This window comes from Candidatus Acidiferrales bacterium (assembly GCA_035934015.1).
Lineage (GTDB): Bacteria > Acidobacteriota > Terriglobia > Acidiferrales > UBA7541 > DAHUXN01.
Genome location: DASYYH010000001.1, coordinates 1 through 57671 on the forward strand (window position 1 = coordinate 1; position 57671 = coordinate 57671).

The window sequence follows — 57671 nt, forward strand, 5'->3', positions numbered from 1 at the left end:
GTACCATTGTGCTGGGCAGGACGCATTGAATCCAACCCTGTTGAAGGGTCTTCGTTGGCTTCTGAGTGATGACGCCTTGGATCCAGCTAGGATAAGACAGGCTCTCGAGAGCTCCGATGCGATCTTCCGCAAGTTCGGTGCTGCCGCCGCCGCCCGGTTGCACAAACAGCAGAAAGAGCCGCTCGTTTGCGCTTCGGCGGTCCCTGATCCTGACATCTCCATTTTTGCGAGTCGTTTACTGGCGGGTTAGTTTGAGATTGGTGGCGCACGCTAAGCGATACGTTCAGGGGATTTTGCGAAGTGGGTGGCGCACCCTTTGATGTTTAAGGGTGCGGATCTTTTTGACGTACACGCAGCCAGACAATTTGAGCATCAGCGTGACCACGGCCAATCAAATCAGCGGCTACACGTACGATGCAGCCGGGAATCTCGATACGATTCCGGGCACCGGCGGCATCACCTTCACGTACAATGCGGAAAACGAACTGACCACTTCGTCAGCGGGCGTGAATTACACCCGAGTTTATCCTGAGCGTGTTACAGTCAAGTGCGCGAGAGGACAAAACCTTCCACTGTCACAGAACTGTCACACTAGACGGCATAAAACAGGCAAAAATCAGCGAACTTCAAAAAACTGAAAATCGCGCTATCTGACGGCTGGCAAAGGGATTTAGTCGAATTTTCCGTCAGTTAGCAAAACGGCGATTTAGCGTTAGCAAACCGCCGCCTTCAGCCTCTCGGCCACCTCTCCGCGGTCGGCAAATTGAATGGCCTGCAAAGTATAGCATCATCGAATGTTTTCCGTCTCGGCCAGACGCGCGCACATTGGAGGATGCGCCACCGCGCTTTTTCCTCGCTGTGTGTCGACTTATGAGTCTGATGTAGACTCATAACGCTTGCGAAGCAGATCGTCGGACCAACATCACTCAAAAACGAGCAGACGAGGAATTGCTGTGAACGGAGAGGCTGAACCCAGTGCATTCGCCATCCGATGAATACAAGCGCCGCCACGAAGCACGCCTGCGGATGCGTGCAGAACGAGAACGCATTCACATCCGAATTGGGAATTTCAAATTGATTGTGATTGCGTTGTTTTTGGCTCTGGCGATTCTGGCATTTTGGAAACATGCGATTTCAGGATATTGGGTGATTATCCCCGTTGTTGTGTACGCAGCGCTGGCCATCTGGCACGAGGTTGTGATTCGCGCACGGAGGCATGCGGAAATCGCAGCCGCATTTTATGAACGCGGGCTGGCACGGATCGAAGATCGCTGGAGCGGAACCGGCGAGACGGGCGAGCGCTTCCGCGATCCGAAGCATGTCTACACGGACGACATGGACATTTTCGGGAGCGGCGGGCTATTTCAACTGCTTTCCGGGGCAAGGACGCCTATGGGAGAGAAGTGTCTGGCTCGCTGGCTTGCCGAGCCATCGCCGGTGGCAGTGATTCTCGAGCGGCAGGCATTGGTTCGCGAACTTCGTGACAAAGTGGACCTGCGCGAAGATTTGGCGATGATCGGTGAGGACATGCGTCCGCGGCTGGGCCCCGAGGAATTGGCACCGTGGGCCGAAAAACCAGCGATGCTGCCGAAATCCGGCGTGCGTTGGATTACCACGACGCTGGCAATATTTGCTGTCGCGGCGACTGTTTTTTGGTTTGTCCATGGGGATTTCTGGCCGCTGCTGGCGTTGCTGATCATCAATAGTGCGATTTATGGATGGTTAAGGAAAAACGCAGAAGCAACGATCAGCGGTATGGGCAGCAACGCGGAAGGAGTGGTCCTCTTTTCGCAAATTCTTGCACGCATCGAGCGCGAGAATTTCGCATCGAAGCGCCTGGCCAAACTGCAGGATCAACTGAAGGACACGGGCAAACCGGCTTCGCATGCCATTGCGCGGCTGGCACGGCTCATCTACTGGATCGACGCGCTCGAGAGTTACGGCATGAAGCTGGCGAAGGTGCCGTTTCTCTCTTCGGTGCAGCTCGGATATGCATCGGAGGCGTGGCGCCAGCGCTGGGGCCGGCATGTGTGCCGGTGGATCGAAATTGCAGGCGAGATCGAAGCGCTGCTTTCGCTCGCGGCTTATTCCTACGAGCATCCTGGCGATTCTTTCCCGGAGTTTGCTGAAGAGACGAAACCGGAAGCGTATTTTGCAGGCGAGGAGCTCGGTCATCCTCTGATTCCCGCGGCGCGATGCGTGCGCAATACGGTTCGACTCGGCAAAGGAACGCGCGTCCTGCTCGTGAGCGGATCGAACATGTCCGGCAAGAGCACGCTGCTGCGGACCGTGGGCATCAATACGGTGCTGGCAATGGCGGGGGCGCCGATCCGGGGAAAATCTTTGCGTCTCTCGCCGCTGCGGCTGGGAACGCGCCTGCGGAGCAGTGATTCACTGCAGGAGGGACGTTCAAATTTCTATACGGAGATTCTGCGCATCCGCCAGGTCTTCGCCCTCACGGAAGACGAGGCGCCCCTGCTCTTTCTGCTCGACGAATTGCTGGAAGGCACAAACTCGCACGACCGTTCGATTGGCGCCGAAGGGCTGTTGCGGCAACTGGTTGAGCGGCATGCGATTGGCATTGTGACGACGCATGATTTGGCCTTGACAGAAATCGCCGGGACATTCGACGGCGCCATGCGCAACGCACATTTTGAAGATCAAATCAGGAATGGAGAGATGAGCTTTGATTATGTGTTGCGCGACGGAATCGTTCCCAGGAGCAACGCACTCGAACTCATGCGCTGGATCGGGTTAAAAGTGTAGATTGCGGCCAGCGACCCTCGAACGGATTTTATGGCGCAAGACAATTCCTTACCCTGAGCAATCCTCGAAACGAAGCGAACTCACGGAATCCCGCTTTGATGCGAAGGCCCGCGGTGATTCAAGACTTCGCATGATTCCCTTGCTGCTACGTAAATCTCTAGCTAGCATAGCGGCTCCATGCCGCTGGCGATCGAACACATAAGGCGAATGCGCGGCGGTGCGCAATCACACCTGATGCGGTGCGAGGACGAAAACTATTACATCGTTAAGTTTCAAAACAACCCACAAGGAACGCGGATTCTGGCGAATGAATTGCTGGGAACACGGCTGGCGGCAAGGATTGGGCTGGCGGTTGCGACGGCAGCGGTCGTCGAAGTGCGTCCGGAGATGGTGGCGCTGACCGAGGACCTAGTAGTCCAGCTGGGTCGCGGGCGCATTCCCTGCGCGGCCGGGCTGCAATTCGGCTCGCAGTATCCGGGCGAGCCGGCGAGGACGCCCGTTTACGACTTCCTGCCTGATGAGCAGTTGCGCGAGGTCGAGAATCTCGCGGATTTCGCGGGTGTGCTCGCTTTCGACAAATGGACTTGCAACACGAACGGGCGTCAGGCGATTTTTCTGCGCGCGCGGGACAGTGAGCGGTACCGCGCGGTGATGATCGACCATGGATTCTGCTTTAATGCCGGTGAATGGAATTTCCCGGATGCGCCCCTGCGCGGAATCTACGCTCGATCCAGAGTGTATGAAGGAGTGGGCGACTGGGAGGCCTTCGAGCCCTGGCTTGCGCGCATCGAGCAACGGATTACGGAAGACGTGCTGGACGAGATCGCCCGGGAGATTCCGCCCGAGTGGTATAATTTCGACCAGGAAGCACTCTACCGCATGATGGAGCAACTTTTGCGCCGGCGAAAGCGGGTGCGGGAACTGATTCAGAGCGCGAAAAATTCCACGCACGTGCCTTTCCCCAATTGGACGTGAATCATGCCCGAACGAAACACGCTGACGTACCGCGTCTTGCGCTATACGCCGAATCTGATCCGCGATGAGTGGGTCAACATCGGCATTGTGCTCGAAGATCCGCGGAAACAGCAGGCCCGCGCGCGGCTGATTGAAGAATCCTCCGAATTGGCGCGTGTACGCAGGTTGCACCCGGCTGCCGATGAAAACCTGCTGCGCTCCTTGCCCTCGGAGTTCGATACGCAGCTGGCGGCCACGGGCGCGAGCGGAGCGTGGATCGAAAGGATGGAACAAACCCTTTCGAACACGCTGCAGCTCAGCCCGCGCAAGGCTGTTCTGGCCGAAGATTTCGAGGCGGAACTTGACCGCTTGTACCGCGACCACGTCGCCGTGCCCCCCCGCCAGAGCCGCGGCGCCGCCATTCTGGAAAGCACGCGCGCCTGGATTCGCACGCGCCTCAACGACATTTTCAGGCGCCACCGCATCCTGGCGAAAATGGAAAAAAACGTAAAGGCGGAGCAATTCACGCAGCCGGGGGATCCGCTGCGCATCGATTACGCTTACCGGTACAACGGCACACGCGGATATCTGCAGGCATTTTCGCTCGGCCGCGATCCCGCACAGGCCAAGGTACTCGCGTACACGGCGGAGCGTATTCGCGCGCGGCAGGCTCGCCCAGGCGAGCAGGCGAATTCGGAATTCACGGCCATCACGGAAGCCGCGCCAGAACGCGATAACCCGCGCCATCAGTTCATTGTGCGGCTTTTTGACGAACAGAAGATTGCCATGGTTCCTCTGGCGCAGGCGGAGATCTTTGCTGAGCGCCTGCGGGTCCAGCTGCGGTAGCGCTTCGCGATATTCCCGCACAAAAGAAAAGCGGGGCGAGAACGCGAATCCCGCCCCGCCGGAGAGACTGGCTGGGGAACCCTACAGGACGCTCTCGCTCCAGTTCTCGAGGAAGTGTTTGATCTTCCCCATGAACTGGTGGGCGATGGCGCCGTCCACCACGCGGTGATCGTAACTCAGCGTCAGATAGACCATCGAGCGGATGGCGATGGCGTCGTCCACAACCACCGGCCGCTTTTCGATCGTTCCGAGGCCCAGAATCGCCACGTTCGGCTGGCTGATCACCGGCAAGCCCATGAGGCCGCCAAAAACGCCGGGATTGGTGATCGAAAAAGTCCCTTCCTGAACCTCCTCGGGCTTGAGGCGCTTCGAGCGGGCGCGCTCGGCAAGGTCGTTGATGGCGCGCTGCAAACCGAGGAAATTTTTCTCCTCGGCGTTCTTCACCACAGGAACGATCAGCCCCCAATCGAGAGCCACGGCGATGCCGATGTTGCATTCGCGGTGGTAAACGATGTTGGTTCCATCCACGGACGAATTCACCGTGGGGAAGGCACGCAAACCCTCGACGGCGGCGCGGATGAAGAACGGCATGAAGGTGAGCTTCGAGCCGGTCGTGCGCTCGAATTCGTCCTTCTTCTGGTTGCGCAGCTTGACCAAGCCCGTAACGTCCGCTTCGTCGATGGAATAGACGTGCGGAGAAACGCGCTTCGAGAGCACCATGTGTTCAGCAATTTTCTGCCGCATCACGGACATGGGTTCGACGCTGTAATTTCCAAAGTACATGCGCTCACGCGGCACGGCCGACTCGAAAGCTGCGTGTGCTTGCGCCCCTCCCGCCGGCGGTACTGCTGCCGGACGCGCCGCAGAGGCATATGCGGCTGCGGGAGATTGCTGGCCCCGCGCGCCGCCGCCTTCGATGGCGGAAAGAATGTCGCGTTTGCTGACTCGGCCACCCGCACCTGTTCCGGGCACTTGCGTCAAATCGATGTTGTTCTCCCGGGCAAGGCGCCGAACCAGGGGTGAGCTGCGAATTTTTTCTGTGCCGGGACGCTGCGGCGGAGCCGCCGTACCCGCCGCCGCAACGGGAGCCGGACGCGGCGCCGGAGCCACTGGAACGGGTTTCGCCGCCTCGGCCTTGGTTGGTTCGCCCAAGTGCATGGGTTCCTCTTTCGCCTGCGGCTTTGCAGGCGCCGGTGCGGGCGCCGCCGTTGCAGCGCCAGCGCCAGCGCCATCGCCGTCAATCACGCCGACGACGGTCTGAATCGGTACCGTCTGGCCCTCGGAGACTTTGATCTCCTTCAGCACTCCGGCTGCGGGCGATGGAATTTCCGCGTCCACCTTGTCAGTGGAAATCTCGAAGAGCGGCTCGTCGCGCTCGACCTTCTCGCCGGGCTTCTTCAGCCACTTGGTGATTGTCCCCTCAAAAATGCTTTCCCCCATCTGAGGCATGATTACGTTCGTTGACATCAGTCTCTCCTTCGAATCAAAACCCGAATCTCAATACGCGGCCAGCTCGCGCGCCGCGGAAAGAATATCGTTCACGTTGGGCAAAAAGCGCTCTTCGAGCGGCGGCGAGAATGGCACCGGCGAATCCTTCGCCGTCACGCGCAGAACCGGCCCATCCAAATCCTCGAACGCTCCTTCGCAGGCCACTGCGGCGATTTCGCCGGCAATGCCGCCAGTGCGCGTGTCTTCATGAACAATCAGCAGTTTGTTCGTCTTCTTCACCGACTGCAAAATCGTTTCTTTGTCGAGCGGCAGCAGCGTGCGCAGGTCGATGACTTCCACGTCGACTCCCTCCCTGGCGAGCGTCTCCGCCGCTTCGAGAGAGCTATGCATCATCGCCGCATAAGTGACGATCGTCAGATCGCGGCCCTCGCGCCGGACGATGGCTTTGCCGATGGGCACCGTGTAATCGTCCTCGGGCAGCTCTTCTTTGATCCGCCGGTACAAGAATTTGTGCTCGAGAAATAGCACAGGATTGTTGTCGCGGATTGCGGACTTGAGCAAACCTTTCGCGTCGTAGGCGGTCGAGGGATAAATCACCTTCAACCCCGGCGTGTGGACGAAGTACATCTCCGGATTCGCGGAATGGAAAGGCCCGCCGTGAACGCCGCCGCCCGAGGGTCCGCGCATCACCATCGGCACCGGAGCGCCCCAGCGGTAGTGCGATTTGGCCACAAAATTCGTAATCTGATTGAAACAGCAAGCGATGAAATCGATGAACTGCAGTTCGGCGATAGGCCGCAAGCCCTGATAGCTCATGCCCACGGCTGCGCCGATGATCGCCGTTTCGCTGATGGGCGTGTCGATGACGCGCTCCCAGCCAAAACGCTCGAGCAAACCCGCCGTCACTTTGAATGCGCCGCCGTAAACGCCGATGTCTTCTCCGATGGCCACGACTGCCGGGTCGCGTTCCATCTCTTCGAAAATCGCCTGGCGAATCGCCTCGAGCATCGTGACCGGCGCCATTACTTTCTCCCCTCTTTGCCCTTGGGGCCTCTGCCGAAGGGAACACGCGCGGGAACCTTGGGCTTTTCTGGACGCCCATTCGACTTGCCCGCTGATTTTTGCGCTGCAGCAATCGTTCTCGAAGACTTCGCTCCGTTGCCGCCATTCGCGCCCGCTGCCGCGGATTGCTTCGTCATCGTGGACGCCAAATCAAATCCGCCGAAATCGGTGACTTCCCATTCCGGCTTCACGCTCGATTGCGGCGGCGTGACTTCTTTTTTAGACCGCTTCCATTCGGCTTCGATCGTGTGGCAGCCGTCGCAGTAAACGCCCTGTTCGGCCAGTTCCGGGGGCGGAAAGGGGGATTTCTCGGCGACGTCGAGAGCTGCCTCCAATTCCTTCTCGATGCGCGCCGCGAATTCAGACTTCGTTTTCTCATCCCAAAGATTGTTTTGGGTAAGATATTTTTCGTAGCGCGCAATCGGATCCCGCGCTTCCCAGTATTCAAACATTTTCTTCGGCACGTACTCCGCCGGATCGTGCTGCGCGTGGCCCTTCATGCGCATGGTCTTCGACTCGATCAGCACCGGCCCTTTGCCCGCGCGGCAGCGGTCCACGGCTTCCTTCGTGGCCTGGTAAACGGCGACCACATCATTGCCGTCCACGATAGAGCTTGCGATGCCGTAGGCCTTCGCGCGGTCGGCCAGATCGTGAATCGGTACCTGTTTTGCCACGGGCGTCGAATAAGCCCACTGATTGTTTTCGACAACGAGCACAAGCGGTGCGTGCTGCGTCGCGGCGAAATTCAATCCTTCGTGGAACGCTCCTGTGGACGTCGCGCCGTCGCCGACCCACGTCATGGCCACGATGTTTTGGCCGAGATAGCGTCCCGCGATGGCGACGCCGGTCATCACCGGAACCAGATCGCCAAGCATGGAAATCGGCGAAACGACGTGCCGCCCCTTGAGATCCCCGAAGTGGCTCGTGCCGTCCTTGCCCTTTGTCGGCGAATCGTAGCGCGCCATGTATTGCATCAGGATATCGGCCGGTTTGTAGCCCTTCACGAGCAGGCCGCCGACGTTGCGAATCATCGGCGCAATCCAGTCGCGCTTCTCAAGCGCATACGCCGTGCCCACGGAGGTTGCCTCTTGTCCCAGATTCGAATACAGCCCGCCGACAACTTTGTTTTGCCGAAACAGCCGGACGAGCTGCTCATCCAGCATGCGGTTCAACTTCATGTAGTAATAAAGTTCGAGGTGCTGATCCCTCGTGAGCGGATAGCTCATATTCTGCTCCCTGCGCGACTTCCCATTATCCTACTCCGGCTCGTTCCGCGATACCGCCGAGTTCTCATTTTTGGGCTCGTGGCACTGCTTCTTTTTCAGGTGCCCACGTGCGCCACGGGCGTTTCGTGTTCCCGCAAAACCTCTTCCAATGTTTCGCGCGCTACCAATTGCATCTTGCGTCCGAAAATCTCTCCTAGATGGAAAACAATTCGCGGCGCAACTTCCTCGCGGCTGACTGCTCGCCCCAGCAATCGCTCGAGCGACGTCGCTCGCTTATCGGGAATGCCGCACGGAACGATCAAATCGAAGTAGCGCAAATCCGTCGAGACATTGTAAGCGAATCCGTGCGAAGTAACCCATCGGCTCAAATGCACGCCAATGGCTGCGAGCTTTTCTGACGCATTACCATTCATGCCGCCGGAAAGAACATCGACCCAAACGCCCGTCAAGCCCGCTTTACGACCTGTCTCAATTCCGAATTCCGCCGTCGCGCGGATCATCGCCTCTTCCAACTGGCGCACATACCATGCAACGTCACGCCGGATCGCGGCGAGATTCAGGATTGGATAGCCAACGATCTGTCCCGGCCCGTGATAGGTGATGTCGCCCCCGCGATCGGTAGCGTGAAATTCGACGCCCATCTGCCGCAACAAATGTGACGATGCCAGCAGATTTTCCTGATGCCCGTTGCGCCCGAGCGTGATGACGTGCGGATGCTCGCACAAAAGTAAAACGTCCGGCACAGCATCGGCTCTGCGCGCGGCAACGAGCTTCCGCTGCAAATCGAAGGCGGGACCGTATTGCATCAGTCCCAAATCGACAACCCAGCACGTTTTGTCGTGCGCCGTCACTTCTCTTTCATCCTTTGGCAACCCGCTCCCGCACGTTGCGACACTGCAAGCATCCTAAGCGTTGATCGTCAAGCCCATCACGGAATTGAACGCGTCGCCCATCGCTTCCCAAACGGTCGGATGCGCGTGGATCATCGCCATCATGTCGTCAATCGTGCCTTCGAGCTGCAATGCGGTTGTCGCCTCAGCGATGATTTCCGTCGAGAGCGAACCAATCGAATGCACGCCCAGGACCTCATTGTACTTCTCGTCCGCCACGACTTTGATGAATCCTTCATGACGTCCCAAAATCGATGACTTGCTGTTCCCCACGAATGGGAATTTCCCTGTTTTCACTTTGTGGCCGGCATCGCGCGCCTGCTTTTCGGTTAATCCAATCGACCCGATTTGTGGATCACAGAAGGTACAATTCGGACAGCGCAGGCGGTCGAAAGGCTGCACCGGTTTTCCGGCCATACGCCCAACGGCAATAATTCCCTCCATCGAAGCGGCGTGCGCCAGTTGCGGCAGGCCGGCGACGATGTCGCCGATCGCGTACAGATGCGGCTCGGCGGTTTCCATGTAGCCATTGGTGTGAACAAATCCGCGTTCGACCTTCGCGGCAGTTTTCTCCAAGCCAACATTTTCTGTGACCGGCCTGCGCCCGACCGCAATTAACACTTTTTCGGCGGAAATGTTCTGAAGTTTGCCGGCCTTGTCCTTGAATGCGACGCTCATGCCTTTCGCATCCTTCTTCACCGATTCAACGCCGGCTTCCAGTTCAAATCGAATGCCGCGCTTGCGAAACGCTTTGCCCAGCTCCGCGGAAATTTCTTCATCCTCGAGCGGCACCATGCGTGGCAGCTTTTCGAGAATCGTGACGTCCGTGCCAAATGTTTTGTAAATCGAAGCGAACTCCACGCCCACTGCGCCAGCGCCCACAATGACAAGCGACTTGGGAATCGAAGGCATATCGAGCATGCCGCGATTGTCCAGAATGTCCTGGTTGTTGATGGTGATGCCAGGCAGCGAGCGCGAATCGGAGCCCGAGGCGAGCATAATGTTGGCAGCTTCAATTTCCGTTTTCTTGCCGTCCTTCTCCACGGAAACGCGCCCCCGTCCGACAATTTGGCCCCAGCCTTGCATCGACTCCACTTTGTTTTTCTTGAAGAGAAACTCGATGCCCTTGGCGTGTTTATTGACGATCTTCGTCTTGCGCGCGATCATCGCCGGCCAATTCACTTTCACTTCTTTGACTTCGAAGCCAAATTCCGACGCGCGCTGGAAATCCTCGTACAATTCAGCATGGTGAAGCAAAACCTTGGTCGGAATGCAGCCGATGTGCAGGCAGGTGCCACCGAGAAACGGATCTTTCTCGATGACGACGGTCTTCAGGCCCCATTGTCCCGCGCGAATTGCCGCGACGTATCCTCCGGGGCCGCTTCCTATGATGGCAAGATCGTATTTGGCCAAACTATTCCTCCCTGGCGGGCGCTCGGCCCGCTCGCGCTGTTATTCTGAAGGGGATTCATCGCTGCGGGACACAGCGCACCACGTTCGACCCGCGCAAAGATGGAATTCTATCAGTCGCGCGGGAGTGCCGCAACCGCACAAGAGCCCCGCTCTTTTCTGGCCCCCTCGGCACCATTCACGTATGATTTTGAATTGAGCTGAATTTAGTCGCAGGCAGTTCGGGCGGCGTTAATGTAGCGCGCCGCAAGGAGTTACAGATGGCAATGCCCCCACAGGCGACACAATCAGCGCCGCCCCCGAATGGCTCGGTGGGAATCGAAGATCGCATCACAAACGTTTTTGTTTCTCGCGAAGGCATCCGCGCGGGCTGGCGATGTCTGATTTTCGCCGCCATATTCTTCGTTGTCCTGACCATCGCCGCTGTCCCGATTCTGGTTGTGTACATGAAGCAAAATCCCGGCATCATCCCGAAAACCCTTCCATTTACGGCTCCTTATATGTTGGCTGAGGAAGCAGCGACGGTTATCGGTCTGATTGCCGCTGCCCTGTTAATGTCGAAAATCGAAAGTCGCCCTCCAGGACAGTACGGATTGCCGCTGCGCGAGGCTTTCGGGCGTCGTTTCTGGGAAGGCGTGATTTGGGGCTTCGTCGCCATCGCCGTTGTCCTCTTGTTGATCGCTGCGTTTCACGGATTATCCTTCGGGAAAATCACGCTTTCGGGAGCAACATTAGTCAGCTACGCAGTGCTGTGGGGGCTTGCGTTTCTTCTGACCGGCTTCTCCGAGGAATTCTTGTTTCGCGGCTACAGCCAATTCACGCTTACGCAAGGAATGGGATTCTGGCCAGCAGCCATCCTGCTTTCGTTGCTTTTTGGCGCCTTGCATTTGAGCAACGCGGGCGAGGGCTGGGCTGGCGCACTTTCCGCCGCGACGATTGGTTTCTTCTTTTGCTTTACGCTCCGCCGCACCGGCACAATCTGGTTCGCCGTCGGTCTCCATGCCGCATGGGATTACGCGGAAACCTTCGTGTTCGGCGTGCCGAATAGCGGCCTCGTCGCGCCCGGCCAGTTGCTGCACTCCGCGTTTCACGGTCCTCAGTGGCTGACCGGAGGAACGGTCGGCCCTGAAGCCAGCGCGGTGTGTTTCGTTGTCATGGGGTTATTGTTTCTCGCTTTTCATTTTGCATACCCGCCACAGCCCGCCGATTCGCGGCGCGCCTGATCGTTTCGCGGAGTAACCGATTTCATTCTCGCGTCATCTAACCAACTCCTGAGTAAGCGCTGGCTGGCCGAATTGACAATGGAAAGAGCCGCCGCTACAATCGTCTGATTTAGTTGTGGGGCCGGTGGCCCTCTGAGGACCCGAACCGTGGATAAGAAGAGGCTGGACTACTACAAAAAGAAACTTCAAGCGCGCCGCGAAGAACTGCTGAAGGCCATTGCCCGTACCGGCCAGGAAGGCCGCGAAGCCGATGAAGATCCCACTGTGGACCTCGCCGACAAAGCCGCCAACTCCTACACCAAGGAATTCCTCTTCGGCCAGACGCACAATGACCGCGCGCTCCTCGCCTTGGTCGATGAAGCCCTGGAGCGCATCCGCGAGGGAACCTTCGGGCAATGCGTTCAGTGTGAGGAGGAGCTTCAACAGAAGCGCCTTGAAGCTGTGCCTTGGACGCGCTACTGCATCTCCTGTCAGGAAAAACAGGAGAAAGGTTTGCTGACCTAACCAGGTTTTCTGAATCCCCTGCCGTGAACCCTCGCGTGGTTCGGTGTGCATTCCGCGAGCAACCGTCCCGCACCGATTCACCGATCCCGTCCACACCTCGCGACGAAAACGCTATGTCCAGATGATGCAGATTAGTATAAATTTAAGTCGTCTTGCATCGGTAAATAAGACCATCCGTGAAACTTCGCCACGCCATCGATGCCCTCTCGTCAGTTTTTTTCCCGGCGCCCTGCCAGATCTGCGATCAAATTCTCGATACCGCGAGTTTGCTGCCCATTTGTGAAGATTGCCTGACTTCTCTCAAGCCATTTCGCGGCCCTTGCTGCTTGTCCTGCGGCCGCCCATTCGTCTCCGAGGTCGCCCTCGATGCCGCCGAACCGCGGTGTTTCGCTTGCCGCCGAGGCGTATACGCGTTTGACCTCGCGCGCAGCTATGGCGAATACAGTGAACCCATGGCGCGCGCCATCAGTTTGCTCAAGTACGAAAATCTTATGCCCCTAGGGCGCTGGTTCTCGGCGCGCCTGAAAGAACGCATTCGCTCCGAGCCGGAAACTTTCGTCGCGGACGTCCTTGTGCCGGTTCCCTTGCATCCCGCGCGGCTGCGGGAGCGTGGCTACAACCAAGCCGAATTGATTGCTCGTCCTCTGGCCCGCAGTCTTGCCTTGCCGCTTGGCACCTACCTCCTGGTTCGCACCAAACCTCGCCCAGCTCGCCTCTTGCTGTCGCGCCGCGAGCGATGGCTCACGGTCCGTGGCGCTTACGAAATGCGCAAGGGCGCGCGAGTTGACAACCTTCGCGTGTTGCTGATAGATGATGTATTTACGACGGGCGCTACGCTTGATGCCTGCGCCCGGGCTTTGAAGGCCGCCGGAGCGAAATCCGTAATTGGCTTGACGGTGGCCAGAGTGGTTTCGAGCGGAAGCGCTTTTTCCGGCAGGGTGGGCCAACCGGTCCAAACCGCAGAGGTTCGCGCTGCATCTAATTGATGAGCATCGGATTGCGCTAGTTGTGGTTTAGGCGCCTCTCGCGAGGCGAGCCGTTTCGAGCTGAAACTTATGGATCATCGGCACAAACCGGCGAACGTTCTTCGGCCACGGCCAAAGATTTCGATGACTGGTAACTTGTCCGGTGGAGGAGCAATTCGTCCGGAGCAAACCTCCGCGCCTCGCCGGGCGTCCTTGATGCAGGCCCCGGTGCTCGTACTCAATGCCACCTTCGAGCCCATCAACGTAACAGCCGTTCGCCGCGCTCTGGTGCTGATGCTCAAAGGCGTAGCTCAGGCGGAAGAGACACAGTCCGGGGAAGTTCACTCCACGACGCGAGCCGTTCCCGTGCCGTCGGTCATCCGCTTGCTGAGCTATCGGCACATCCCGCAGCAGAGCCGGGCCCTTTCGCGGAAAAACATCCTTTTGCGCGATCGCAATACCTGTCAGTTCTGCGGCCAAGCTTTTTCGGCTTCCGAACTTACTTTGGATCACGTCCTGCCGCGCTCACGCGGCGGCCGCTCTTCGTGGGAAAATCTTGTGGCCTGCTGCTACCAGTGCAATAACCGCAAGGGCGACCGCACGCCGGAAGAAGCCGGCCTCAAGCTGGCTCGCCGTCCCCGGCCTTTCACGCTTCACACTTCGCGCCAGCTTATGCGTTTGATTGGACATAAGGACGAGAAGTGGCGGAAGTACTTGTTTTATTGAGATCTGCTACCCCACAGCAAATAAAAATCCTTTCGAATCGCTATTTCCTTATGTCATCCATTGGCCGTGGCAACCTATGCGGATTTTTCGCATCTATATATGTAAATTCACTTCTAGGACACACCCCGGGAAGCAAGCGCAGGGTAACCTGAGGCTACTTCCCTTCTACTTTTCCGGGGCTTTGCCGAAAGACCTTTTGCCTTGCGGTTTACTGCCGGAAAACCACTTTCACGCCTCGTCGCCAGTTCTCGTTTAATCCAATGCGCGAGATCTGCATTTCCGGCGAGAGATATCGCAAGATGACTTCGTTTGCAGGATGGAACCGCAGACTCGGCGCCACCAACCAGACCAACGGCGGCTCGTTCTTAAATTCGATTCCCGGGAAATAGCCATAGCGATGGAAATTGCCTTCGGCCAGATGCCGCCGTACGCGCAGCCAGTAATCCACGGCCTGCAGCGGAAGCTGTAAATCCTCCGACGCTTTTAATTCGATCACCACGAGCCGCCCTTGCCTCGTGACGCCGAGCAGGTCAATTACGCCTCGATCGCCTGCGGCAAGCGCCGGCACTTGAGAGTAGAAATATCTTGGGTCGAGTTGCGCATCCAGCCGTGTTGGATCAGCGCGCACCACTGCCTCGAGCCAGCGCTCCGGCGCGGCGCGGTAAAGCGGTTCATGCGTGTTTGTCGCGACTGGGCTTCGCTTCAGTGCCAGTTCGTCGAGCAGGGCTTTCAACTTGCCCGCATTCGCATTGCCAAGCGGCTGGCACTCGTCCCCAGTTCCGAAGAGCACTTGCCCCTGACCCCAACGCGCGAATTCTAGCCCGCGAAAACGGAAAGAGACGTCCCGTGTTCCGCGCGGCACGGAAACTTCAATTGAATCCGGTTCTTCCGGTAGAAGTCCGCGAACACGGTCAATGGCATCCTGGGCCGCGGCGAGGGTCATCTCCACTTCGCCGCGCGGCGTGAGCCAACTTTCCACATTTCCGTGCCTTGAGGAGTCCATCTTGGCGGTGCGCCCGCCGCGCTCACTGTATTCGTATACATCGAGCCCGACCGTTACTCGCAGCGCATGGGAGCGTTCCAGCGTGACGCGCCCATGCCCCTCCGGAAGAAATAGCCGCAAGCCTTCGACCGCGCGGCGTTCCGCATGGCTGCGCGTCCAATCGAGCCACAGCAGGCCGAACGCAAGCATGTCCTCAAAGGCCGCCGCACTCTCTGAGCGTGACGCGCCCATCACGGCCCAGGATGACCGTCCTTCCGTCATCACGGCGCGTGCATACAGCGGCGAAAAAGACCGCTTCAAGTCCGCCGCTGTAGTTAGCGTTTCGACGCGCGCGTCAGGAAATTGCTCCGCCAGCATCCTCGCGAACCGCGCGCGAAATTGTTCGCGCATCGTGCGCGCCGCCGGGCGTTTGTTTTCGGAGCCGAGAAACTCCAAACGCGCCGGTTTGGCGCGTCCAAATCGCTGCACTTCCAGTTGAATGTGGGATCGCTGGCAGGCGGTAACCCGCACGATTCGTCGCACGAGATTGCCTTCGGAAGACCACAGATGAATCAGCGCCTGTTTCCCCTGGGGCCGAACTTCGCTTCGAAAACCATCGAGCGCCGCGAGCCACTCCCCGTCTTCGTGCACTTCCACGGGACCCGAAGCAGTGAGTTGCTCGAGGGCTTGCTCGAGATGGCTCCAATCATCCATGAAGGGGTTGCCGTATTCAGTTTCGCCGGTTTTCCACGGAAACTCTATTCGAGGTCGAGTCCCGTGATGTGGATCGCCGGAAACACATGATTCCAGGAATCCGGAATCGTCTCGAAGCCAATCTGAAAATCCCGGTTCTCGCCGCTTCCGAGCGGCATTGTTCCGTCGCCCACGATGCGATGCTTCTCGCTCAGCACGAGCTTATGACTTGCGTCGTAGAACTCCACCGTGACCTGCGCCGCTCGCACCGTGCGCGTGCCTTTGTTTGAAATGTTCCCGTTTAGGTAGATGACTTTTTGATGAAACATGTTCTCGAACGCCGACATATTCAAGTTATCGAAGATGAGGTTTGGCGCGTAGGCTTGCTCTGCGGCGCCAAAAACCAGCGGCGCCTGCTTTTCCGGCGGCGCGCCATTCGGCGAAGATCGCATCGCAAGATAAAATCCTCCGAAAATCACGAGCACAATCACAACGCCGATCAGAAACGCCGCGCCGAAGCGTCCCTTATCCTGATTCTCGTCGGAAATCATCGTTTCGCCCTGATCCTCTTCTTTGCTCTTTATTTCTTCCGCTGCCTCGCGCTGCCCTCAGCCTAACGGCCAAACGAAAGCCGCAAAATCAGCGGCTCCGGCAGCCCGGCCTTCTCCATGCGCTGCTGGACCGATTCCACTTCGTATGGCACGCGCCAGAACTCCACGTCGTTGCGCTCCGTGTCGGCAATCGCAAATGCCGCGCGAGGATCGCCGTCTCGCGGCTGCCCGATCGAACCTGGGTTGAGCAAGTAACTTGTTCCTTTCTCTAGCCCGAGCGTCATGAATTTTTCGCCGTCCGCAGGACGAAAACGCAATGCCTGCACTTTGTTGTCCGCGCCCAGTGAGAACCCGCCCTGCAAATGCGTGTGCCCGAAAAACGTCAACGGCGAGGGCGCTTCCAGAAGCGAATCGAGCGCCTGCGCGGGTGCAACGACGTATTCATCTTCATCGGGAATCGCTCCGTGTACCAGTGAAAAGCCGTTTACCGAAACCGGACCTGTCGGCAATTTTTCCAGGTATTCCCGGTTCTCCGGGCGAAGCTGCTCTCGCGTCCACATCACCGCCGCGCGTGCAATGGGATTGAAATCATCCGCGCTGGTCAGCCCGCAACCCACTTTGTCATGATTCCCGCGAATCGTCACGGCATCCAATTCGCGGATCCGGTCGATCACTTCATTCGGGTCTGGCCCGTAGCCGACAACGTCACCAAGACAAACGGCCTTTTCCCACTTGCCCTTCGCTTCTGCAAGCGACGTATCCAGCGCCGTCAGATTGGCGTGAATGTCGCTCAAGATCAGGAACCTCATCGGGGCGCGCCCTCTTTCATAGGAACTGGATTATAGACGATGCCACTCCCCGTTGCACGATGGCAACGGCTCGGACGCCGGGAAAATCCAATCGCGTCAGCGGATCCACATGCAATCTCCATAGCTATAGAAACGATATCGCGCCTCAACCGCATGCTCATATGCGCGCAATACAAATTCACGCCCTGCAAACGCAGCCACCAGCGCCAATAAACTCGATTTCGGCAGATGAAAATTCGTCAGCAATTGATTGACGGCGCGAAATGGTTTGCCAGGAAATAGAAAAATATCCGCCTCGGCGCGCCCTGCGTGAACCACTCGATTGCCGTTCGCCGGTGTACGAGCGGCTTGTTTCTCGGCGGCGTCTTCCAGGCAGCGAACCACGGTCGTGCCAATGGCCACGATCGGCCTGCCCTCCGCGCGAGCCCGCTCCACTGCCGCCGCCGTGGACTCGGAAATTTCATAAGACTCCGTGTGAATCCGGTGCTCCTCCAGCCGCTCCGTGCGAATTGGCTCGAAGGTTCCCAGGCCCACATCCAGCGTAATCTCCGCGATTTCGATTCCGCGCTCGCGCATTCGCGAAAAAATCGTCGGTGTGAAATGCAGCCCCGCCGTGGGTGCCGCAACAGCTGTGCCTTGCCGTGCGAAAATCGTCTGATAACGCTCACGATCCATCGGAGCATCTTCGCGCTTGATGTAGGGCGGCAGAGGAATATGCCCGAGCCTTTCGATTTCCGCCCGCAGATCGCCCGCGCCACGGAACTTCAGTCTTCGCACACCGAAATCCCCGCGTCCGATCACTTCCGCTTCCAGTTCGCTGTCCCCAAAATAAATCACCTCGCCAACGGGAATTTTGCGCCCTGGCCGCACCATAGCTTCCCATTCGTCCGCTCCACACGAGCGCAACAACAATACCTCTATCTTTGAACGCAGGTTTTCCCCGCGAATCGGGTTATTCTTCCCCAAGGGTTGCGCGTGAATTCCTTTTCGATGCCCCCAGAGCCTCGCGGGAAGGACGCGCGCGTCGTTGATCACCACCAATTCGTCGCCACGAAGCAGCTCCGGAAATTCCCGAAACTGGCGGTCCTCCCATTCCCGCGTTTTCCGTTCAAGAACCAACAGACGCGAGGCGTCCCGTTCTTCAAGCGGCCACTGTGCAATCCGCTCCGGAGGCAAGTTGTAGTCAAAGTCGCTAAGGTTCATCGTAGTGCCTGCTGCGGGCCTTGACTCAAAAGGCTGCGCTCGGCATTGGCGCGTGTGCCCGAAGTATGCTATGACATCTTCCAAAGAAACCCGGTCGCCCCCGAAATCGTCATTTCGGTGGCTAGTGTGCGTGGCCTGCGGACCGCTATTGTAGCGAAGCTCCTAATGGAATGCTTCACCGAGGCTTTATGGCCAAAGGCCTGGTAACGATTAGCCAGCGCGGCGCTGACCGCATTCGTACTGGTCATCTATGGGTCTATCGCAGCGATGTGCGCTCCGCCGAAGCCGAAAGCGGCGACATCGTTCCGGTCAAGGACGAGCGTGGCAACTTCGTCGGCCATGCCTTTTATAGCACGCGCTCGCAGATCGCCGTTCGCCTCCTCACGCGCGACGATGTCGCCGTTGATCGCGCATTTTTCGTCGCCCGCATCCAGGCCGCCGCTGAATTTCGCAAGCTTGTCGTCGAAAATACAGAAGCCTGCCGCCTCATCTACAGTGAAGCAGACTTGCTCCCATCGCTGATTGTCGACCGCTACGCCGATTTCTTCGTCATCCAGACCCTGAGTCAGGGAACAGAGCGCCGCAAAGAGGAGTTCGTCTCGATTCTCACGGAACTTTTCTCGCCTCACGGCATCCTGGAGCGAAATGATCCGCGCGTCCGCGAACTCGAAGGCCTCGACCGCCGCGTTTCGCTCCTCTCCGGAGAGGTTCCGGAGGAAGTCGTCGCATCGCGAAATGGCGTTCGCTTTGTCCACGATCTGTACAAAGGGCAAAAGACAGGCGCATTTCTCGACCAGCGTGAAAACCACGCCGTCGCGGCCACCTACGCATCTGGCGAAGTCCTTGATTGCTTCACCTATCATGGCGGTTTCGCTTTAACCATCGCTTCCCGCGCTGCACATGTCGAGGGCGTCGATCTTTCCAATGCTGCCATCGCCATCGCTCGCCGCAATCAGGAGCTCAATCAAATCTCCAATGTGACCTTCCGAGAGGCCAATTCCTTTGACGTCCTCAAGGCCTATGACGAGTCCGGCCGCAAATTCGATATGGTTATCCTCGATCCTCCTGCCTTCGCCAAAAACCGCGACAGCGTCCCATCCGCTATCCGTGGCTATAAGGAAATCAACCTTCGCGCCATTAAGCTCCTCAAACCTGGTGGAATTCTCGTTACATGCTCTTGCTCTTACCATATTCAGGAACCGCTGTTTCTTCAGATCGTGGCGGAAGCCGCCAACGACGCTCGTAAACTGCTTCAAATCGTCGAACGCCGCACGCAAGCTCGCGACCACACGATCCTTCTGACCATGCCTGAAACTCATTACCTTAAGTGTCTGATTTTCAGAGTATTATAGGTATTGCACACAGTAAAATGCTGTTTCTAAAGGAATAAGAAAATATTTGACATTTATAGACTCATATTATATAAATGCAATGCAGTTAGATTCTAATTTGGAGGCTTTAAGATGAATTCAATCTCTCGTTGGGAGCCTTTTCGCGGCAGTTCCTCGCTCCAAGAACAGTTCAATCGCCTTTTTGAGAACCGATTCGCCGGGGGAACAGATGAGCAAACTTTGACCGCCTGGGCACCGGCAGTTGACGTCTTCGAAACCGAGAATGAGCTGGTGATCAAGGCCGACCTGCCGGAAGTGTCCGAAAAGGAATTGGATGTCCGGGTCGAGAACAACATGCTGACGATCCGCGGAGACCGCAAGTTTGAGCAAAAAGTAAAAGAGGAGAACTATCTGCGCATGGAGCGGGCCTATGGCTCCTTCAGCCGCAGCTTTTCCCTGCCAAACACGGTGAACACCGAAGCGATTCACGCGGACTATAAGGAAGGGGTACTGACCGTCACCTTGCCGAAGCGCGCGGAGTCCAAGCCCAAGCAGGTGAAGATCAACATCACGAACGGGAAGAACTAACCAAACAGGAGTCCTTCTGTTTCGAGGGGGTCGGAATCGCGGGATTTCGACCCCTGTCGTTCGCTCGAGTCTTTGAACCGGCGTTAGAATTGGAAATTGGGAGGAACGTACATGCTGCGTTTAGACAAATTGACCGTGAAAGCTCAGGAAGCGCTGCAATCCGCGCAAGAACTCGCGGCTTCTTCCGGTCAGCAGCAAATCGAGCCGATTCATTTGCTGGCGGCCCTGCTCGAACAGGGCGAAGGCGTCGTGGCGCCTTTGCTCGCCAAGCTCGGCGCCCAGCCCGATGCGCTCAGTGCCGAAGCTCGCCGCGAAATCGAGCGCTTGCCGAAAGTTTCTGGAGCCGCACAGCAATATCTCAGCCCGGCATCGAACGACGTTCTGTCTCGCGCTTTTGATGAAGCCGCCCGATTCAAAGATGAGTACGTCTCCACCGAACACATTCTCCTTGCCATTGCGGGGCTCGACCGCGACCCTGCCGGCCAGTTGCTCGCGCGCAACGGCGCCAGCCATGATGCTATTCTTCAGGCGCTTGTCAGCGTGCGCGGGAGCCACCGCGTCACAAGCCAGAACCCGGAAACGACCTATCGCGCTCTCGAACAATATGCGCGCGACCTCACTGATCTCGCCCGCCGCGGCAAACTCGATCCTGTCATTGGCCGCGACGAAGAAATTCGTCGCGTCATGCAGATTCTCGCTCGCCGCACGAAGAACAATCCGGTCTTGATTGGCGAGCCCGGCGTGGGCAAGACGGCCATTGTCGAAGGCCTTGCCCAGCGCATCGTCTCTGGCGATGTGCCCGAAGCCCTGAAACCCAAGCGCATTGTGGCTCTCGATTTGGCATCTCTTGTGGCTGGCGCGAAATACCGCGGCGAATTCGAGGACCGCTTGAAAGCCGTCCTCAAGGAAGTTACCGAATCCGAAGGCCAGATCATCCTGTTCATCGACGAGCTCCACACTCTTGTCGGCGCGGGCGCTGCGGAAGGCTCAATGGACGCCTCGAATATGCTCAAGCCTGCTCTGGCGCGCGGCGAACTCCGCGCCATCGGCGCCACCACGCTCAACGAATATCGCAAGTACATCGAAAAAGATCCCGCGCTCGAGCGCCGCTTCCAGCCAGTGATGATCCCCGAGCCTTCCGTCGAGGACACTATCGCCATTCTGCGCGGCCTGAAAGACCGCTATGAAATTCATCATGGTGTTCGCATTCAGGATGCCGCCATTGTAGCCGCCGCGATACTTTCGCATCGCTATATTTCCGACCGCTTTCTGCCCGACAAGGCCATCGACCTAGTCGACGAAGCCGCTGCCGGCTTGCGCATGGAATTGGACTCCATGCCCGCGGAAATCGACGAAATCGAACGCAAGATCCTGCACATCGAAATCGAGCGCCAGGCGCTCTCAAAAGAATCCGACGCGCATTCCCGCGAACGTCTCGCCACGATTCAAAAAGAACTCTCGGCCCTGCGCGAAAAATCAAGCGCGCTCAAGGCTCAATGGCAAATTGAGAAAGACGCCATTGCCCGCATTCGCAAGATCAAAGGCGAAATCGAAAACCTGAAAACCGAAGAGCAGCGCCTCGAACGCGCCGGCGAGCTCGCCAAAGTCGCCGAAATTCGTTACGGCAAACTTGCCGCTGCCGAGCGCGAATTGCAGAAAGCGCAGGACGACCTGAAGAAGCGCCAAAAGGGCCGCGCCATGCTGAAGGAAGAAGTCGGTGAAGAAGATATCGCGCGCATCGTGGCCAAATGGACTGGCATTCCCGTCGGGCGCCTTCTCGAAGGCGAAGTCCAGAAGCTCGTCCACATGGAAGAGCGCCTTCGGCAGCGTGTGATCGGCCAGGATGATGCGCTCGCTCGTGTCGCCAACGCCGTCCGCCGGAGCCGATCCGGCCTTTCTGACCCGCACCGTCCGATTGGCTCGTTCCTGTTCCTTGGTCCGACCGGTGTCGGCAAGACCGAGCTCGCCCGCGCCCTCGCTGAATTTCTTTTCGACGACGAGCGCTCCATGGTCCGTCTGGATATGTCCGAGTACATGGAGAAGCACTCCGTCGCGCGCATGATTGGCGCGCCTCCGGGATATGTCGGCTACGAAGAGGGAGGCCAGCTCACCGAGCAGGTGCGCCGCCATCCCTATTCCGTCGTTTTGCTCGACGAAATCGAGAAGGCACATCCCGACGTCTTCAATGTTCTGCTCCAAATTCTCGAAGATGGCCGTCTTACCGACGGCAAGGGTCGCACCGTCGATTTTCGCAACACGGTTATCGTGATGACTTCCAACATCGGCTCCTCCGCGATTTTCGAGCTGGTCGCCAGCGACCCCAAGCGCGCTCGCGCCGAAGCCATGGAAGCGCTCCGCCAGATTTTCCGGCCGGAGTTCTTGAATCGCGTGGACGACATCGTTATTTTCCAGCCGCTCGGCAAAGAACAGCTCGATCGCATTGTTGCGCTCCAGCTCGTGCAGTTGGAAAAGATGCTTGCAGCCAAGCACGTAACGCTGCGCCTCGCGCCCTCAGCACGCGAATTGCTGCTGCGCGAAGGTTACGATCCGGCGTATGGTGCGCGGCCGTTGCGTCGCGCGATTCAGCGCCTTGTGCAGGATCCGCTGGCTCTTGAAATTCTCGACGGCAAAATTCTTCCCGGCGACGAAGTCCTCGTCGAACCAGATTCAAAGACCGGCGAGATGAAATTCAAGCGCACCGAGGCAAAAATCGGTGCAGCGCGATAAAACGGCAGCAATGGCTCGATTGACGCTGAACATCAGGCACTCTAAACTGGTTGTGCGGCTTACGGAGAATCCATGAAGACCATCAAGACCCTGTTTCTTCTCACATCGCTTACCCTCTTGCTTGTCCTCGGTGGCAAAGCGATTGCCGGAACGCGCGGCATGACCTTCGGCCTCATTCTTGCCGTGGTCATGAACGGCGTCTCCTACTTCTTCTCCGATAAGATCGCCCTGATGTCCAGCGGCGCTCAGCCGGTCACGCGCGAGCAGGCACCGCGCCTTTACGCCGTCATGGAGCGCCTCGCCGCCAAGGCGGGTTTGCCTATGCCGAGACTCTATGTCAGCCCGCAGCCTGCTCCGAACGCATTCGCCACTGGCCGTAATCCGCATCATGCCGCCGTCTGCGTCACAGCCGGACTGATGCAAATCATGAACGATGACGAACTCGAAGGCGTCATTGCCCACGAGCTTTCTCACGTGCGCAATTATGACATCCTCACATCTTCCATCGCCGCCACGCTCGCTGGCGCTATCACCTGGGTTGCGGAAATGGGCCGCTGGGGCTTGATCTTTGGCGGTTACGGCGGGAACTCGCGCGACGGCGAAGGCGAAGGCAATGCCATCACTGCGATCCTGATGCTCATCCTGGCGCCTCTTGCTGCACTCTTGCTCCAGCTGGGCGTTTCGCGCCAGCGGGAATATCAAGCCGACGCCTCTGGCGCCAAAATGGTCGGCCATCCATTCGGCCTGATTAGCGCTCTCCAGAAACTCGAGGCTTACAACAAGAAAATCCCCATGCAGATTTCCTCTTCGACATCTGCTCTGTGCATTGTCGCGCCGCTGCAGGCCCGCCAGATGTTCGCCAATCTCTTCAGCACGCATCCTCCGCTGGACGATCGCATCGCCATCCTGAAAAACATGCATATCACGCGTTAGCCGCTTGCCTCTTTGCACGGTTGCCGGGTCATTGAACTAGCCGATTTCTTCTCTGAGAATAATCCACAGGGTGAAGGTAAAGATTTCAGAGCTGTGTTATCTTGGCCGCACGCTGCCCCTTAGTACAGCTTCTTGTAACTATAAGATAATAAAAACGATACATTGGTCTTCACGCCGTCTGGAAGATTGGCCATCCCCGTGCTTCCTCCCTCTCTAGGCAGGGGGATTGAAGTCCAAGGAGAGACGACGACATGTTAGAACAACGCGAAAATTCAGTGGTTACGCCGGAACAACCGGCGACTCCCCGGTGGGTGGGAATTGGTGTTGCATTGCTGGCTGTGGTTTCCCTGATAGCTTTGGGCATCGGCTGGACAGCTGAGAACGCCACGAAAAGTACCGACAAGGCGCTGGCGGCGCAGTTGCAGACCGATAATCAAGCGCAGACGGTCCTGGAACAGCGGCTGCAGCAAGCCGAAGAGACCAACGCACAGATGCAAGGCGAATTGAGCGTCATCACCAATCGCCTCAAGCTGACCCAAGGCGAACTCGCCAATACGCGAGTCCAGGCGAAGCATGTTAAGGCGGACAACGAGAAGCAGTTCGCCGCCGTAGCACAGCAAGAGCAGCAATTGAACACGCAATTGGCCACCAAGGCGAGCTCGGATGATCTGAACAAGCTCGGCACGGATGTCAATGGCGTGAAGACCGCTCTGGACACCACCAACCAGAACCTGCAAATGACGAAGGACCAATTTGGCAATCTCATCGCCCGCAACCATGACCAGATCGAAGAACTCCGTCGCATGGGCGAGCGCAACATCTACGAGTTCACCGTCAGCCGCAGGGGCGTCAAGCAGCATGTCGGCGATCTGACCGTTGAGCTCCATGCCACCAACGTCAAGAGGCAGATGTTCACGTTGACGATCCTCGTTGACGACAAGCAGTTCGAAAAGAAAAACCGTTCCGCCGACGAACCGATTTACTTCTATACGCATGAGTATCAGACGCCGCTCGAGATGGTCGTGAACTCCGTAGGCAAGAACAAAGTCACGGGCTACCTGAGCGTGCCGAAGAATGCGGTGCCTGCCGCGGCGCCAGCAGCGAGCGGGACAGGCCAGTAGACACGAGTTACCCCTGAATACGCCTCGCGTCGGGAAACTGGCGAGGGGCGGCGAGCTGAAAAGGGAGGCGTTCTGAGGGCGCCTCCCTTTTCATTTTTCTGGAGACTATTCCGCTTTCGAGAGGGATCTCATTTTCCGGCGCAGGAATATCTTGGCCAGTGCGGGGAGTTTGTCGTGCGGCAGCTTGCCTTGCTCGTAAAGCTTCATCTTGGCCTTCGCGGACTTCCGCTTGCGATGATGCCGCTTCCAGGCCAGAAACCGCTTGTCGCTTGCCATGCATATCCTCCGTTCAATCGATGAGTCTATTGATTGTAACCGAGCGTGATATTCTTGCAACCCCGCGTCACGTTTTTCCGCGCAAGTTTTCCACTTCGTCTAAGATGAGTGCGTCATGCCTCCGTTGATTATTCGCGCCGGCCGCGCCTTTACGCCGCAGGAAGAAATCCTTGATGCGGCTATTGTCGTCGAGGACGGGAAAATCGCTTCCGTTGGCCGCCGCGACGCCATTCACGCTCCCGCCGGCACCAAGGAATTTCTCGCGCGCGATATGATTCTCGTGCCGGGCTTTGTTGACATTCACATTCACGGCGCCGGCGGCCATGACGTCATGTCCTCCACCGACGAGGCCCTCAGCGCCGTCGCGCGCACGGTCGCCGCGCATGGCACGACGTCGCTTGTCGCCACCACGGTCACCGCTCCGCCCGACGAAACTCGTCGCTGCCTGGAAGAAATCGCGCGCTTCATCAAAAGCCCGGCAAACACCTCTGCTCCTGCGATTCCTACGGCTGAAATCGTCGGCATTCATCTCGAAGGTCCGTTCATCAGCTCGACCAAGCGCGGCGTCCATCCGCCCGGCGCTATCGCCAAGCCCTCTATCGCTCTCTTCGACCGCTATTTTGAAGCTGCCGACGGAACGGCCAAGATCCTCACGCTTGCGCCGGAAATCCCCGGAGCCCTGGATCTCGTCGAACGCGGCTACGCCAAAGGCCTCGTCGTCGCTCTCGGCCACACCGACGCAACCTATGAACAGGCGCACACCGCCATTTTTCGCGGCGCTCGCCATGCCGTTCATGTCTTCAACGCCATGCGCAACTTTTCTCATCGCGAAACTGGCGTCCTCGGCGCTGTGCTCACGGACGAATCCGTCACCGCCGAAATCATCGCCGACGGCATTCACGTCGACGACCCTGCGATTCGCCTCTTGCTCGCCGCCAAGGGCACGAATCTCGTTATTCTCGTCAGCGATGGCATCTCCGCCACGGGCATGCCCGACGGCACATATCGCCTCGGCACATTCGACGTCACCGTCTCGCGCGGCGTTTGCCGCAATCGCGAAGGCAAACTCGCCGGAAGCACGCTGACTCTGGACCGCGCCGTCCAGCACATGGTTCACCTCGGTGTGCCGATCATCGAAGCGATCCGCATGGCCACGTTCAATCCCGCGCGCCGCGTTGGCCTCGAATCGCGCAAAGGCATTCTCGCGCCGGGCGCGGACGCCGATTTCGTTCTTCTCACTCAGGAATTGAAAGTCGCAAATGTATACACCCGTGGCGTGGCGCTTTCCTGAACACCACACTTACCTGATTACGAATTCAGTGGAATTTTCAACTCTTCGGTGAGTTTGTAAGGATCGAAGGGGCTGTTTGCAAAGTACCGTCCGTCAACTTCGAGCGTCGGCACTTTGCGCCGTCCGTCATTGACGCGCATCACGAGTTCCTCTGCTTCCGGTGACTTGTCGATATTCACTTCGCGAAATGGAATCCCACGGTCTTTGAGGAATGATTTTGTCCGCCGGCAGTCGCCGCACCAGAACGTTGTGTATATCGTGACCTCGGATGTCATTCCTAACTCGCTTTAGTCTTTAACCAACTGTAAAGATGCGGCAGAACTGGCTTCGATTCAACCTTGCAGATTGGAATGTCGCGGGAATAACACGAGTAATGCTACGAATGGCTCGCGGCCACGGAAGATGCGCCGCCTTTGGAAGCGGCATAGAGCCGCGTCAGCGCGCGATTCAGGGCAAGGTTTGCGCGGTCCCAATCGTCAGCCGATGGCCCCTTGCCCAGCGCCGCTCGCGCGCGTTCCATCGCTGCGCGTGCACGCTCGACGTCCACTTCTTCGGCGCGCTCGCATACATCGGCGAGCACAATCACGCGCCCGGGCAATACTTCCGCGTAGCCGTTCATCACCGCCGCGTAGTGAAGCTGCGAACCCTTGCGATATACCAGCGTGCCGATGCCAAGCTCCGTCAGCAACGGCGTGTGCCCGGGCAGAACTTCGAGGTAACCCTCCTTGCCGGGTACCTCCACGGAATCCACCGTCTCGCTCAGCACGTACCGCTCCGGCGTGACGATTTCCAGTTCGATGTGCTCCGGTAGCATTTTTCGCGCGCCGCTCGCTCCTTTTCCGTTCTACGCTGTCGCCGCCATTTTCTCAGCCTTCTCTTGCGCTTCTTCGATCGTGCCCACCATATAGAAGGCCTGCTCGGGGAGTTCGTCGTGTTTGCCTTCCACGATTTCTTTGAAGCCGCGAATCGTGTCTTCCACCTTCACGTATTTTCCTTCCAAACCCGTGAACTGCGCCGCCACGAACATCGGCTGCGAGAGGAACCGCTGGATCTTGCGTGCGCGCGCCACGATCAGCTTGTCTTCTTCCGGCAATTCCTCGATGCCCAGAATCGCGATGATGTCCTGCAGGTCCTTATAGCGCTGCAGCGTGGACTTCACCAACCGCGCCACGTTGTAATGCTCTGTGCCGACGATTCGCGCATCAAGAATTCTCGAATAGCTCGCCAGCGGATCCACCGCCGGATAAATTCCCAGCTCGGAAACCTGCCGGCTCAGGTTCGTCGTCGCATCCAGGTGCGAGAAGGTTCCTGCTGGCGCCGGGTCCGTGTAATCGTCCGCCGGCACGTAGATCGCCTGCACGGACGTGATCGACCCCTTCTTCGTCGAAGTAATTCGCTCCTGCAGCTCGCCGATTTCCGTATTGAGGTTCGGCTGGTAACCCACCGCTGAAGGCATGCGTCCCAGCAGCGCCGAGACTTCCGAGCCTGCCTGGACGAATCGGAAAATGTTGTCGATGAAGAGCAGTACGTCCAGCCCTTCGGCGTCGCGGAAGTATTCCGCCACCGTCAGTCCCGTCAGTCCCACGCGCAAACGCGCCCCGGGTGGCTCCGTCATCTGTCCGTAAATCAGCGCCGCGCGCGACTTCTCCGAGTTCCCCGGCACGATGACGCCACCCTCGCTCATTTCCAGCCACAAGTCATTGCCTTCGCGCGTGCGCTCGCCCACGCCCGCAAACACCGAAACGCCGCCGTGCTTCATCGCCACGTTGTGAATCAGCTCCATGATCAGCACGGTCTTGCCCACGCCCGCGCCGCCGAATAATCCGATCTTGCCGCCCTTCAAATACGGCTCGATCAGGTCCACCACCTTGATTCCCGTCTCGAACATTTCGAGCGTCGTCGATTGCTGGTCCAGCGCCGGCGCCGGGCGGTGAATCGGCCAGTGCTCTTTCGCTTCCACCGGTCCAAGCTTGTCCACCGGCTCGCCCAGCACATTCAGCACGCGCCCCAGCGCTCCGCGCCCCACGGGCACCGAAATCCCCTCGCCCAAATCGATCGCCTTCATCCCGCGCACCACGCCCTCAGTCGGCTTCAGCGACACGCATCGCGCGCGCCCTTCGCCCAGGTGCTGCTGCACTTCCGTGATGATGTCGATCGGATCCGTGGCGTCGAATCCTTCGTTCGTGATGCGCACCGCGTTGTAAATCAGCGGCAGATGCCCTTCCTCGAACTGCACGTCGATCACCGGCCCGATGACTTGCACCACGCGGCCAGTCTTCATTTGCTTCTTGTCTGCTGCATTTTCTGCCATCGAAAACTCCCTTGCCTAGGACGATGCCGCAAACGCGGCGCCGCTTACGATTTCTATGATTTCCTTCGTGATGCTCGCCTGCCGGATTCGGTTCATATCCAGCGTCAAATCCGTGATCAACTCTCCCGCGTTCGTCGTTGCCGCATCCATCGCCGTCATCCGCGCCGCGTGCTCCGCCGCTGCCGATTCCAGCAGAACGCGGAAAACTTCCGTTTCCAAATATCGCGGCACAAGATCCGCAAAAATCTCCTCGGGTGGCTCTTCGTAAATGTAGTCGACCGTTCCCGCCAGCTTCGCGCTCTCCGCCGCGTGCTCTGCGGTTTCCGTCGCAAATTTTTCGCCTGTGCGCTCATGCAACAAGAGCTCCGGATCGAGCGGCAGCAGTTTTTCCACAACCAGTTTCTGCACAATCACGCTTTTGAATTCGTTATAAATGGCGTAAACCGCATCGGCTTCGTGCAGCGCGTAAATTTCCGAAATCCGTTTGGAAATTTCTTCCGCGTGCCGGAATTCCACGTGCATCGAAACGTTTTGCCATTCCCCGGCGAGCTTGCCCCGTCGGCGCCGCAAATTTTCCACGCCTCGCCGCCCCACAGCGATCACTTGCACTTCCTTCCCGTGTTGTTCGCGCAGAAATTCGCTCGTCTTTCGCAGTACGTTCGTATTGAACGCACCGCAAAGCCCTTTGTCCGACGTCACCACTACCGCTAGGATGCGCCGCTCTTCGCGCCGTTCCAGCAGCGGATGCTGTGGCTCGGAAACGCGCTGCATCGCCGATCGCAGCACGCGGCGAATCTCCTTCGCATACGGCCGCGCGCGAAACACACCCTCCTGCGCGCGCCGCAGCTTCGCCGCAGAGACGAACTTCATCGCCCGCGTGATTTGCTGCGTGTTTTTCACGGACCGGATGCGCCGGCGATAATCGAGCAGGGTGGGCATTCGAACTCTCGGCGCCGATTAATTCGCGGCTGGAGCCTCCGCCGGTTTCAGGGTAGCGACAAATTGCTCCTTGAACTGCTCGAGCGCCTTGGAAATCTCGCCGCGCAGCGCATCATCGAGCGCCTTCTTCTCCTTGAGCGTTTTCAGCAAGCTGCTGAAATTCGTGTCGAAGAAGCTGTACATCTCTTTTTCGAAGCGCCGCACTTCTTCCACCGGCAGGCTGTCGAGGTAGCCGTTCGTGCCCGCGAAAATCACGAGCACCTGCCGTTCCACTGCAATCGGCTGGTACTGATCCTGCTTCAGCAATTCCGTCAGTCTCTGCCCGCGGCCCAGTTGCGCTTGCGTTGCTTTATCCAGTTCCGATCCGAACTGCGCGAACGCCGCCAGTTCGCGGAATTGCGCCATGTCCAGTCGCAGCGTGCCCGCCACCTGTTTCATCGCTTTGATCTGCGCGTTGCCGCCGACGCGGCTTACGGAAATGCCCGCGTTGATCGCCGGACGGATGCCGATATTGAACAAATCCGATTCCAGATAAATCTGCCCGTCCGTGATCGAAATCACGTTCGTCGGAATATACGCCGAGACGTCTCCCGCCTGCGTTTCAATCACGGGCAGCGCCGAAAGCGACCCGCCGCCAAGTTCCTTGCTCATCTTCGCGGCGCGTTCCAGCAACCGCGAATGCAGGAAGAACACGTCGCCCGGATACGCCTCGCGTCCGGGTGGCCGCCGCAGCAACAGCGAAATCTCGCGGTACGCCTGCGCATGTTTCGAAAGGTCGTCGTAAAAGCAAATGGCGTGCTTCCCGTTGTCGCGGAAAAATTCTCCAATGGCGCACGCCGCAAATGGCGCGATGTACTGCATCGTCGCCGGTTCCGAAGCCGTCGCCGCCACCACGATGCTGTGCTCCATGGCGCCGGCGTCCGTCAGCGTCTTCACCACTTGCGCCACGGTCGACCGCTTTTGTCCAATCGCGCAGTAAATGCAAATCAAATTGCCGCCGCGCTGATTGATAATTGTGTCCAGAATGATTGCCGTCTTGCCCGTTTGCCGGTCGCCGATAATCAGTTCGCGCTGTCCGCGTCCAATCGGAATCATCGCATCAATGGCTTTGATTCCCGTCTGCACCGGCTCGCGCACCGGCTGCCGGTCAAGAACTCCCGGTGCCAGACGCTCGATGGGGCTGCGCTGCTTCGTCGCGATCGGTCCTTTATCGTCGAGCGGCTCGCCAAGCGGATTCACCACGCGGCCAATCATCCCTTCGCCCACGGGCACGGACATAATCGTCTTCGTCCGCCGCACCGTGTCGCCTTCGCGAATCGCCGTGTAATCTCCCAGCAGCACCGCGCCCACCTGGTCTTCTTCCAGGTTCAGCGCGATTCCCGTCACCTCGTGCGGAAACGCCAGCATCTCGCCAGCCATGGCTTTGTCGAGCCCGTGGATGCGCGCGATGCCGTCGCCGACGGAAATCACCGATCCCACTTCCTCGACCGCCATCACCTGCTGATAGTTTTCAATCTGCTCGCGAATGATTTTTGTGATCTCGTCAGCCTTGATTGTCGCCATTCCTGCTCCTATTGCGATTCCAATCGCGTGCGCAGCCGGTTGAGCCGTTCGCGCACCGATCCGTTATAAATTGTCGAGCCAATTCTTACCGTCGTTCCGCCGATGAGCGACGGATCCAGCCTGTATTGCGCCTGTATTTTCTTCTGCGTGATTTTTTCGAGCGTTTGCGTCAGCCGCGTCTTCTCTTCGGCGGAAAGCTCGTGCGCCGACGCAACCATCGCATCTGCGATTCCCATCCGGCTGTTCATCTCCGCTTCGAACGATTGCCGGATTTCGCCGAGAACCCCCGTGCGTCCGTGGTCGATCAGCACGAAGAAAAAATTCTTCACTTCCGCATGCGAACCCATTTTCGCGGCCAGCTCCGCAATCACGGCCTTCTTCTTGTCCGGGCCAATCGCCGGAGTCCCCAGCAAATTTCGCAACTCTGCCGATTGTCCAACGATGTGTACGAAGTCCGCCAAATCCTGCCGGATTTTCGCAGCGTCCTTGTTCTGAAAAACGGCGTCCGCCAGCGCCGCGGCATAGCGTTGCGCAATGGCGCTCAATTCGCGCTCCCCTGCAAATCCGCGACAAACCCGCGGAAAAGCCCCGCTTCCACTGTCGGCGTCATTTGCTGTTGCAGCAGCGCCTCGGCGCGCTCCACCGCCATTCGCGCCGCAATCGCCTTCAATTCCAGTTGCGCCGCGCGTTCCGCCGCGCGAATTTCCATCTGTTCCGCCTGCTCGATGCGCTTGGCTTCTTCTTGCGCCAGCGCGCGGATGCGCTCCACTTCCGCCGCGCTCTCCTTTTTCGCCCGTGCGCGAAGTTCCTCGACCTGTTTTTCGAGCGTCGCCATTTTCGTCTCAGCTTCGCGCTGCTGGCGCTCTGCTTCTTCGCGCGCGCGCGTGCTCTCCGCAATCGCCGCACCGATTACTTCTCGCCGGTGACGGAACGCTGGCGGCGTCTTCTTCGCAAACGCCCAGATCAGCACCGCCGCAAAAATCCCAAAATTGATCCAGCGATAGACCCACCCCGTCGTGCTGTTCGCTTCATCCGCCGGGTTCGATTGCGCCAGCACCGGCGCTGCATAAAGCGCCGCCATGAACGCCATCGCGCTCAACCACGCTCCAAGGCGTCCGACTCGCCGCATCATCGCGCGTCCTTCACGGGTCGCTGCTCGAGAATCATCCTTGCGATCTGTCCCGCCATCACGCCGCTTTCACTTTCAAGTTGCTTCCTCGCCGCCTCGAATTCCCGCTCGATCCGTTCTTTTTCCTTGCGCACTGTGTCCTGCGCCACGCCTCGCGCCGCGCGCAGCACTTTCGCGCGCTCCTCGAGAGCCGTTTGTCGCACCGCTTCCTGCTCCGTAAACACACCGGCGCGCGCTTTGCGCAAAGCCTCTTCGTACGCCTCGGTCTTGTCTTTTGCCGCCGCCTGAACAGCCTCCGCGTCCTTGCGCGCCTGACTGATCCGCGCGTTTCGTTCCGCTAGCACGCGCTCCATCGGTTTGAAAAAATTCGCACGCAAAAACCAGTAGAAAAGAAGGAATAAAAGGATGGTCGGGATCGACTTGAGGAACAGCGCTTCGAGCTGTTGCAGGATCTGCATCGCACACTATTGCGAACGCCGCATCGCCTCCCTGGATTTTCTCCGCAATCGGCGGCTCGACGCCGCCGTCAGGCACACATTTCACTCACCGCAGAGCCAGCAATTATCGCATCCCTTCTCCGCCTCGTCAACCGCCCTCAAATCCTGGTGGCGCCCGAAGTTGCCACAAATCAGGGCCGTTGCTGGCCATAGATGCCCTAATTCTCCTTTTGTTAGGTATGCCTGTTTGTTCCTGAGCCTCCGTAGCGTTCCCATCGGCCCCCAAGGCTCTCGTCAGAATCTCTAAATACGGAATACCGGAATGAAAAATAGGTTTTGTGTATCTCCTTGGTTTGCTCGAAAAAAGGGTCTTGATACCAAACATATCCGTAAACCAGCAGAAATGCCTTCTCGTTCTGAAGGAGTTGCAATTCCTCAACGCTAAGGCTTCTCTCGGCGTGAAGGAAAGTCACGATCTTGAACGGCGCGCCCTCGCGCCCCTGCGGCAATGGGCGGGGGTCTCGATTCCAAGGCGGTTCGCCGTAATCGAATGCGTACTTCATCCGCTCTTCATCGCAAATTTCAAGCATCGCGGTAGATCGGGTTATCCAAGCGGGAGTGTTTCCAAAGTTTCTAAAGTTAAGAACCGCGTTCAATGGTTGCCTAGAAGCAACCATCTGCGTTACCAAACTCCAGTAATCTTTACCAGGAGGATCAAAGCTACTCAACATAATCCACGGGCGCTCATTGTTTATGACGGCCTGAGCATTCAAGAATGCGGCTTTGGCACTGTCCCTAGCGGCTTCAGCAGCAGTCTCGGCGTGCGCAGTTTGTTCCTTAATTTTGTCTAGGGTTCCGAGGGCTATTCTGGCACCAATGAAGCCAATAATGGCTAGAGCGAGCGTACCAATCGCCATGAGTATATTGGAAATTCTGGCCCACCAGTCAGCTTTGGTTTCGTTTGTATATATGTTCTGGTTGTGCTCTTCGACGGGGGGAGATTGGAGCGGCGCGCCCTGATTGCCATCACGAGATGTACCTACTGGCGGATCAGGCTTTTTGTCCTGGCTGGTCCGATTCTGGCTAGACTGGGCAGCCTTACCCGACGAGGGATCCAGTGCGATCGTCGTAACGGACAGAGCGAGAAGCGCCAAGATAATAGGCAGACCTATCTTCTTCACGCCGACACTGTACCACCCTTTTTCGCCGAATTACTGTTGACAACTCTGTCAACATCTGCCATGCTTGGAAAAACATGTCTAACTGCTTTATTTTCGCCGCTCAACCCAGTCCCCGGGGCCGCCGGTGGCCTCTCGCCGCCTAGCCCTCTCGATACTGTCCGATTCCGAAATTTGCCCTCGAAAACTCAATTCTAATCGCTTGTCCTATGAAGAATTAGAACTGACCTTAACTTACACAAAACAAACAACCGGACCTCGTTCTAATCGCGGATTCTTTCGACTTTTTGAAAAATTTTACGAAATCGGACACCGCCCTTGCCGAACCACCAAAGCTACGCCGCACCCTACGCCGATCGCCCCTCCCGGCCGGCCGCGGAACTCGTGCCGCTCGGCTCCGCGGGCCCCGTTCGGGCCCACTCGTCGCCACACTCGCCGCACTGCCAGCCGCATCTCGGATGGTGGGTCAGTTGGAATTTTCTGGATCGTGACACAAGAAGTCAAAATTCCGACTGGCCCACTGCCGCAATCTCCCCGCCATTTCGCGCGGCCCCCGGGGATGCTATGCTTGTTCGCTCGTTTCCAATTCAAAGGAGAGTCCGTATGCCCGCTTTCGCCGGAGTCGATTTTCTCGACTTCGATTCCCTCCTCACCGATGAGGAAAAACTCTCGCGCCAGACCGCGCGCAAATTCGTCGACGACGAAGTCCTGCCCATCATCGAGCAGTACAACCGCGACGCCAAATTCCCTATGCAGCTTGTCCCCACCATCGCCGAGCTCGGATTTTTCGGCGCCAACTTGAAAGGTTACGGCTGCGCGGGAATGTCCAACGTCGAATACGGCCTGGTCATGCAGGAGCTCGAGCGTGGCGATTCCGGCCTCCGCAGTTTCGCCTCCGTGCAATCTTCTCTCGTGATGTACCCCATCTACGCCTTTGGCTCCGACGCGCAAAAAGAAAAGTGGCTCCCCCAGCTCGCTTCGGGAAAAGCCATCGGCTGCTTCGGCCTCACGGAACCGCAATTTGGCTCGAATCCCGGCGGAATGCTCACGCGCGCCGTGCACCAGGGCGGCAGCTACATCCTCAACGGCGAAAAAATGTGGATCACCAATGGTTCGCTCGCCGATGTCGCCGTGATCTGGGCGAAATGCGAAGATGAAAAAATTCGCGGCTTTCTCGTCGAAAAAAATACGCCGGGATTCAAGTCCTGGGACGTTCACGGCAAATGGTCGCTCCGCGCTTCGACCACTTCTGGCCTTTCCATGTCCGATTGCAAAATCCCGGCGGAAAATCTTCTTCCCTCCGTCGAAGGTCTGCGCGGCCCGCTCTCCTGCCTCAATCAGGCTCGCTATGGAATTGGCTGGGGCGGCATTGGCGCGGCAATGGCCTGCTACGACACGGCGCTGCGTTATGCCAAAGAGCGCAAGCAATTCGGCAACAAGCCCATCGCTTCGCATCAGCTGGTGCAGGAAAAACTTGTCTGGATGATTACCGAAATCACCAAAGCGCAGTTTCTGGCCCTTCAAGTTGGCCGTTTGAAGGATCAGAACCGCGCGCATCCCTCTCACATATCCATGATGAAAATGAACAACGTCTCCATCGCGCTCGAAACGGCGCGCAAGGCACGCGAAGTTTTGGGCGCGAATGGCATCGTGGACGATTACTGCATCATGCGCCACATGACCAATCTCGAATCCGTCTACACCTACGAAGGCACCAACGACATCCACAAATTAATCATCGGTGAGCGCATCACCGGAATCGCGGCTTTCGAATGACTCCCCTAACTCTCATTCAGTCCCGCGCCAGATGCTATCCCTTCGCCTGCGGAATCCTGGCCACGGTCGTGTTTGTGCTTTCATTTTTCTTCGGCGCGACGGCTCGCGCCGCTTCACCAGCCGATAACCGTCCCAAAGTGCGCGCGATCACTGCTTTCATCTCTCTCGATCCCGCACATTACGAAACGCAAATCGCCGAAACGATGGTTGCCCTGAAGAAGATCAAAGCTGCTTATGAAAAGGCCGGTTTCGAAGTTCAGACGCTTCGCATCACCACGCAGCCGTTTCCCGAATACACGCGCAATCTTTCCGATGCGCAGGCGCTCGATTTTTTGAAAAGATATGACGCGCTCGCCGCGAAAGATGGGTTCGACGCTTCCATCGGCGCGGCCATGCTCAGCAAGGGTGATGATCTTCGCGAAGCTCGCCTGCTCGGCCAGATCATCGCCTCGACAAAAATTCTCGAAGGCAATATCGTCATTGCCGCCGACGACGGAATTCACTGGGACGCGATTCCCGCCGCGGCGAGTTTGATTCACTATCTCGCCGTCAACAGCGCCGGCAGTCTGGGCAATTTCCGCTTCGCCGCCATCGCCATGGTTCCTCCCAACACGCCGTTTTACCCGGCGTCCTACCAGATGAACGGCAATCGTTCTTTCGCCGTCGGCTTGCAATCCGCCAACGTTGTTGCTGTGGCTCTGGCTTCCACGCGCGACCCGCAAAAAGCCCAACTAGCCATCGAAAATTCTCTCGGCAAATGGGCACGCGAAATCGAAACCGTCGGCGAGCGCGCCGGCGAAGAAACGGGCTGGAAATATTCTGGCATTGATCTTTCACCTGCGCCGCTGAAAGACGTCTCCATCGGCACGGCCATTGAGAATTTCACGGGCCAGCCGATGGGTTCGAGTGGAACGCTCGCCGCCGTCGCTCTCATCACCGGTGCTTTGAAAAAAATTCCCGTCATGCGCACCGGCTATTCCGGCTTGATGCTTCCTGTGCTCGAAGACTCCGTCATCGCGCAGCGCTGGAGCGAAGGCCGATTGTCGACGGATTCGCTGCTCCTTTTTTCTTCCGTCTGTGGCACTGGGCTCGACGTCATCCCGATGCCCGGCGATACGACCGAAGCGCAGATCGAACCGATCTTGAAAGATGTCGCGAGCCTGGCGTACAAATGGCACAAACCGCTTTCTGCGCGGCTGCTGCCTGTCGCGGGCAAGAAGGCCGGAGAGCAAACGGAATTTCAGGATCCATTCATGGTCAATGCGAAAATTCAACCGGTGCCGTGAACGGCCATGACGCAAGAATTTCCGTTGAGAATCCGCCGGAGCAAATATGGAAAATAAACTGAGTCTGGAGTTTCTGCGCGTTGTCGAACAGGCCGCCATCGCCTCGGCCCACACTATGGGCCAGGGTGACCGCCACAAGGCCGACCAGGTGGCCGTCGAAGCCATGCGCCGCGAAATGGACACCGTCGGCATGGATGGCACGATCGTCATCGGTGAAGGCGAGCGCGACGAAGCGCCCATGCTCTTCATCGGTGAAAAAGTCGGCTTGGCCGCAAAGCACAAGGATAATTATCCCGCTGTGGACATCGCCGTAGACCCGCTCGAAGGAACAAATCTCTGCGCCACGGGCGAGCCGAACGCCATCACCGTTCTCGCCGCCAGCGAAAGGGGTGGGTTGCTTCACGCACCCGACCTCTACATGGAAAAAATCGTCGTCGGACCCGCCTGCCGAGGCGCGGTCGAACTCGATGCGCCGGTAAAAGACAATTTGAAGGCCATCGCAAGGCGCCTCGACCGCCTCGTCGAAGATCTCGTCGTGATTGTTTTGGATCGCCCGCGCCACGAAAAGCTCATCAACGATATTCGCAGCGTCGGAGCGCGCATTCGGCTGATCGGCGATGGCGATCTTTCCGCCGGAATTGCCGCCGCGGTGGTTGGTTCGGGGGTGCACGCCGTGATGGGCACAGGAGGAGCGCCGGAAGGCGTGCTCACAGCCGCAGCTCTGAAATGTTTGAATGGCGAAATCATCGCGCGGCTCGTTGTCTCCAAGCCCGAACAGCAAGAGCGGCTGGCGAAAATGGGCGTCGCGGATGCAAAGAGGATTTACAAGACAGACGAGCTTGCTCCAGGCAAAAAAATCATTTTTGCCTGCACCGGCGTGACCGAAGGCAACATTCTGCGCGGCGTGCGTTTCTTTGGCGAGGGCGTGCGCACCCATTCCCTGGTCCTCACCTACGACGACCGGCAGGTGCGCTTCATCGATAGTGTACATCTGAACAAACGGCCGGATGCGAAGGTTCGGTTTTTCTGAGGGAGACAGCTAAACTAAGCTCAAGTTGCGCGGGGGCCCACCTAAACGCCGCAATATAAGGGAGCGCGAACCATGCCCGCAAATCTGAGCTCATCCCAGCCGAAGAGCGACACAAATCGCAACAAACGACTGATTGCCCTGGGTGCCGTGCTCGTGATTGCCTTCATCGTGTGGATCATCACCATGCTCCGCTAGAAGGCGAATGCTGTAGTGCAAGCTCTCGATTCGCGCAACAAAACGCGCACTTGCGGGTAGTTCAATGAAAGAATGGCGAGCGGCAGCGGCGGCCTAGTCGCAAAGTGCCGTCGTCAGCGTGACTTTCAACGGCTCGCCGACACTCACATGGATTCGAATACTTTGCCGGTAGAGAAGAGGCTTCATGGCGTGCTTGCGGCGACGCCCAAGGGCGTCGCCGCGCCAATATTGATTGGGAAGCCGCTCAGCGGTGTGCGGCCGCCATGGACGGCGGATGCCGGCGCGGCAACTGCGGCATCTTCGACTGCGGGATCGGCTGCACCGGTGCGCGCATCACGGCACTGTTGCTGACGTGGTCGCTGATAGCCTGCAAACGCTTGAGAATGGACTGCCATTGCGCCCAATCGAGCTGGCGCAGGAACGGCCGCAGTCCCTGAATGAAAGGATCCTCGAGAAGCGTCTGACCCGTGGACTCGGGCACAAAGAAACGGTTGAGTCCGACGCCAAGCGCTTCGGAGATTTTCTCGAGCGTGCCGAGGCTAGGCGTCATCTGGCCGCTCTCGATGCGCGAAAGATAAGAACGCGAAACGCGCGAGCGAGATTGCAGCTGGCTCTGCGTCATGCCGCGGGACTCGCGCAACTGGCGAATGCGCTGGCCGATGTTCTCGACCGTCTCGCGATTCGGCCACTCACCCGAGGACTGCGCTTCATCGCCCTGAGCGTCCTGAAGCGAAGGAGTCGGGATGACGAAAGTCACCTTCGGAGGCAACAGGCGCAGGCAGCGGCGACAGTTATCGGTACGGGTGCGATATTGAACGAGTCCGCAGACACCACAGCGGACGACTTCTCGGTCCATGTCCGAGTTGACTTCCTCAACTTTCTTTTCTACCACCGGTCTTCCTCGCAGACTTTTCCGGCGGTGCGAAGAGGAGGAACGTTTCACAGAGGGAAGGCAGAAACTGGCGCGAGCGACATTCTCTCCATCGACCTATCCTGAGTCAAGTCTTTTTTTGTCTATCCCCTGCCTGAGCGAGAAATTCTATTCCTAATCCGACTTCAAAAGCAATCGTCGCGTAATTTCGAGCACGTAAATCGCCGGAAATCAGACTTTTTTGATAGGCTAGGGAGTTTTCTGACTAAGGGAGGACAGCATGGGGAGCCTGCCGAGTCGCGAAGAAGCCTGGAAACTGCTGTGCGAATATACGCAAAGCGAAAATCTGCGCAAACACGCACTGGCGGTCGAAGCGTGCGTGCGCGCCTATGCACGGAAACAAGGAGCGGATGAGGACCTCTGGGGACGAGCGGCGCTACTGCACGATTTCGATTACGAGCGCTGGCCGAACGCCGAGCATCATGCGGACAAAGAACATCCCTTCGAGGGGGCGAAGATTTTGCGTGAGCGCGGCTATCCGGAAGAAATGATTCACGCGATTCTGGCGCACGCCGATTACACGGGCGTGAAACGGGAGTCGGCGCTGGATCATACGCTCTTTGCGTGCGACGAGCTTTCGGGTTTCCTGACGGCCTGCGCGCTGATCAAGCCGAGCAAGAAAATCGCGGATGTGCGAGCGGACTCCGTGAAAAAAAAGCTGAAGGACAAAGCGTTTGCGCGGGGCGTGAATCGCGACGATGTGCGCAATGGCGCGGAAGAGCTTGGCGTGCCGCTCGAAGAGCATATTCGTTTTTGCATCGAAGCGATGCGCGGTGCGGCCGAATCGCTGGGCCTGGCCTAGAGCGTTTTCCCCCTCCTTCCGCGAGCCGGGTCTGGCATGCCTCGCTGTGTTAGAATCGAAAATCTTATGGAGAAAGCTTCGGAAATTCTGGGACGAACGCTGCGGCGGATGGACGATCCCGCGGCGGCCCGGGCATGGCTGGATTCCACGTGGACGACGCTGGTGGGGAAAGCCATGGCGTCGCACATCGCACCATTGGCGTGCGGAAAAGGAGTGTTGCGCGTCGAAGCGGATTCGCGCGAATGGCAGAATCAAGCAAAAGCGATGAGCAAAGAGATTTGCGAACGCGTGAACCGCTCCTGGGGCGGAGTTCTGATTCAAGAAGTTCGCGTCGAGTGCGCGCCGCGGAGTGGCAAGCGGCCGGCGCACGAAATCGATAATGAACATACTCCATTCATCCGCCGGAAGGCTGCGCGCCACACGTCATGAAGATCAGCCGTGAAGATGTGCTGTACGTCGCCGAACTAGCGAACCTGGAATTGAGCGAAGCGGAAGTAGAAACTTTCCGGCAGCAACTCGACGAAATACTCACATACATCGACAAATTGAAGCAGCTTGATGTGTCGTCGGTCGGGCCAATGGCGCAAGTGCTGTACGGCGCGGCGGAACCGGGTGCGGAATTGCGCGAGGACGTTGTGCAGGAATGCGATGTCGCAAGGGCGATTCTCGAACAGGCGCCGGAGGCGAAGAAGCCGTATTTCCGCGTTCCTAAAGTGATCGAACGATGAGCGCGGCAAATCATTGGACGATTCCCAAGATTCGCGCGGCGCTTGAGACCAGGCAATTTTCCGCGCGCGAACTGACTGCCGAATTTTTCTCACGCATCGAAAAGAAAAATCCGGAACTGAATGCTTTCCTGACGCTTTCGCCGGAGCGCGCTTATGCGCAAGCCGACCGCGTGGACGCAATGCGAGCGCGCAGCGAAAAACTGCCGGCACTGGCGGGCGTTCCCCTGGCGATTAAGGACGTGATCAGCACGCGCGGCGTGCGCACAACCTGCGGCTCGCGCATTCTCGAGAATTACGTTCCGCCCTATGACGCAACGGCCGTAGAACGATTGGAGAGCGCCGGCGCGGTGATCCTCGGAAAAGCAAACTGCGATGAATTCGCAATGGGCAGCTCAAATGAAAATTCGGCTTATGGCCCCGTGCGAAACCCTCTCGCGATGGACCGCGTGCCGGGCGGATCGAGCGGCGGATCGGCCGCAGCAGTTGCGGCGGGACTGGCTGTGGGAGCGCTGGGCACAGAAACGGGAGGGTCTATCCGGCAGCCTGCGTCGCTCTGCGGCGTTATCGGCCTGATGCCGACCTATGGCCGCGTTTCGCGCTCTGGGCTGATTGCCTTTGCATCTTCGCTCGACCGCATCGGGCCTCTTGCGACCACCGTGAGCGATGCGGCGGCATTGCTGAGCGCCATTGCCGGGCGCGACGAGAATGACTCGACTTCGGCGAATGTGCATGGCTCCGATTATTTCGAAGAAATGTCCAAGCCGGTGAGGGGCGCGCGCATCGGCATCCCTGCGGAATATTTCGCCGAAGGAATGGACCCACAGGTGCGCGAGAAGGTGGAAGCCGGGATTGGGCTGCTGAAGACACTTGGTTGCGTGCCGGTCGAACTGCACATGCCGCATACGGACTATGCAATCGCCACCTACTATATCGTGGCGACGGCAGAGGCGAGCTCGAATCTGGCGCGGTTTGATGGCGTGCGCTATGGCCTGCGCGCGAAAGGCGAAACGCTCCGCGATATGTACAAGAAGACACGCGGACAGGGCTTTGGGGCGGAGGTGAAGCGACGGATTATGCTAGGGACGTACGCGCTTTCTTCCGGCTACTACGATGCATACTATCTGCGGGCGCAGAAAGTTCGCGCTCTCATCGCCCAGGACTTCACACGTGCTTTCGAGCAAGTGGACGCGATTGTGACGCCGACGTCTCCTTCGCCTGCCTTCCGGCTGGGAGAACGCACCAATGATCCGCTACAGATGTATCTTGCTGATATATATACAGTTACAGGATCTCTGGCAGGTATTCCGGCGATCTCCGTGCCTTGCGGCAAAACTTCGGAGGGCCTGCCCATCGGGTTGCAGGTCTGCGGACCGCGATTCGGCGAATCGCGCGTTCTGCAACTTGCCCATGCGTTTGAGCAGGCAGGCGGATTTGTGATTTAGGTCGAATTCGCAGAATACAGAAAACGCAAGTCCTTCCAAAAACTGTATCCACATCCAATAGATGGGCAAATTATTTCCACTCCGCCGGACCAATCGCGTCTCTTTGTGAGGGTGCCCTCTGATGGCTGGAGACGACGAAAGACTTTAGCTACATGGGATTACAGAAGCTTCCAAACAGGAGTCTGGCGCATCAAAGAAATGGAAGCGAAGTTGCTCAAGGTTCTAGTAAGCAGTGCCGATCGCTTAGGTGGGTCGGTATCTGGGAGGATCAAGGCTTTGGTTACAATCCCATCCACTCAGAAGCTCTTCACGGAAGATGAGGTTTCCCGCCTCACCGGGATTTGCCTAGAGCACTTGCGCATCCTGGCGGAGGCCAAGCATCTCGGCTCGCTGATTCGGGCGGCAGGGGCGGCCAGCGCCGAGGCCGGGAAATGGCTCTTCACGAATTCGGAATTGATGATCCTGAACGTGCTCTGCCCGCGCTGCGACCACTAAACCGCGCCGGTAACAGGATTCCCCGCTTGTTGAACCTCACTGCTATTGATTTTTCGCTCCTGCATTTGTGCGCGTTTCTGCGAAGCGGCAGGATTTGCCAGCGATTCCGCGCGGGATTAAACTCTTTTCAGAAAACACGGGGTTGCAAAAGCGCATCCCAAGGGGCAAGCAGCTTTTCGTCCCGGGAATAAGGAACGATGCGAATCTCTCGCGAATTGCGAAATACGATTTCTGCACTCATTCTTGCGCTCGTGAACGCAGCGTTTTGCGTTTCCGCCCCGGCGCGCCAGACCATGGACAGCAAGCAGCAACAAGAGGCGCCAGCCCCAACTGCGTCGAACAGCAAGAAACTGGTGATGAAGGACGGCACAGTCCAAAAGGTCTCTGGCTACCAAATCGAAGGCGATCGCGTGCGGTATTTCAGCGTGGACCGTTCGGAGTGGGAAGAAATTCCTGCAGCAATGGTTGACTGGGACGCCACGAAGAAGGCTGATGCCGCAGAGGCTTCGCAGGAAAACGCGCTCACGGCGAAAATCAGCGCGGACGAGGTCGCCAAAACGATACCGATGGACGTCGATGCGAGCCTGGAAGTTCTTCCGGGCGTTCTGTTGCCGTCGGGTGACGGCTTGTTCGCTCTGGATGGCCAAACGATCGTCTCCTTGAAAGAGACCGAGGCAACAAGCAAGCTGGACAAAGGAAAACTGCTGGAACGAGTCCTCATACCTGTTCCCGTAGTGCCCACCCGGCGCACAATTCTCCTGAAAGGGACGCGCGCGGACATTCGAGTCAAATCGTTCACGCCGGAGTTTTACTTCCGCACAAAAGAGCCGGGCGAACCGGAGGTGCAGCTGTTCCACGCGCAAGTGAAAGACGGCATGCGGCGGGTGGAGAGCATTGATACGCTCTTTGACAACCAGCAGCAGAAAGCCAAGACCGTTTCCATGCAGGAATGGAAAGTGGCGAATGGCGTGTATCGCTTTACGCTGAGCCAGCCGCTCGTTCCCGGCGAATATGCGGTTACGGAAATCTCGCCCGACGAAGGCGTCAGCATGCTTCTGTGGGACTTCGGAATTGATGCTCCACCGCGCAAGAAATCAAAGAAGAAAAAATAGGCTTTGCATATCCCAACTTACTTCCGAACGGCAGAAGGCACACTGATAAATTTCTCCAGCGCTGCGACAAGTTCTGATAACTGAAAAGGCTTCTGCAGCACGTTTGCATCTTTCTCTTCGAGAGCCGCGATCTCGGCCGAGTTGAGCAGCTCGCCGGACATGAAAAGGAATCGCGGATTTTTTTTGCCGGTTCTTGCCATAACGCGCTCGAAGAGCTCCGTCCCGCTCGTCTTGCCAAGGTTAAAATCGCAGAGAACAACGTCATAAGCGCGCGAAGACAAATGGTTCCATGCTTCTTCGGAACTGGAAACGGCGTCGACTACAGCGGCGCGCGCCGCGAGCCCCTCTTTAATCAACTCGCGGATTCCTTCCTCGTCGTCCACGACGAGAATCGAGCAGTCCTTCAGTCCATTACCATTTGACGCGGAGGAAGGCTCTTGCGGAGACCGGGCGGCCTGAGATGCCGGCAGGAGTATGCGAAAGCGAGCCCCGCCGCCGGCGGAGGGCAACGCTTCCAGCGTGCCGCCGTGCTCTTTGACGATCACCAAGCTGATTGTCAGCCCCAATCCTGCGCCACCGCTGGGACGGCGCGTGGTGAAAAAAGGATCGAAAATCTTCAAATGAATTTCCGGCGGGATGCCCGGACCATCATCTTCGATCATTACTTGCAGCTTTTGATCGGAGTTGCTGACGAGGATCTTCAGACTGCCGTGATGGCGCACGGAGGAAATCGCCTGTTCTGCATTTGTGAACAGGTTCACAAAGACCTGGACGATGTGATTCGGATCCGCGGCGACGAGTGGCAAGTCTTTTTCCACCTTAAACTCGACGATGATATTGCGAGCCTCCAGGGAGCCGCGCTGCAATTCGAGCGCGCGGGCAACCAGATCCTCCAAACGCACGTTTTGGCTCTTGAGGCGCGAGGGCTGGGAAAAAGTGAGCAATCCTTGAACGAGATCCGCAGCCTTGCGCGCCTGTTTGCGAATGAGTTCGACGTGACGCCGTGAAGCGTCGTCGCCGGCGCGATCATAAAGCAGGTCGCTTACTCCGAGAATGGCGGTGAGCGGATTATTCAGTTCGTGAGCCACGCCGGAAACCATTTGCCCAATCGCGGCGAGTTTTTCGGATTGAACCAACTGCTGTTCGATACGCTTTGACTCCGTGACATCACGCGCGGAGGCGACGATGCCGATGACCTTCCCCTCCGCGTCGGTGAGCGGGCTGGCGCTGGCGCGAAACGTCCTCCAGTGGCCGTCTTTATGACGCGTGCGATATTCGACCGTGCTGACTCCGCTGTCGCCGCCAATCAACCCCCGAAAGAACTGGATGACGGCCTGCCGGTCCTCCGGATGAGGGCGGTGTTCCAGGTTTTCCCCGAGATATTCTTCGGGAGTGTAGCCGAGGAATTCCTGGACGCGCGGACTGGCGAAGGTGTAGCGGCCCTCGGTATCGAGAACCACGATGACGTCCGGAAAACAAGCGATGAGCCGGCGAACGAATTCCTGCTCCTCGCGCAGACGGCGTTCGATTTCGAGCCGCTCCGAGATGTCGACCAAGGAACCCTGAAATCGAACTAGTTGGCCGGAGGCGTCGCGGATGGCCACGGACGAACTGAGGACGCGAATCAGAGAGCCATTTTTGCGGCGCAGGACAATTTGCCGGTCGCGCAGCGCCCCAGCCTTGCGGATTTCATCGAGCAAGGAACTGCGCTGAGACGCGTCGGCTAGATGGCCGCTCAAGTTTTTCGCAAGCACTTCTTCCTTCGTTTTATACCCCAGCATACGCACCATGGCGGGATTGACGTCCAGTAGATTGCCCTCGGGATCGCTGAAATAGACGCCCTCGTGAAGAGTCTCGAAGAGATCGGTGAAACGGGATTCCGTGACGCGCTGGCCGGAAATGTCGCGCGCGAGGCCGCTGGCGCCAACGACTTTTCCTTCTTCGACGACCGCGTAGAACACACAATCGTAGAAGCACACCTCGTTCGAATGTCTCCAGCGAATGCGCAGCACGCCGGTCCAGAAGCGCTTCTCGATGAATTGCGCCACGGCAGGCTCGATTTCCGCGCGCGTCGGCTCGGCCAAAAACTCTTGCAGCGGATGATCGACGATGGAAGAGAACGGCAGCCCGACGACCGAGGCAAATTCGCGGTTGATGACACGCAAACGGCCATCGAGAGAAACGTTGAAGGCGATACGATCGAAGCTGTCAATTAGCTCGCAAAAAGCCTGGCGGGACTTCGCAACCAGAGAAAACAGCTCTTGGCGCTCAACACTTTTGGACGCGCTATTGGCGGTTCGTTTTTTCTTGTCTGCCATTTTTGATCCTATGAACACGGCCAATGCCAATAGGAGTGCCGGAAAGGAGCGCCGCACCAAGGCCGATCTGTCGCTTTATTTTAGGCACGCGGCTTGCGCGAAGGAATGGCAAAGAACGCAGAGTTTCCATAAGGTCAATTACCGAAGACAGGCCGCCGGGCGAATCAAGCAGACAAAAAAAACGGCGTGCCGGACCGGCGCGCCGTCAGAATTGCCCGAAACTAAATCTTCGTCTAGCCCTCTGCGACCGTGTCAGTGTCCTTGCGCAGGAAGTCCAGTGCAGCGGCTTCCTCCGGCGTGAGCTCGGGCTCGACTGCCTCCGGCTCTTCCTTGGGCACCTCGGTCAGCAAACGAACCGAGCGATAGCGCTCGAGACCCGTGCCGGCGGGAATCAGTCGGCCCATGATGACGTTCTCCTTTAGGCCGCGCAGATAATCGACCTTGCCGGAGATGGCCGCTTCAGTGAGAACACGCGTAGTCTCCTGGAAGCTCGCCGCTGAGATGAACGAATCGGTGGAAAGCGACGCCTTGGTGATGCCGAGCAGCAGCGGGCGCCCGGTCGCCGGACGATTGCCGTCGCGGATGACGTGGTCATTCTCCTCGCGGAAGCGGAACTTGTCGATCTGCTCTTCGAGGAGGAATGGCGTGTCGCCCACATCTTCCACCTTCACCCAGCGCATCATCTGGCGAACGATGGTCTCGATGTGCTTGTCGTTGATATTCACGCCCTGCAGGCGGTAGACCTCCTGGACGGAGTTCACAAGATAAGCCTGCGTGAATTTTTCGCCCAGGACGGCGAGCAAATCATGCGGATTCAGCGGCCCGTCGATGAGCGGCTCGCCGGCGCGGACATGTTCGCCTTCCTGCACGTTGATGTGCACGCCGCGCGGAATCGCATACTCTTTCACCGTCTTACTATCTTCGCTTTCGACGTAAATCCGCCGCATGCCCTTGACGATTTCGCCGTACTTCACCACGCCATCGATTTCGCTGATGACCGCAGGATCGCGCGGCTTGCGCGTCTCAAACAATTCGACGACGCGCGGCAGACCGCCGGTAATGTCTTTGGTCTTCGTGGTTTCGCGCGGAATCTTCGCGAGAACATCGCCCGGATGCACTTCGTCGCCATCGGCAACCATCAAGTGGGCGCGCGAAGGCATGAGGTACTTCTTGCGCACGCGGCCCTGCGAATCGCGAACCAGGATCATGGGCTGGTGCTTTTCGTCGCCCGGAGGCAAGGTCACGACGAGCTGCGAAAGACCGGTGACTTCGTCGACTTGCTCTTCGATCGTCAGGCCGGACTGCAAGTCCTTGAACTGAATGGTCCCGCCCGTCTCGGTGAGAATCGAGAACGTATACGGATCCCATTCGACCATGGTCTGGCCAACGGTGACCGGCTGGCCGTCTTCTACCTTGAGGCGGGCGCCATACACGACGTGATAGCGCTCCTTCTCGCGGCCCTTGTCGTCGACGACGGCGATGAGGCCCGAACGGTTCATGGAGATGAACGTCTTGCCGCGGCCTTCGACGACCTTGAGGTCGATGAACTTCACGAAACCATTGTTCTTGGCTTCGACTTTGGATTGTTCCGTGACGCGAGTAGCCGTGCCGCCGATGTGGAACGTGCGCATGGTGAGCTGCGTGCCGGGCTCGCCGATGGACTGTGCGGCGATGACGCCGACGGCTTCACCCATCTCGACGAAGCGCCCGGTGGCCAAATTGCGGCCGTAGCAGCGCGCGCAAACACCGCGGCGGGATTCGCACGTGAGCACGGAACGAATCTTCACGCGCTCGATGCCCGCGGCCTGGATCGCATTGGCGAGTTCTTCGGTCACTTCCTGGTTCACTTCGACAATTACGTTGCCTTCATAGTCTTTAATCTTTTCGAGCGAGACGCGGCCAATCACGCGGTCGCGCAGCGGCTCGACTTCGACGCCGGCTTCGAGAATCGGCTCGACGTAAATTCCGTCGGCAGTACCGCAGTCGAATTCGTTGATGATGACGTCCTGGGCCACATCAACCAGACGCCGCGTGAGATAGCCGGAGTCCGCGGTCTTGAGCGCCGTGTCGGCCAGACCCTTGCGGGCGCCGTGCGTGGAGATGAAGTACTGCAACACGTCGAGGCCTTCGCGGAAGTTCGAAGTGATGGGCGACTCGATGACTTCGCCGGAAGGCTTGGCCATCAGCCCGCGCATGCCGGAGAGCTGGCGGATTTGCTGCTTCGATCCGCGAGCGCCGGAGTCGGCCATGACGTAAATCGGGTTCATCGTGCCCTGTTTGTCCTGCTCTTCGAGCGTCTTGAAGAGCTCGTCGGCCACTTTTTCGGTCACATCGCTCCAGATGGCGATGACTTTGTTATAGCGTTCACCATTGGTAATGGCGCCATCGAGGTATTGTTGCTGCACCTTGACGACTTCGCGCTCGGCCGTATCCACGAGCTTGGCCTTATCGCCCGGGATGACCATGTCGCTGATGCCGATGGAAAGCCCGGCCTTGGTAGCGTAGAAGAAGCCGAGTTCTTTCAGCTTGTCGAGCATCTGCACCGTGCGTTCGAGGCCAAAGCGCAAGTAGCAATACTGGCAGAGCTGCTGCGTGCCCTTCTTCTTGAGCAAACCATTGATAAACGGCATATCCGAGGGCAGGTGATCATTGAAGATCACGCGGCCTACGGTGGTTTGCAGGAATTGCTTGTTGAGCATCACCGAAGGCGTGTGCGTGACGTCCTGATCGTCATACGCCGTGGACATTTCGATAACTTCGCCGGTGTATCGCAGACGAATCGGTGTGAGCAATTCGACTTCTCCGGCCTCCAGAGCCAGCAAAACTTCATCAATAGTGCCGAACGCGCGGCCTTCGCCCTTGGCGCCGGGCTTGGCCTTGGTCGCGTAATAGATTCCGAGAACCATATCCTGCGTCGGAACCGCAAGAGGCCCGCCGTTTGCCGGCGAGAGAATATTGTGCGAGCTGAGCATCAACACGGACGCTTCCACCTGCGCTTCCGGCGAGAGCGGAATGTGCACAGCCATCTGGTCGCCGTCGAAGTCGGCGTTGAACGCCGTGCAAACGAGCGGGTGAATGCGAATAGCCTTGCCCTCGACGAGCACGGGTTCAAACGCCTGAATGCCGAGACGATGCAGCGTAGGCGCGCGGTTCAAAAGCACTGGATGCTCGCGGATCACCTCTTCGAGAATGTCCCAAACGATCGATTCCTGCTGCTCGACCAGCTCCTTGGCCTGCTTGATCGTGGTGCAGTGCCCGGCCGCTTCGAGGCGGTGATAGATGAAGGGCTTGAAAAGCTCGAGCGCCATCTTCTTGGGCAAACCGCACTGGTGCAGCTTGAGCTCCGGACCAACGACGATCACGGAGCGGCCCGAATAATCCACGCGCTTGCCGAGCAGGTTCTGGCGGAAACGTCCCTGCTTGCCCTTGAGCGTGTCGGAGAGCGATTTGAGAGGGCGATTGTTCGTGCCACGAAGCACACGGCCGCGGCGCCCATTGTCAAATAGCGCGTCCACGGCCTCCTGAAGCATGCGCTTTTCGTTGCGCACGATCACGTCCGGCGCATGAAGTTCCATGAGTTTCTTCAGGCGGTTATTGCGGTTGATGACGCGGCGATAGAGATCGTTCAAATCGGAAGTGGCGAAGCGACCTCCGTCGAGAGGCACGAGCGGGCGCAACTCCGGCGGAAGGACCGGAATCACGTCGAGGATCATCCACTCCGGCCGATTGCCGCTCTTGCGGAACGACTCAACCACCTTGAGCCGCTTGGCGAACTTGATGCGCTTCTGCAGGCTGGGGTCGGCCTTCATCTTTTCGCGCAACTCTTCGGAGAGCTTTTCGATGTCCACGCGGCGGAGCAATTCCTTGATCGCTTCCGCGCCCATGATGGCGCGGAATTTGCCGGCGAATTCCTTCTGCAGCTCGCGATATTTATCGTCGAGCAGCAGCTCTTTCTCTTTGATTCCCGGCACATCGCCGGCATCCACGACGACGAAGGCTTCGAAATACAGCACGCGCTCGAGGTCGCGCATGGAAATATCGAGCAAATAACCGATGCGGCTCGGCAGACCCTTAAAAAACCATACATGCGAACAGGGCGAAGCGAGCTCGATGTGGCCGAGGCGCTCGCGGCGCACTTTGCTCAGCGTGACTTCGACGCCGCACTTGTCGCAGATGACGCCGCGGTGCTTCATGCGCTTGTACTTGCCGCACAAGCACTCCCAGTCCGTCACCGGACCGAAGATTTTGGCGCAGAACAGACCGTCACGCTCCGGCTTGAACGTGCGGTAATTGATCGTTTCCGGCTTGGTTACCTCGCCATGCGACCAAGACCGGATTTTTTCCGGACTCGCCAGACTGATGCGGATGGAATCGAAATCGGCAATCTGGCTGGCGCGATCATACGGGCTAGATCGGTACAAGGGCTAACCTCCCGTCCCGGCAACGCCGGGACAAAAAATTCGTTGTCAACCTCCCCAAAAAACAGGGGGGAATTAATCGGCAGCCGCTGGTTCCGTTTGCGGCTTCTGGCGCTTCATCAGTTCAACGTCCAGGCAGAGCGACTGCAGCTCGCGCACAAGCACGTTGAAGGATTCGGGTACGCCGGGTTCGATTCCGGCCTCACCCTTGACAATAGCTTCGTAAATCTTGGCCCGGCCGTACACGTCGTCGGACTTCGCCGTGAGCAATTCCTGGAGGATGTGTGCCGCGCCGTAAGCTTCGAGCGCCCACACCTCCATTTCTCCGAAGCGCTGTCCGCCGAACTGCGCTTTGCCGCCCAGCGGCTGCTGGGTGATGAGCGAATAGGGGCCGATCGAGCGTGCGTGAATCTTATCGTCGACCAAGTGCGACAGCTTAAGCATGTAGATATAACCGACGGTGACCTGTTGCGAGAACTGGTCGCCGGTCATCCCGTCGTAGAGAGTGATCTTGCCATTTTCGGGCAGCCCTGCTGCGGCCAAGAGATGGCGAATGTCCTTTTCGCGAGCGCCGTCGAAAACCGGCGTCGCCATGGGGATGCCCTCTCCATAGTTGCGCGCAACGTCGAGAATGTCATCATCGTCGAGACCGCGGAGTGACTCCCAAACGGATGTGGCGCCGAAGGTTTCCTTAAACCACTTGCGCACCGCTTCCGTGCGCGCCTCGCCATCGAGCAACTGCGAAACCTGCCGGCCCAGATCCTTTGCAGCCCAGCCGAGGTGCGTTTCCAATATCTGCCCCACGTTCATACGCGAAGGAACGCCGAGAGGATTGAGAACGATCTCGACCGGCGTGCCATCAGGCAAATAGGGCATGTCTTCCGCGGGCACGATGCGCGCGATGACGCCCTTGTTTCCGTGGCGGCCGGCCATTTTGTCGCCGACCGACAGCTTGCGCTTCATCGCGATATAGACCTTCACGAGCTTGATGACGCCCGGCGGCAGCTCATCGCCCTTCTTGAGTTTTTCCTTGCGCTCTTCGGTGATCTTGCGGAGCACGTCAATTTGCCGCGAGGTCATCTCTTCGATTTCGTCGATCTTCTCAATGAGCAACGGATCTTTGTCCGAGAGGCGCAGGCGCTTCAAATTGCGCGTGGAAATTTTTTCCAAAATATCGCGCGTAAGTTCCGTGCCCTTGGTCAGCAGGCGCTTGTTGGTGCGTTCATCGTGCAGGTCGGCAACGAGCGTCTGGTCGCCCAAAAGCGCGCTGAGGCGCTTCAGCCTTTCGTCGGTGAGAATACGGATCTCATCGGCGAGGTTCTTTTCGAGCTTGAAAACCTGGGTCGCTTCGATGGCCTTGTGGCGCTCGTCCTTTTCCGCTCCTTTGCGGCAGAAAATCTTGACGTCGACAATGGTGCCCTCGATGCCCGGCGGACAATAGAGCGAAGCGTCGCGGACGTCCCCGGCCTTTTCGCCGAAGATGGCGCGCAGCAGTTTTTCCTCCGGCGTCAGCGTAGTCTCGCCCTTGGGCGTCACTTTGCCGACGAGGATGTCGCCCGGCTTCACCGTGGCGCCGATGCGAATCACGCCGCTTTCGTCGAGGTTGCGCAAAAAGCCTTCGTTGATGTTGGGAATGTCGCGCGTGATTTCCTCTGGGCCGAGCTTCGTGTCGCGCGCCTCGATTTCGTACTCCTCGATGTGAATCGAAGTGTAGTAATCCTCTTGAACGAGCTTCTCGCTCACCAGAATGGCGTCTTCAAAGTTGTAGCCGCGCCACGGAAGGAACGCGACAAGCACGTTGCGTCCAAGCGCCAGTTCGCCGCGATCCGTACACGGGCCATCGGCCAACACCTGGCCCTGATGCACGCGGTCGCCGACGCGAACCAGTGGCTTCTGGCTGATGCACGTGTTCTGGTTGGAGCGCTTGAACTTCGTCAGCAGATAAATATCCGAACCGACTTCGCGGCTCAGCACGCCCGACTGATCGGATTCGACACGGACGATAATGCGCTCCGAGTCGACCTGATCCACGATGCCGTCGCGGCGGCAGCTCACGACCGCGCCGGAATCGTGCGCCGTCACTCGTTCCATGCCCGTTCCCACAAGAGGCGCTTCGCCCTTGATAAGAGGCACGGCCTGCCGCTGCATGTTCGATCCCATCAGCGCGCGGTTCGCGTCGTCATTTTCAAGGAACGGAATCAAGCTGGCCGCAACGGAGACCAGCTGCTTCGGCGAAACGTCAATGTAGTCCACTTCCTCGCGCGACTTCAAAACGAAGTTGCCGGCCTGGCGGCAATTCACGAGGTCGGTCGTGATGCGACCGCGTTCGTCGAGCGAAGCGTTCGCCTGCGCCACCACGTAGCGGTCCTCTTCCCACGCCGAGAGGTAGAAGCAATACGCATCGGCGGTCACTTTGCCGCGCGTGAGTTCGTCGTTTGCCGAATCGACTTTTTCTTTCTCCACGATTTCGCCAGGCTTGAATTCGCTTCCGCCCGCATTGACGATTTGCACGTAATCGATCACGCGGCCGTTTTTCACCTTGCGATACGGCGATTCGATGAACCCGAACTCATTGATCCTCGCGTAACAGGAAAGCGAGCTGATCAAGCCGATGTTCGGACCTTCCGGCGTCTCAATCGGGCAAATGCGGCCGTAGTGCGTCGGGTGCACGTCGCGCACTTCGAATCCCGCGCGCTCGCGCGAAAGTCCGCCCGGACCCAGAGCCGAAAGCCGCCGCTTATGCGTGATTTCGCTGAGCGGGTTGGTCTGATCCATGAACTGGCTCAACTGCGAGCTGCCGAAAAACTCGCGAATCGCGGCCATCACTGGCTTGGCATTGACGAGATCGTGCGGCATAGCCGTGGACATTTCCTGGTACACGGACATCTTTTCCTTGATGGCGCGTTCCATGCGCACCAGGCCGATGCGGAACTGATTTTCGAGCAGCTCGCCTACGGCGCGGACGCGGCGATTGCCGAGATGGTCGATGTCGTCGACGGTGCCGATGTTCTTGCGCAGCTTGAGCAGGTAATTGATCGCCGCTACGAAATCGCCCGACTCCAGCGTGCGTTTGTCGAGCGGTGTCTCGAGTCCCATCTTGATATTGAACTTCAGGCGGCCGACGCGGCTGAAATCGTATTTCCGCGCATCGAAGAACATGCCATTGAACAGCGCCGTGGCGGTTTCGAGCGTCGGCGGATCGCCAGGACGCAGCTTGCGGTAGATTTCGATCAGCGCTTCGCGCGAATTGCGGATGGCGTCCTTCTCGAGTGTGCGGCTGATAATCACGCCGACGTCGTCGCGCTCCGGAAAACAAACATCGACTTCCGTGATTCCCGCCTCGGCAAGCGAAGCCCAGGTCTCTGGATTCAGCGGCTTATTGGCTTCGAGCAAAACTTCTCCGGTCTGGCGATTGACGAGCTCTCCAACCGTGACCGCGCCCTCGAGGTCTCCTACGGGAACTTCCACCTGGCCGACCTTGGCTTTGACGATCTCTTTGTAGAGCGACTCCGTGATGCGCTTGTGCGCGCCGACCATCACGTCGCCCGAGTGCGGGTGCTTGATTTCCTTCGACAGCTTGCGATCGAGCAAAGCCTCCGAGACGCCCAGGAGCAACTGGCGGTCGCGCAGAGAGACGCGCTCGACCTGATAGAACGTCCGCAAAATTTCTTCATTCGACTTCATCCCAAGCGCGCGCAGGAAAATCGAGCCGAGAAACTTGCGCTTGCGGTCGATGCGCACGTAGAGGATGTTCTTCGTGTCGTATTCGAATTCGACCCACGAACCGCGATAAGGAATGATCTTCCCAAGGAAGTAAGTCCGGTTGTTGGCCGTCTCATAAAACACGCCTGGCGAGCGGTGCAACTGGCTGACGATGACGCGCTCAGTCCCGTTGATGATGAACGTGCCGTTCTCCGTCATCAGCGGAATGTCGCCGTAGAAAACTTCCTGTTCTTTAATATCGCGAATGGACTTCGCGCCCGTGTCCGGGTCCTTGTCGTAAATCGTCAGGCGAATCGTGACTTTCAGCGGCGCGGAATACGTCATGCCGCGTTCCTGGCACTCGTTTACGTCGTACTTCAGTTGCAGAGTAACCGGGTCGCCGCACTTGTTGCAGAAAGTTGGCGTATTGCGGTTAAACGCGCCGCACTTCGAGCACACCACGTCGCCGGTCTTGTATGGATTGGTGACCACAGAAGCGCCGCAGTTCCGGCAAGTGGCGCGCAAATGATGCAGGCCGCGCAAATGGCCGCACTTGCATTCCCAGTCGCCGATGGCGTAGTCCACGAAATCGAGCTGCGAAAGTCCGCGAAAATCCTGGATGGGAAACACGGACGTGAACACGGACTGCAAGCCCGTGTCCTCGCGCTCGCTCGGCAGCTTGTCCATCTGCAGAAAGCGCTCATAGGATTTTTTCTGCACGTCAATCAGATTGGGAATCTGCACAGCCGCACGAATGCGGGCAAAGTCCAGGCGTTCCCGTTCCCTTGTTGCACGATTACCGTTACGCATGCTGGCTTACCTCATCCCTTCCGGGGAAAGAACCGGAATCGAGCCGTGCCGACACCACAGCTGCGAGTCCGGGCAGGACGCGTGACGAGATGGAGCATCTCGAAAAGACACGCGCATGGACGGATTCCTTTGTCGCCGGGCGAATTTTCGCCGCCGGCGTCACTACTTGATCTCGACCTTGGCTCCCGCTTCTTCGAACTTCTTCTTGATCGTGGCGGCTTCGTCCTTGTTGATGCCCTCTTTCACGGGCTTGGGCGCGCCGTCCACCAGGTCCTTCGCTTCCTTCAGGCCCAGGCTGGTGACTTCGCGAACCGCCTTGATCACGTTGATCTTGTTTGCGCCGACTTCCGTGAGAACGACGGTGAATTCCGTCTTCTCCTCCGCCGGAGCCGCGCCCGCCGCGCCGCCACCGCCGCCAGCCATCACGACCGGAGCAGCCGCTGCGGCAGAAACGCCGAACGTCTCTTCCATTTTCTTGACCAAGTCCGACGCTTCCAGAAGCGTCAGGCCCTTGATCTCATCCAGGATTGTTTCCACTTTGCTCGCCATCGCCTTTTCCTATCCTCCTAAAAGTTAAACTCGTTATTCCGCTTTCGCTGCCGGAGCGGCCTCTCCGCCGCCCGAGCCGAACTTGCCAGCCTTCGCGGCTTCGCTCGTTACCACTGCCAGATTGCGCGGCACCGCGGCCACTGCCGTTGCCAAGCGCTGCGCCGGTGCATTGAGCAGGAACATGATCTTGCTGATCAATTCTTCCTTGCTAGGCAACTGCGCCAGTTGCTGAATTTCTTGGATCGAAATGACGCGTCCCTCGACCCAACCTGCGCGGAACTGAAACGCGGGAACATCTTTCGCAACTTTCGTCAGCACCTTGGCCAGCGCGACGGGATCCGTCATGGTGTAAGCGATTGAGTTCGTGCCCGCGAGATTCTTCAGCAGCGGCTCAATCGGCGTCCCGGCTCCGGCGCGCTCCGCCAGCGTGTTCTTCACGACTTCGTAATGCCCGCCTGCCTTTTCCACTGCGCGCCGCAACTGCGTATCTTGTTCAACAGTGATGCCCTGGAACGTCGAAAGAATCACGGTGGATACATTCGCCAGTTCAGAGCGAAGCGAGTTCGCCTTTTCTTTCTTCTCAGCCTTCTTCATTCCCATGTACAGCTCCTTCAGAACCTTTTAGGCCGCGGTCGCCATCGCCGCATCGACTTCGGAATGATCGATCAAAATGCCCGGGCCCATCGTCGACGTGAGCGTCACGCGGCGAATGTATTTGCCCTTTGCGGCAGCGGGCTTGGCCTTGGAAACAGCGCTCAGAAGCGCCATGGCGTTCTCTGCAAGCTGCGGCGCTCCAAAACTGATCTTTCCGACCGGTGAGTGGATGATTCCCGTCTTGTCGAGCCGGAATTCCACTTTGCCGGCTTTGATTTCCTTCACGGCGCGCGCGATTTCAAATGTAACCGTGCCCGTCTTCGGATTCGGCATCAAGCCGCGCGGCCCGAGCACTTTGCCCAAGCGTCCGGCGGACTTCATCATGTCCGGCGTGGCGATGACGGCGTCGTAGTCTGTCCAGCCGCCGGCGATTTTCGTCACCATGTCTTCTCCGCCGACGAAATCCGCTCCCGCTTCTTCCGCTTCGCGCACTTTTTCGCCCGAGGCAATCACCAGCACGCGCTTTGATTTTCCCAGGCCGTGAGGAAGCACAACCGTTCCGCGCACCATCTGGTCCGATTGCTTCGGATCAACGCCGAGGTTGATAGCCAGCTCGACCGTCTCGTCGAACTTCACGAAATGAGCCTTCTTCAGCAGCTCCGCCGCTTCGCCGAGCTTGTACGCGCGCGTTTCCACAAGTTTGCGCGCATTCTGGATTTTCTTTCCGCCGACCTTGCCCATTGCTTCTCCTAACCTTCGACTTCGATTCCCATGTTGCGCGCCGTGCCCATCACCGTGCGCACCGCCGATTCCAAGCTCATCGTATTCAGATCCACCAATTTCATCTTGGCGATTTCTTCCACCTGCTTGCGCGTAACCTTGGCGACTTTATTGCGGTTTGGCTCCGGCGAACCCTTCACAATCCCTGCCGCGCGCTTCAGAAGTTCGGAGGCCGGCGGCGTCTTGGTGATGAACGTGAAAGTCCGATCGCTGTAAATCGTAATCAGCACCGGAATGATCATCCCTTCCGGCTCTTTGTTCGTCTTGGCATTGAACTGCTTGCAGAAATCCATGATATTCACGCCCTGCGGACCGAGCGCAGTACCCACAGGCGGCGCCGGCGTAGCCTTCGCGGCCGGCAACTGCAACTTCACCATTGCTTGAACTTTCTTTGCCATCTTGACTCCCTTGCAATAACCCCGAAACCGCGCTGCTTCCGGCTACGCGACCTTCTCCACTTGCGCGAAATCCAGTTCGACCGGCGTTGAGCGTCCGAAAATCGTCACACTCACTTTCAGTGTGCTGCGGTCCGAGTTCACTTCCTCGACCACGCCCGTGAAATTCGCAAACGGCCCATCCACGATGCGCACAGACTCATTGCGGTCAAACGTGAGCTTCGG

The 57671-nt window shown here is 58.2% G+C and carries 53 protein-coding genes (1 of these 53 running past the window's edge); 25 read left to right on the forward strand and 28 right to left on the reverse strand.

The genetic code is table 11. The features are described from left to right. The 5 genes from VGR81_00005 to VGR81_00025 all read left to right on the forward strand — a co-directional run. On the forward strand, nucleotides 1-250 hold a 250-nt coding region (locus VGR81_00005), incomplete at its 5' end, for a hypothetical protein (GenBank protein HEV2287314.1). Between the two features lie 79 nt (nucleotides 251-329). Continuing rightward, nucleotides 330-638, forward strand: a complete 309-nt coding sequence (locus VGR81_00010; GenBank protein HEV2287315.1) for a hypothetical protein — start codon at nucleotides 330-332, stop codon at nucleotides 636-638. 337 nt (nucleotides 639-975) lie between these two features. Next, nucleotides 976-2766: a hypothetical protein gene (locus tag VGR81_00015; protein ID HEV2287316.1), complete on the forward strand. Its 1791-nt coding sequence runs from the start codon at nucleotides 976-978 to the stop codon at nucleotides 2764-2766. A 207-nt stretch (nucleotides 2767-2973) separates the two neighbouring features. Next, nucleotides 2974-3741 (forward strand): HipA family kinase, encoded by a 768-nt coding sequence (locus tag VGR81_00020; GenBank protein ID HEV2287317.1) that lies wholly within the window; start codon nucleotides 2974-2976, stop codon nucleotides 3739-3741. Between the two features lie 3 nt (nucleotides 3742-3744). Further along, nucleotides 3745-4566, forward strand: a complete 822-nt coding sequence (locus VGR81_00025; GenBank protein ID HEV2287318.1) for a DUF3037 domain-containing protein — start codon at nucleotides 3745-3747, stop codon at nucleotides 4564-4566. 81 nt (nucleotides 4567-4647) lie between these two features. Here VGR81_00025 and VGR81_00030 read toward each other — a convergent pair whose 3' ends face one another. From VGR81_00030 to lpdA, 5 genes are all read right to left on the reverse strand, one after another. Then, complete coding sequence (locus VGR81_00030) at nucleotides 4648-6033, reverse strand: dihydrolipoamide acetyltransferase family protein (GenBank protein ID HEV2287319.1); 1386 nt, start codon at nucleotides 6031-6033, stop codon at nucleotides 4648-4650. A 30-nt stretch (nucleotides 6034-6063) separates the two neighbouring features. Then, nucleotides 6064-7038 (reverse strand): alpha-ketoacid dehydrogenase subunit beta, encoded by a 975-nt coding sequence (locus tag VGR81_00035; GenBank protein ID HEV2287320.1) that lies wholly within the window; start codon nucleotides 7036-7038, stop codon nucleotides 6064-6066. After that, nucleotides 7038-8303: a thiamine pyrophosphate-dependent dehydrogenase E1 component subunit alpha gene (locus tag VGR81_00040; protein ID HEV2287321.1), complete on the reverse strand. Its 1266-nt coding sequence runs from the start codon at nucleotides 8301-8303 to the stop codon at nucleotides 7038-7040. The genes VGR81_00035 and VGR81_00040 overlap by 1 nt, the downstream gene beginning before the upstream one ends. A 95-nt stretch (nucleotides 8304-8398) precedes the next feature. Further along, nucleotides 8399-9154: a lipoyl(octanoyl) transferase LipB gene (gene lipB / locus VGR81_00045; protein HEV2287322.1), complete on the reverse strand. Its 756-nt coding sequence runs from the start codon at nucleotides 9152-9154 to the stop codon at nucleotides 8399-8401. Between the two features lie 54 nt (nucleotides 9155-9208). Next, a complete protein-coding gene (lpdA, locus tag VGR81_00050) occupies nucleotides 9209-10606 on the reverse strand; it encodes a dihydrolipoyl dehydrogenase (protein ID HEV2287323.1) in 1398 nt (465 codons plus the stop codon). A gap of 257 nt (nucleotides 10607-10863) precedes the next feature. Here lpdA and VGR81_00055 point away from each other — a divergent pair, with 257 nt between their 5' ends. From VGR81_00055 to VGR81_00070, 4 genes are all read left to right on the forward strand, one after another. Next, nucleotides 10864-11826 (forward strand): CPBP family intramembrane glutamic endopeptidase, encoded by a 963-nt coding sequence (locus VGR81_00055; protein HEV2287324.1) that lies wholly within the window; start codon nucleotides 10864-10866, stop codon nucleotides 11824-11826. 147 nt (nucleotides 11827-11973) lie between these two features. Then, nucleotides 11974-12330: a TraR/DksA family transcriptional regulator gene (locus tag VGR81_00060; protein ID HEV2287325.1), complete on the forward strand. Its 357-nt coding sequence runs from the start codon at nucleotides 11974-11976 to the stop codon at nucleotides 12328-12330. Between the two features lie 176 nt (nucleotides 12331-12506). Continuing rightward, nucleotides 12507-13316: a ComF family protein gene (locus VGR81_00065; GenBank protein ID HEV2287326.1), complete on the forward strand. Its 810-nt coding sequence runs from the start codon at nucleotides 12507-12509 to the stop codon at nucleotides 13314-13316. 69 nt (nucleotides 13317-13385) lie between these two features. Further along, nucleotides 13386-14021: an HNH endonuclease gene (locus tag VGR81_00070; GenBank protein HEV2287327.1), complete on the forward strand. Its 636-nt coding sequence runs from the start codon at nucleotides 13386-13388 to the stop codon at nucleotides 14019-14021. Nucleotides 14022-14229: 208 nt separating this feature from the next. On the opposite strand, the gene VGR81_00075 is transcribed toward VGR81_00070, so the two are convergent. The 4 genes from VGR81_00075 to queA form a co-directional block, all read right to left on the reverse strand. After that, entirely contained in the window at nucleotides 14230-15717 is a 1488-nt protein-coding gene (locus tag VGR81_00075; GenBank protein HEV2287328.1) for a hypothetical protein, read from the reverse strand. Nucleotides 15718-15761: 44 nt separating this feature from the next. Further along, a complete protein-coding gene (locus tag VGR81_00080; protein ID HEV2287329.1) occupies nucleotides 15762-16247 on the reverse strand; it encodes an FxLYD domain-containing protein in 486 nt (161 codons plus the stop codon). A gap of 62 nt (nucleotides 16248-16309) precedes the next feature. Next, nucleotides 16310-17056 carry a metallophosphoesterase family protein gene (locus VGR81_00085; protein ID HEV2287330.1) on the reverse strand — a complete coding sequence of 249 codons (747 nt, stop codon included), beginning with the start codon at nucleotides 17054-17056 and terminating at the stop codon, nucleotides 16310-16312. A gap of 96 nt (nucleotides 17057-17152) precedes the next feature. Beyond that, nucleotides 17153-18259 (reverse strand): tRNA preQ1(34) S-adenosylmethionine ribosyltransferase-isomerase QueA, encoded by a 1107-nt coding sequence (gene queA, locus VGR81_00090; protein ID HEV2287331.1) that lies wholly within the window; start codon nucleotides 18257-18259, stop codon nucleotides 17153-17155. Nucleotides 18260-18447: 188 nt separating this feature from the next. On the opposite strand from queA, the gene VGR81_00095 reads away from it, so the two are divergent. From VGR81_00095 to VGR81_00115, 5 genes are all read left to right on the forward strand, one after another. Next, nucleotides 18448-19611, forward strand: coding sequence for a class I SAM-dependent rRNA methyltransferase (locus tag VGR81_00095; protein ID HEV2287332.1), 1164 nt, complete (start codon nucleotides 18448-18450; stop codon nucleotides 19609-19611). Between the two features lie 219 nt (nucleotides 19612-19830). Then, a complete protein-coding gene (locus VGR81_00100) occupies nucleotides 19831-20178 on the forward strand; it encodes an Hsp20/alpha crystallin family protein (protein ID HEV2287333.1) in 348 nt (115 codons plus the stop codon). A gap of 111 nt (nucleotides 20179-20289) precedes the next feature. Further along, a complete protein-coding gene (gene clpB / locus VGR81_00105) occupies nucleotides 20290-22905 on the forward strand; it encodes an ATP-dependent chaperone ClpB (protein ID HEV2287334.1) in 2616 nt (871 codons plus the stop codon). A 72-nt stretch (nucleotides 22906-22977) separates the two neighbouring features. Then, nucleotides 22978-23838: a zinc metalloprotease HtpX gene (locus VGR81_00110; GenBank protein ID HEV2287335.1), complete on the forward strand. Its 861-nt coding sequence runs from the start codon at nucleotides 22978-22980 to the stop codon at nucleotides 23836-23838. A 251-nt stretch (nucleotides 23839-24089) separates the two neighbouring features. Then, entirely contained in the window at nucleotides 24090-24959 is an 870-nt protein-coding gene (locus tag VGR81_00115; GenBank protein HEV2287336.1) for a hypothetical protein, read from the forward strand. Between the two features lie 105 nt (nucleotides 24960-25064). Here VGR81_00115 and VGR81_00120 read toward each other — a convergent pair whose 3' ends face one another. Beyond that, entirely contained in the window at nucleotides 25065-25235 is a 171-nt protein-coding gene (locus tag VGR81_00120; GenBank protein ID HEV2287337.1) for a hypothetical protein, read from the reverse strand. A gap of 115 nt (nucleotides 25236-25350) precedes the next feature. On the opposite strand from VGR81_00120, the gene nagA reads away from it, so the two are divergent. Next, nucleotides 25351-26526, forward strand: a complete 1176-nt coding sequence (gene nagA, locus VGR81_00125; protein HEV2287338.1) for an N-acetylglucosamine-6-phosphate deacetylase — start codon at nucleotides 25351-25353, stop codon at nucleotides 26524-26526. 17 nt (nucleotides 26527-26543) lie between these two features. On the opposite strand, the gene VGR81_00130 is transcribed toward nagA, so the two are convergent. The 9 genes from VGR81_00130 to VGR81_00170 form a co-directional block, all read right to left on the reverse strand. Further along, nucleotides 26544-26801, reverse strand: a complete 258-nt coding sequence (locus VGR81_00130; GenBank protein HEV2287339.1) for a glutaredoxin family protein — start codon at nucleotides 26799-26801, stop codon at nucleotides 26544-26546. Between the two features lie 101 nt (nucleotides 26802-26902). Further along, nucleotides 26903-27340 carry a F0F1 ATP synthase subunit epsilon gene (locus tag VGR81_00135; GenBank protein HEV2287340.1) on the reverse strand — a complete coding sequence of 146 codons (438 nt, stop codon included), beginning with the start codon at nucleotides 27338-27340 and terminating at the stop codon, nucleotides 26903-26905. Between the two features lie 30 nt (nucleotides 27341-27370). Next, nucleotides 27371-28837: a F0F1 ATP synthase subunit beta gene (gene atpD, locus VGR81_00140; GenBank protein ID HEV2287341.1), complete on the reverse strand. Its 1467-nt coding sequence runs from the start codon at nucleotides 28835-28837 to the stop codon at nucleotides 27371-27373. 15 nt (nucleotides 28838-28852) lie between these two features. Beyond that, the gene (atpG, locus tag VGR81_00145) at nucleotides 28853-29776 is read right to left on the reverse strand and encodes an ATP synthase F1 subunit gamma (GenBank protein ID HEV2287342.1); all 924 of its coding nucleotides are present in this window, start codon (nucleotides 29774-29776) and stop codon (nucleotides 28853-28855) included. Nucleotides 29777-29794: 18 nt separating this feature from the next. Continuing rightward, entirely contained in the window at nucleotides 29795-31339 is a 1545-nt protein-coding gene (gene atpA, locus VGR81_00150; protein ID HEV2287343.1) for a F0F1 ATP synthase subunit alpha, read from the reverse strand. Between the two features lie 8 nt (nucleotides 31340-31347). Next, entirely contained in the window at nucleotides 31348-31884 is a 537-nt protein-coding gene (gene atpH / locus VGR81_00155) for an ATP synthase F1 subunit delta (protein ID HEV2287344.1), read from the reverse strand. Further along, the gene (locus VGR81_00160) at nucleotides 31881-32471 is read right to left on the reverse strand and encodes an ATP synthase F0 subunit B (protein HEV2287345.1); all 591 of its coding nucleotides are present in this window, start codon (nucleotides 32469-32471) and stop codon (nucleotides 31881-31883) included. Before VGR81_00160 ends, atpH begins: the two co-directional genes overlap by 4 nt. Continuing rightward, nucleotides 32468-32926, reverse strand: a complete 459-nt coding sequence (locus tag VGR81_00165) for a hypothetical protein (GenBank protein ID HEV2287346.1) — start codon at nucleotides 32924-32926, stop codon at nucleotides 32468-32470. The genes VGR81_00160 and VGR81_00165 overlap by 4 nt, the downstream gene beginning before the upstream one ends. Nucleotides 32927-33138: 212 nt before the next feature. Then, the gene (locus VGR81_00170) at nucleotides 33139-34086 is read right to left on the reverse strand and encodes a hypothetical protein (protein HEV2287347.1); all 948 of its coding nucleotides are present in this window, start codon (nucleotides 34084-34086) and stop codon (nucleotides 33139-33141) included. Between the two features lie 600 nt (nucleotides 34087-34686). On the opposite strand from VGR81_00170, the gene VGR81_00175 reads away from it, so the two are divergent. The 4 genes from VGR81_00175 to VGR81_00190 all read left to right on the forward strand — a co-directional run bounded on the left by VGR81_00175 (nucleotide 34687) and on the right by VGR81_00190 (nucleotide 38370). Continuing rightward, nucleotides 34687-35859 (forward strand): acyl-CoA dehydrogenase family protein, encoded by a 1173-nt coding sequence (locus VGR81_00175; GenBank protein HEV2287348.1) that lies wholly within the window; start codon nucleotides 34687-34689, stop codon nucleotides 35857-35859. After that, nucleotides 35856-37145 carry a DUF711 family protein gene (locus VGR81_00180; GenBank protein ID HEV2287349.1) on the forward strand — a complete coding sequence of 430 codons (1290 nt, stop codon included), beginning with the start codon at nucleotides 35856-35858 and terminating at the stop codon, nucleotides 37143-37145. Before VGR81_00175 ends, VGR81_00180 begins: the two co-directional genes overlap by 4 nt. A gap of 46 nt (nucleotides 37146-37191) precedes the next feature. Beyond that, nucleotides 37192-38175, forward strand: a complete 984-nt coding sequence (gene glpX, locus VGR81_00185) for a class II fructose-bisphosphatase (GenBank protein ID HEV2287350.1) — start codon at nucleotides 37192-37194, stop codon at nucleotides 38173-38175. A 72-nt stretch (nucleotides 38176-38247) separates the two neighbouring features. Beyond that, nucleotides 38248-38370: a hypothetical protein gene (locus VGR81_00190; protein HEV2287351.1), complete on the forward strand. Its 123-nt coding sequence runs from the start codon at nucleotides 38248-38250 to the stop codon at nucleotides 38368-38370. Between the two features lie 244 nt (nucleotides 38371-38614). Here VGR81_00190 and VGR81_00195 read toward each other — a convergent pair whose 3' ends face one another. Further along, the gene (locus tag VGR81_00195) at nucleotides 38615-39262 is read right to left on the reverse strand and encodes a helix-turn-helix transcriptional regulator (GenBank protein ID HEV2287352.1); all 648 of its coding nucleotides are present in this window, start codon (nucleotides 39260-39262) and stop codon (nucleotides 38615-38617) included. 259 nt (nucleotides 39263-39521) lie between these two features. On the opposite strand from VGR81_00195, the gene VGR81_00200 reads away from it, so the two are divergent. The 6 genes from VGR81_00200 (at nucleotide 39522) to VGR81_00225 (ending at nucleotide 43880) form a co-directional block, all read left to right on the forward strand. Continuing rightward, the gene (locus tag VGR81_00200) at nucleotides 39522-40103 is read left to right on the forward strand and encodes an HDIG domain-containing protein (GenBank protein HEV2287353.1); all 582 of its coding nucleotides are present in this window, start codon (nucleotides 39522-39524) and stop codon (nucleotides 40101-40103) included. 66 nt (nucleotides 40104-40169) lie between these two features. Further along, nucleotides 40170-40532 (forward strand): DUF721 domain-containing protein, encoded by a 363-nt coding sequence (locus VGR81_00205; protein HEV2287354.1) that lies wholly within the window; start codon nucleotides 40170-40172, stop codon nucleotides 40530-40532. After that, on the forward strand, nucleotides 40529-40831 hold the full coding sequence (gene gatC / locus VGR81_00210) for an Asp-tRNA(Asn)/Glu-tRNA(Gln) amidotransferase subunit GatC (GenBank protein HEV2287355.1): 303 nt from the start codon (nucleotides 40529-40531) through the stop codon (nucleotides 40829-40831). Before VGR81_00205 ends, gatC begins: the two co-directional genes overlap by 4 nt. Beyond that, nucleotides 40828-42273 carry an Asp-tRNA(Asn)/Glu-tRNA(Gln) amidotransferase subunit GatA gene (gene gatA / locus VGR81_00215; protein HEV2287356.1) on the forward strand — a complete coding sequence of 482 codons (1446 nt, stop codon included), beginning with the start codon at nucleotides 40828-40830 and terminating at the stop codon, nucleotides 42271-42273. The genes gatC and gatA overlap by 4 nt, the downstream gene beginning before the upstream one ends. A 276-nt stretch (nucleotides 42274-42549) precedes the next feature. After that, on the forward strand, nucleotides 42550-42768 hold the full coding sequence (locus VGR81_00220) for a hypothetical protein (GenBank protein ID HEV2287357.1): 219 nt from the start codon (nucleotides 42550-42552) through the stop codon (nucleotides 42766-42768). Between the two features lie 197 nt (nucleotides 42769-42965). Continuing rightward, the gene (locus VGR81_00225) at nucleotides 42966-43880 is read left to right on the forward strand and encodes a hypothetical protein (GenBank protein HEV2287358.1); all 915 of its coding nucleotides are present in this window, start codon (nucleotides 42966-42968) and stop codon (nucleotides 43878-43880) included. 17 nt (nucleotides 43881-43897) lie between these two features. Here VGR81_00225 and VGR81_00230 read toward each other — a convergent pair whose 3' ends face one another. The 8 genes from VGR81_00230 to nusG all read right to left on the reverse strand — a co-directional run. Further along, nucleotides 43898-46198: a PAS domain S-box protein gene (locus VGR81_00230; protein ID HEV2287359.1), complete on the reverse strand. Its 2301-nt coding sequence runs from the start codon at nucleotides 46196-46198 to the stop codon at nucleotides 43898-43900. 233 nt (nucleotides 46199-46431) lie between these two features. After that, entirely contained in the window at nucleotides 46432-50619 is a 4188-nt protein-coding gene (rpoC, locus tag VGR81_00235; protein ID HEV2287360.1) for a DNA-directed RNA polymerase subunit beta', read from the reverse strand. Between the two features lie 72 nt (nucleotides 50620-50691). Next, complete coding sequence (rpoB, locus tag VGR81_00240; GenBank protein HEV2287361.1) at nucleotides 50692-55128, reverse strand: DNA-directed RNA polymerase subunit beta; 4437 nt, start codon at nucleotides 55126-55128, stop codon at nucleotides 50692-50694. Between the two features lie 162 nt (nucleotides 55129-55290). Continuing rightward, entirely contained in the window at nucleotides 55291-55677 is a 387-nt protein-coding gene (gene rplL / locus VGR81_00245; protein ID HEV2287362.1) for a 50S ribosomal protein L7/L12, read from the reverse strand. 33 nt (nucleotides 55678-55710) lie between these two features. Then, entirely contained in the window at nucleotides 55711-56277 is a 567-nt protein-coding gene (gene rplJ / locus VGR81_00250) for a 50S ribosomal protein L10 (GenBank protein HEV2287363.1), read from the reverse strand. Between the two features lie 21 nt (nucleotides 56278-56298). Further along, on the reverse strand, nucleotides 56299-57012 hold the full coding sequence (gene rplA / locus VGR81_00255) for a 50S ribosomal protein L1 (GenBank protein HEV2287364.1): 714 nt from the start codon (nucleotides 57010-57012) through the stop codon (nucleotides 56299-56301). Between the two features lie 8 nt (nucleotides 57013-57020). Then, nucleotides 57021-57449: a 50S ribosomal protein L11 gene (gene rplK, locus VGR81_00260; protein ID HEV2287365.1), complete on the reverse strand. Its 429-nt coding sequence runs from the start codon at nucleotides 57447-57449 to the stop codon at nucleotides 57021-57023. A gap of 42 nt (nucleotides 57450-57491) precedes the next feature. Next, on the reverse strand, nucleotides 57492-57671 hold the end of the coding sequence (gene nusG, locus VGR81_00265) for a transcription termination/antitermination protein NusG (protein HEV2287366.1). It continues 354 nt past the right edge of the window; the window shows 180 of its 534 coding nt (coding positions 355-534); its start codon lies off the right edge, out of view — the gene reads right to left on this strand; its stop codon occupies nucleotides 57492-57494.

Coding starts and splice junctions, on each gene's coding strand:
- VGR81_00020 (HEV2287317.1), top strand. CDS start 2,974: ATGCGCGGCGGTGCGCAATCACACCTGATGCGGTGCGAGGACGAAAAC.
- VGR81_00025 (HEV2287318.1), top strand. CDS start 3,745: ATGCCCGAACGAAACACGCTGACGTACCGCGTCTTGCGCTATACGCCG.
- VGR81_00030 (HEV2287319.1), bottom strand. CDS start 6,033: ATGTCAACGAACGTAATCATGCCTCAGATGGGGGAAAGCATTTTTGAG.
- VGR81_00035 (HEV2287320.1), bottom strand. CDS start 7,038: ATGGCGCCGGTCACGATGCTCGAGGCGATTCGCCAGGCGATTTTCGAA.
- VGR81_00040 (HEV2287321.1), bottom strand. CDS start 8,303: ATGAGCTATCCGCTCACGAGGGATCAGCACCTCGAACTTTATTACTAC.
- VGR81_00055 (HEV2287324.1), top strand. CDS start 10,864: ATGGCAATGCCCCCACAGGCGACACAATCAGCGCCGCCCCCGAATGGC.
- VGR81_00070 (HEV2287327.1), top strand. CDS start 13,386: ATGGATCATCGGCACAAACCGGCGAACGTTCTTCGGCCACGGCCAAAG.
- VGR81_00075 (HEV2287328.1), bottom strand. CDS start 15,717: ATGGATGATTGGAGCCATCTCGAGCAAGCCCTCGAGCAACTCACTGCT.
- VGR81_00080 (HEV2287329.1), bottom strand. CDS start 16,247: ATGATTTCCGACGAGAATCAGGATAAGGGACGCTTCGGCGCGGCGTTT.
- VGR81_00085 (HEV2287330.1), bottom strand. CDS start 17,056: ATGAGGTTCCTGATCTTGAGCGACATTCACGCCAATCTGACGGCGCTG.
- queA (HEV2287331.1), bottom strand. CDS start 18,259: ATGAACCTTAGCGACTTTGACTACAACTTGCCTCCGGAGCGGATTGCA.
- VGR81_00095 (HEV2287332.1), top strand. CDS start 18,448: ATGGCCAAAGGCCTGGTAACGATTAGCCAGCGCGGCGCTGACCGCATT.
- clpB (HEV2287334.1), top strand. CDS start 20,290: ATGCTGCGTTTAGACAAATTGACCGTGAAAGCTCAGGAAGCGCTGCAA.
- VGR81_00110 (HEV2287335.1), top strand. CDS start 22,978: ATGAAGACCATCAAGACCCTGTTTCTTCTCACATCGCTTACCCTCTTG.
- VGR81_00115 (HEV2287336.1), top strand. CDS start 24,090: ATGTTAGAACAACGCGAAAATTCAGTGGTTACGCCGGAACAACCGGCG.
- VGR81_00120 (HEV2287337.1), bottom strand. CDS start 25,235: ATGGCAAGCGACAAGCGGTTTCTGGCCTGGAAGCGGCATCATCGCAAG.
- nagA (HEV2287338.1), top strand. CDS start 25,351: ATGCCTCCGTTGATTATTCGCGCCGGCCGCGCCTTTACGCCGCAGGAA.
- VGR81_00130 (HEV2287339.1), bottom strand. CDS start 26,801: ATGACATCCGAGGTCACGATATACACAACGTTCTGGTGCGGCGACTGC.
- VGR81_00135 (HEV2287340.1), bottom strand. CDS start 27,340: ATGCTACCGGAGCACATCGAACTGGAAATCGTCACGCCGGAGCGGTAC.
- atpD (HEV2287341.1), bottom strand. CDS start 28,837: ATGGCAGAAAATGCAGCAGACAAGAAGCAAATGAAGACTGGCCGCGTG.
- atpG (HEV2287342.1), bottom strand. CDS start 29,776: ATGCCCACCCTGCTCGATTATCGCCGGCGCATCCGGTCCGTGAAAAAC.
- atpA (HEV2287343.1), bottom strand. CDS start 31,339: ATGGCGACAATCAAGGCTGACGAGATCACAAAAATCATTCGCGAGCAG.
- VGR81_00160 (HEV2287345.1), bottom strand. CDS start 32,471: ATGATGCGGCGAGTCGGACGCCTTGGAGCGTGGTTGAGCGCGATGGCG.
- VGR81_00165 (HEV2287346.1), bottom strand. CDS start 32,926: ATGCAGATCCTGCAACAGCTCGAAGCGCTGTTCCTCAAGTCGATCCCG.
- VGR81_00175 (HEV2287348.1), top strand. CDS start 34,687: ATGCCCGCTTTCGCCGGAGTCGATTTTCTCGACTTCGATTCCCTCCTC.
- VGR81_00180 (HEV2287349.1), top strand. CDS start 35,856: ATGACTCCCCTAACTCTCATTCAGTCCCGCGCCAGATGCTATCCCTTC.
- glpX (HEV2287350.1), top strand. CDS start 37,192: ATGGAAAATAAACTGAGTCTGGAGTTTCTGCGCGTTGTCGAACAGGCC.
- VGR81_00190 (HEV2287351.1), top strand. CDS start 38,248: ATGCCCGCAAATCTGAGCTCATCCCAGCCGAAGAGCGACACAAATCGC.
- VGR81_00200 (HEV2287353.1), top strand. CDS start 39,522: ATGGGGAGCCTGCCGAGTCGCGAAGAAGCCTGGAAACTGCTGTGCGAA.
- VGR81_00205 (HEV2287354.1), top strand. CDS start 40,170: ATGGAGAAAGCTTCGGAAATTCTGGGACGAACGCTGCGGCGGATGGAC.
- gatC (HEV2287355.1), top strand. CDS start 40,529: ATGAAGATCAGCCGTGAAGATGTGCTGTACGTCGCCGAACTAGCGAAC.
- gatA (HEV2287356.1), top strand. CDS start 40,828: ATGAGCGCGGCAAATCATTGGACGATTCCCAAGATTCGCGCGGCGCTT.
- VGR81_00225 (HEV2287358.1), top strand. CDS start 42,966: ATGCGAATCTCTCGCGAATTGCGAAATACGATTTCTGCACTCATTCTT.
- VGR81_00230 (HEV2287359.1), bottom strand. CDS start 46,198: ATGGCAGACAAGAAAAAACGAACCGCCAATAGCGCGTCCAAAAGTGTT.
- rpoB (HEV2287361.1), bottom strand. CDS start 55,128: ATGCGTAACGGTAATCGTGCAACAAGGGAACGGGAACGCCTGGACTTT.
- rplL (HEV2287362.1), bottom strand. CDS start 55,677: ATGGCGAGCAAAGTGGAAACAATCCTGGATGAGATCAAGGGCCTGACG.
- rplJ (HEV2287363.1), bottom strand. CDS start 56,277: ATGGGAATGAAGAAGGCTGAGAAGAAAGAAAAGGCGAACTCGCTTCGC.
- rplA (HEV2287364.1), bottom strand. CDS start 57,012: ATGGGCAAGGTCGGCGGAAAGAAAATCCAGAATGCGCGCAAACTTGTG.
- rplK (HEV2287365.1), bottom strand. CDS start 57,449: ATGGCAAAGAAAGTTCAAGCAATGGTGAAGTTGCAGTTGCCGGCCGCG.